General features: G+C 61.9%; 33 protein-coding genes (1 of these 33 running past the window's edge). 14 read left to right on the top strand and 19 right to left on the bottom strand.

Annotated elements, in window-relative coordinates; genetic code table 11:
* Positions 1 to 219: 219 nt before the first annotated feature.
* Positions 220 to 1,632, bottom strand: coding sequence for an amino acid permease (locus tag BFQ00_RS19960; RefSeq protein ID WP_065934504.1), 1,413 nt, complete (start codon positions 1,630 to 1,632; stop codon positions 220 to 222).
* A gap of 415 nt (positions 1,633 to 2,047) precedes the next feature.
* On the opposite strand from BFQ00_RS19960, the gene BFQ00_RS19955 reads away from it, so the two are divergent.
* Positions 2,048 to 5,149, top strand: coding sequence for a transglycosylase domain-containing protein (locus BFQ00_RS19955; protein WP_065934503.1), 3,102 nt, complete (start codon positions 2,048 to 2,050; stop codon positions 5,147 to 5,149).
* Here BFQ00_RS19955 and BFQ00_RS19950 read toward each other — a convergent pair.
* Entirely contained in the window at positions 5,136 to 9,773 is a 4,638-nt protein-coding gene (locus tag BFQ00_RS19950) for a hypothetical protein (RefSeq protein ID WP_065934502.1), read from the bottom strand. The two genes, BFQ00_RS19955 and BFQ00_RS19950, sit on opposite strands and share 14 nt — an antisense overlap.
* Positions 9,774 to 9,906: 133 nt before the next feature.
* Between BFQ00_RS19950 and BFQ00_RS19945 the strand changes: the two genes are divergently transcribed.
* The 4 genes from BFQ00_RS19945 to BFQ00_RS19935 all read left to right on the top strand — a co-directional run bounded on the left by BFQ00_RS19945 (position 9,907) and on the right by BFQ00_RS19935 (position 26,282).
* Positions 9,907 to 14,985, top strand: coding sequence for a dermonecrotic toxin domain-containing protein (locus BFQ00_RS19945; protein WP_065934501.1), 5,079 nt, complete (start codon positions 9,907 to 9,909; stop codon positions 14,983 to 14,985).
* A gap of 216 nt (positions 14,986 to 15,201) precedes the next feature.
* Entirely contained in the window at positions 15,202 to 20,985 is a 5,784-nt protein-coding gene (locus tag BFQ00_RS19940) for a membrane-targeted effector domain-containing toxin (protein WP_065934500.1), read from the top strand.
* Positions 20,986 to 21,100: 115 nt separating this feature from the next.
* Positions 21,101 to 21,754: a DUF6543 domain-containing protein gene (locus tag BFQ00_RS30120; protein WP_256537001.1), complete on the top strand. Its 654-nt coding sequence runs from the start codon at positions 21,101 to 21,103 to the stop codon at positions 21,752 to 21,754.
* Positions 21,645 to 26,282, top strand: coding sequence for an NEL-type E3 ubiquitin ligase domain-containing protein (locus BFQ00_RS19935; RefSeq protein ID WP_256537000.1), 4,638 nt, complete (start codon positions 21,645 to 21,647; stop codon positions 26,280 to 26,282). The genes BFQ00_RS30120 and BFQ00_RS19935 overlap by 110 nt, the downstream gene beginning before the upstream one ends.
* A 13-nt stretch (positions 26,283 to 26,295) precedes the next feature.
* Here the strand turns inward: BFQ00_RS19935 and BFQ00_RS19930 are convergent, their stop codons facing one another.
* The 5 genes from BFQ00_RS19930 to BFQ00_RS19910 form a co-directional block, all read right to left on the bottom strand.
* Positions 26,296 to 26,778, bottom strand: coding sequence for a CS1 type fimbrial major subunit (locus BFQ00_RS19930; protein WP_065934499.1), 483 nt, complete (start codon positions 26,776 to 26,778; stop codon positions 26,296 to 26,298).
* A 5-nt stretch (positions 26,779 to 26,783) separates the two neighbouring features.
* Positions 26,784 to 27,542: a pilus assembly protein gene (locus BFQ00_RS19925; RefSeq protein WP_065934498.1), complete on the bottom strand. Its 759-nt coding sequence runs from the start codon at positions 27,540 to 27,542 to the stop codon at positions 26,784 to 26,786.
* Between the two features lie 72 nt (positions 27,543 to 27,614).
* Positions 27,615 to 28,859, bottom strand: a complete 1,245-nt coding sequence (locus tag BFQ00_RS19920; protein WP_065934497.1) for a hypothetical protein — start codon at positions 28,857 to 28,859, stop codon at positions 27,615 to 27,617.
* A gap of 21 nt (positions 28,860 to 28,880) precedes the next feature.
* Positions 28,881 to 31,403 (bottom strand): CS1-pili formation C-terminal domain-containing protein, encoded by a 2,523-nt coding sequence (locus BFQ00_RS19915; RefSeq protein ID WP_065934496.1) that lies wholly within the window; start codon positions 31,401 to 31,403, stop codon positions 28,881 to 28,883.
* 107 nt (positions 31,404 to 31,510) lie between these two features.
* On the bottom strand, positions 31,511 to 32,008 hold the full coding sequence (locus BFQ00_RS19910) for a CS1 type fimbrial major subunit (protein ID WP_065895711.1): 498 nt from the start codon (positions 32,006 to 32,008) through the stop codon (positions 31,511 to 31,513).
* A gap of 506 nt (positions 32,009 to 32,514) precedes the next feature.
* Here BFQ00_RS19910 and BFQ00_RS19905 point away from each other — a divergent pair.
* Together BFQ00_RS19905 and BFQ00_RS19900 are read left to right on the top strand one after the other, a co-directional pair.
* Positions 32,515 to 33,024, top strand: a complete 510-nt coding sequence (locus BFQ00_RS19905; protein ID WP_065934495.1) for a PadR family transcriptional regulator — start codon at positions 32,515 to 32,517, stop codon at positions 33,022 to 33,024.
* Positions 33,021 to 33,788 (top strand): siderophore-interacting protein, encoded by a 768-nt coding sequence (locus BFQ00_RS19900; protein WP_065934494.1) that lies wholly within the window; start codon positions 33,021 to 33,023, stop codon positions 33,786 to 33,788. Before BFQ00_RS19905 ends, BFQ00_RS19900 begins: the two co-directional genes overlap by 4 nt.
* 106 nt (positions 33,789 to 33,894) lie before the next feature.
* Here the strand turns inward: BFQ00_RS19900 and BFQ00_RS19895 are convergent, their stop codons facing one another.
* Both BFQ00_RS19895 and BFQ00_RS19890 read right to left on the bottom strand, forming a co-directional pair.
* On the bottom strand, positions 33,895 to 34,521 hold the full coding sequence (locus tag BFQ00_RS19895; RefSeq protein ID WP_065934493.1) for a Pr6Pr family membrane protein: 627 nt from the start codon (positions 34,519 to 34,521) through the stop codon (positions 33,895 to 33,897).
* A gap of 4 nt (positions 34,522 to 34,525) precedes the next feature.
* Positions 34,526 to 34,759: a VF530 family protein gene (locus BFQ00_RS19890; RefSeq protein ID WP_065885949.1), complete on the bottom strand. Its 234-nt coding sequence runs from the start codon at positions 34,757 to 34,759 to the stop codon at positions 34,526 to 34,528.
* A 169-nt stretch (positions 34,760 to 34,928) separates the two neighbouring features.
* Between BFQ00_RS19890 and BFQ00_RS19885 the strand changes: the two genes are divergently transcribed.
* Together BFQ00_RS19885 and BFQ00_RS19880 are read left to right on the top strand one after the other, a co-directional pair.
* A complete protein-coding gene (locus BFQ00_RS19885; RefSeq protein ID WP_065934492.1) occupies positions 34,929 to 36,947 on the top strand; it encodes a TonB-dependent receptor in 2,019 nt (672 codons plus the stop codon).
* Positions 36,948 to 37,401: 454 nt separating this feature from the next.
* A complete protein-coding gene (locus tag BFQ00_RS19880; protein ID WP_065934491.1) occupies positions 37,402 to 39,819 on the top strand; it encodes a glucose/quinate/shikimate family membrane-bound PQQ-dependent dehydrogenase in 2,418 nt (805 codons plus the stop codon).
* A gap of 116 nt (positions 39,820 to 39,935) precedes the next feature.
* Here BFQ00_RS19880 and BFQ00_RS19875 read toward each other — a convergent pair whose 3' ends face one another.
* The 8 genes from BFQ00_RS19875 to BFQ00_RS19840 form a co-directional block, all read right to left on the bottom strand.
* Complete coding sequence (locus tag BFQ00_RS19875; protein WP_065885946.1) at positions 39,936 to 41,111, bottom strand: ABC transporter substrate-binding protein; 1,176 nt, start codon at positions 41,109 to 41,111, stop codon at positions 39,936 to 39,938.
* On the bottom strand, positions 41,108 to 42,082 hold the full coding sequence (locus tag BFQ00_RS19870) for a CobW family GTP-binding protein (RefSeq protein ID WP_065934490.1): 975 nt from the start codon (positions 42,080 to 42,082) through the stop codon (positions 41,108 to 41,110). Before BFQ00_RS19870 ends, BFQ00_RS19875 begins: the two co-directional genes overlap by 4 nt.
* 235 nt (positions 42,083 to 42,317) lie before the next feature.
* Complete coding sequence (locus tag BFQ00_RS19865; protein WP_065934489.1) at positions 42,318 to 42,620, bottom strand: hypothetical protein; 303 nt, start codon at positions 42,618 to 42,620, stop codon at positions 42,318 to 42,320.
* 13 nt (positions 42,621 to 42,633) lie between these two features.
* Positions 42,634 to 43,383, bottom strand: coding sequence for an SDR family NAD(P)-dependent oxidoreductase (locus BFQ00_RS19860; protein WP_065934488.1), 750 nt, complete (start codon positions 43,381 to 43,383; stop codon positions 42,634 to 42,636).
* A gap of 77 nt (positions 43,384 to 43,460) precedes the next feature.
* Entirely contained in the window at positions 43,461 to 44,222 is a 762-nt protein-coding gene (locus BFQ00_RS19855; protein ID WP_065934487.1) for an SDR family NAD(P)-dependent oxidoreductase, read from the bottom strand.
* 10 nt (positions 44,223 to 44,232) lie between these two features.
* Positions 44,233 to 45,573 carry an MFS transporter gene (locus BFQ00_RS19850; protein WP_065934486.1) on the bottom strand — a complete coding sequence of 447 codons (1,341 nt, stop codon included), beginning with the start codon at positions 45,571 to 45,573 and terminating at the stop codon, positions 44,233 to 44,235.
* Between the two features lie 143 nt (positions 45,574 to 45,716).
* Positions 45,717 to 46,595, bottom strand: a complete 879-nt coding sequence (locus BFQ00_RS19845) for a polysaccharide deacetylase family protein (protein ID WP_065894856.1) — start codon at positions 46,593 to 46,595, stop codon at positions 45,717 to 45,719.
* Positions 46,596 to 46,606: 11 nt separating this feature from the next.
* Positions 46,607 to 47,929 (bottom strand): amidase, encoded by a 1,323-nt coding sequence (locus tag BFQ00_RS19840; protein WP_065934485.1) that lies wholly within the window; start codon positions 47,927 to 47,929, stop codon positions 46,607 to 46,609.
* Positions 47,930 to 48,263: 334 nt separating this feature from the next.
* On the opposite strand from BFQ00_RS19840, the gene BFQ00_RS19835 reads away from it, so the two are divergent.
* The 5 genes from BFQ00_RS19835 (at position 48,264) to cmoB (ending at position 54,688) form a co-directional block, all read left to right on the top strand.
* Positions 48,264 to 49,253, top strand: coding sequence for a GntR family transcriptional regulator (locus BFQ00_RS19835; protein ID WP_065934484.1), 990 nt, complete (start codon positions 48,264 to 48,266; stop codon positions 49,251 to 49,253).
* 158 nt (positions 49,254 to 49,411) lie between these two features.
* A complete protein-coding gene (gene lon, locus BFQ00_RS19830; protein ID WP_065885938.1) occupies positions 49,412 to 51,829 on the top strand; it encodes an endopeptidase La in 2,418 nt (805 codons plus the stop codon).
* A gap of 634 nt (positions 51,830 to 52,463) precedes the next feature.
* Positions 52,464 to 52,853: a protease inhibitor I42 family protein gene (locus tag BFQ00_RS19825; RefSeq protein WP_065934483.1), complete on the top strand. Its 390-nt coding sequence runs from the start codon at positions 52,464 to 52,466 to the stop codon at positions 52,851 to 52,853.
* Positions 52,854 to 52,991: 138 nt separating this feature from the next.
* Entirely contained in the window at positions 52,992 to 53,735 is a 744-nt protein-coding gene (cmoA, locus tag BFQ00_RS19820; protein WP_065897503.1) for a carboxy-S-adenosyl-L-methionine synthase CmoA, read from the top strand.
* The gene (gene cmoB, locus BFQ00_RS19815; protein WP_065934482.1) at positions 53,732 to 54,688 is read left to right on the top strand and encodes a tRNA 5-methoxyuridine(34)/uridine 5-oxyacetic acid(34) synthase CmoB; all 957 of its coding nucleotides are present in this window, start codon (positions 53,732 to 53,734) and stop codon (positions 54,686 to 54,688) included. Before cmoA ends, cmoB begins: the two co-directional genes overlap by 4 nt.
* A gap of 139 nt (positions 54,689 to 54,827) precedes the next feature.
* Here cmoB and tadA read toward each other — a convergent pair whose 3' ends face one another.
* Entirely contained in the window at positions 54,828 to 55,322 is a 495-nt protein-coding gene (gene tadA, locus BFQ00_RS19810) for a tRNA adenosine(34) deaminase TadA (protein WP_065934481.1), read from the bottom strand.
* Positions 55,322 to 56,073: the 3' portion of a multicopper oxidase family protein gene (locus BFQ00_RS19805; protein ID WP_065934480.1), read on the bottom strand. It continues 631 nt past the right edge of the window; 752 of the gene's 1,383 nt are visible here — the last part of the coding sequence; its start codon lies off the right edge, out of view; its stop codon occupies positions 55,322 to 55,324. The genes tadA and BFQ00_RS19805 overlap by 1 nt, the downstream gene beginning before the upstream one ends.

The following is a 56,073-nucleotide window of genomic DNA, read 5'->3' as shown; positions in this document are numbered from 1 at the left end:
GCTTACTTTTGCGCTTTTCAAAAGTGAGCCGCTGTAAAAGCGGAACCATTAGCAGCCGTTACCGCAGAAACGGATATGTACTCAACCCAATCCAGCATCCTGGTCGGCCCAGAGGCCGCCATCGGGGGCAAGCCCCCTCCCACAGGGGATCTGCGCTAACTGATTGGCATCAGGGCAAGCCTGCTCCCCTATTTCCCGACTCCGGTTCGGCCTAAGGGTTCAGGCTGCGGAACGCGCCGCCGCATTGGTCGGCTGCAACTTGAACACGTAATACAGCACCGTCAACAGCACCAGAAACGCAGGCCCCACATACAACGCCACCCGTGTGTCCGGGAAGTACGCCATCAAGCCCACCACCAGCAGCAAAAACGCCAGCGCCAGGTAGGAACTGACCGGGTACAGCCACATGCGGTACTGCAGACCGGCCCGCTCGGCAGGGCTCAGGCCCTTACGGAATTTTAGCTGCGCCAGCAGGATCATCAGCCAGGTCCAGATCGCGCCGAAGGTGGCGATGGAGGTCACCCAGACGAACACCTGGTCCGGCACCAGGTAGTTGAGCAGCACGCCCAACAGCAAGGCGAAAATCGACAGCAGCAACGCCTTGCGTGGCACGCCATTACTGGATGTGGTGCCGAACACGGCCGGGGCCTGGCCATTCTGCGCCAGGCTGTAGAGCATGCGCCCGGTACTGAAGATGCCGCCGTTGCAGGACGACAACGCGGCGGTAATCACCACGAAGTTGATGATACCCGCGGCGGTCTTGATGCCCAGGCGTTCAAAGGTCATCACGAACGGGCTGCCCTGGGTGCCGATTTCATTCCACGGGTAGATCGACAGGATCACGAACAGCGCGCCCACGTAGAACAGCAGGATGCGCCAGAACACCGAGCCGATGGCGCTGGGGATGGTTTTCTGCGGGTTGCGCGCTTCACCGGCGGTAAGGCCGATCATCTCCACGCCCAGGTAGGCGAACATCACCATCTGCAACGACATCAATACGCCCTGTACGCCGTTGGGCATGAAGCCGCCATGGGCCCACAGGTTGGAAATGCCCAGCGCCACGCCGTCATTGCCGAAGCCGAAGGCAATAATGCCGACGCCGCCGATCACCATGGCAATGATGGTGACGATCTTGATCAAGGCGAACCAGAACTCGAACTCACCGAACGCCTTGACCGCGATCAGGTTGATGGTGCCCATGCTGATCAGCGCCGCCAGGGCCCAGATCCAGCGCGGTGTGTCGGGGAACCAGACGCCCATGTACACCGCCACGGCAGTGATTTCCGCGACGCAGGTCACCAGCCACAGGAACCAGTAGTTCCACCCGGTGAGAAAGCCCGCCAATGGGCCCAGATAATCCTGGGCATAACGGCTGAACGAACCGGCCACAGGATTGTGCACGGCCATTTCGCCGAGGGCGCGCATGATCACCAGAATGGCCAGGCCACCGATGACGTACGAGAGCATGATCGCCGGGCCGGCCATTTCGATGGCCTTGGCCGAGCCGAGAAACAGGCCGACGCCGATGCAGGCGCCGAGCGCCATCAGGCGAATATGCCGTTCACCGAGTTCGCGTTTGAGCGGGCCGCCTTGGACGGTCTCGCCAGGGGGCAGGGGTTTGCCGACAGGCATAGGGATACAACCTCATTTTGTTATTGGATTTGACCACCGAGCGTCGGCGTATCTGCAGGTAGGCAAATACACCGCCTTGACCGGGCCTGCCTCGTGGGCAAACCCGCCTGGCATGTGTCAGCGGCCAGGTCAGCGGGCATGCAGTATAAAAAGCGCGCGCCAGGGTATTTCACTCTATAAACAGGCAAATTTGGCGATATACCCCGAGAAAAAGCGCTTGGACGGAGCAAGCACCAAGCGTCTGGAACAGCCTTCTGCGCGCAAAACGGCGCAGAGTATTGCATAACGGGCCGGGGTCCAGACACTTCGGACAAACCCGTGGCATGCGGGCCCATCGACAAACTTCGTAGATCAGACAATTCGCGTCTACGCTTCAGACAAGTCCGATCAATCTGTAGGAATGGATCAATCGACTATGGGCGCACTGTGGCAGACCGACTTGCATCAGGCTGAAGCCGACAGCCCGTCACCCGCCCCATTGCCGAAAAAATCCAGACCGCCTCGGCCATGGCGTCGACTGTTCTGGCTGATCCTGCTGCTGGCGCTGGCCGCCCTGGGGTTCGCCGCGTTACGCGAGATGCACAGCGCCCGCTGGCAGGCGCGCATGCTCAGCCAATGGGCGTCACACTTGACCTATCGCGTGGAGCCCGGTGCCAGCGATGCCATCGTGTATCCCGGTGCCGGGCCGTTCGATCGGCGCCTGGGCTACAGCGCCCTGGGCGAATTCCTGCCGCGCCTGCTCAAGCGCAACTACGTGATCCAGTCTCAGGCGCGTTTCTCCACGGCATTGATGAACTACAGCGGTCACGGCCTGTTTATCCCCTATGCAGAAAAAATCCAGGCCGGGCTGAACATCACCGATTGCCGTGCCGCGCCGTTGTACCAATTCAACTACCCGACGCAGCTTTACGCGCAGTTCAGCGATGTGCCGCCGTTGATGGTGCGCAGCCTGTTGTTCATCGAAAACCGGGCGCTGCTCGACCCCCAGCCGGCCCAGGCCAACCCGGCGGTGGACTGGCCGCGTTTTGCCAAGGCCGCCTGGTCGCAGGTGGCGCGCCAGTTGCACCTGCCGGGGCAGACCGCAGGGGGCAGCACCCTGGCGACGCAGCTGGAAAAGTACCGTCATTCACCGGACGGCCTGACCCTGTCGGGCAGCGAAAAACTGCGCCAGATGCTGTCGGCCAGCGTGCGCGCCTATCAACACGGTACCGACACGCTGCCGGCCCGGCAAAATATAGTGCGCGACTACCTCAACAGCGTGCCGCTGTCGGCAGTGCCGGGCCACGGTGAAGTGCACGGCATGGCCGAGGGCTTGCGGGTGTGGTACGGCGCAGACTTCGCCCAGGTCAACCAGGCCCTGGCCGACACCACGAACACCCCGGCCGGTCTGGCGTCACGGGGTCTGGCGTTGCGCCAAGTGCTGTCGCTGATGATCGCCCAGCGTCGTCCTTCGCATTACCTGAGCAAGGGCCGCGACGAGCTCGCGCAATTGACCGACAGTCACCTGCGGCTGCTGGCGCAGGAGGGGCTGCTGGAACCTGGCTTATTGAAAGCGGCGCTGGCCAGCCAGGTCAGCTATCGCGACTGGCAGCAGCAACCGACCACGCAGAAAATCGAGGCCAGCAAAGGCATCGGCATGGCCCGCAGCCGCCTGGGCGCACTGCTCGATCGCCCGCTGTACGACCTTGATCGCCTGGACCTGTCAGCCACCAGCACGCTGCAGGGCGACTTGCAGGAACAGGTCACCGCCTACCTCAAGCGCCTGGCGGACCCCGCCTACGCCCAACAGATCGGGCTGTTGGGCGAACGCCTGCTCACCCCTGCCAGCACGCCGCAGGTGCGCTACAGCTTCACCCTGTTCGAGCGCACCCGCGACAGCGCCCGCGTGCGCGTGCAGACCGACAACACCGACCAACCGTTCGACATCAATGAGGGCAGCAAGCTGGAATTGGGCTCCACCGCCAAGCTGCGGGTGCTGACCACCTACCTGCAAATCATCGCCGAGCTGCATGAGCGCTATGTCAACGTCGCGCCCGCGGCCTTGAGAAAAGTCGAGATCGCCGAACAAGACCGCCTCAGTCGCTGGGCCGTGGGCTACCTGCTGCAAAATCCCGGCAAACCCCTGGCGCAGATGCTCGACGCCGCCCTTGACCGCACCTATTCCGCCAGCCCCGGCGAACGCTTTTTCACCGGCGGCGGCCTGCACCGCTTCCACAACTTTCGCAACGAAGACAACGGCCGCAACCCGACCCTGCGCGACGCCCTGCGTGAGTCGATCAACCTGCCGTTTATTCGCCTGATGCGCGACCTGGTGCGCTACACCACCTACACCGGCGCCGACAACAGCGCGCAACTGCTCAAGGACGACAACGAGCCCCGTCGCCAGGAATACCTGGCGCAATTTGCCGACCGTGAAGGCACCACGTTCCTGCTCAAGTTCTGGAAGAAATACCAGAAGAAAGACACCCAGGCGCGCCTGGAAACCTTTCTCGACAGCCTGCACCCCACGGCGATCCGCCTGGCTGCGGTGCACCGTTATCTACTGCCCGACGCCAGCCGTGACAGCTTCAACAGTTTCGTACGCGCCCGCCTGGCCGGCACCAAGGCCCAGCAGACGCTGACCGACAAGCGCCTCGACGCGCTCTACGACAGCTACGGCCCCGGCGCCTACGACCTGCCCGACCAGGGCTATATCGCCAAAGTGCACCCGCTGGACCTGTGGTTGCTGGGCTACCTGATCAACCACCCGCAGGCGACGCTCAGCGAAATCGTCAAGGCCAGCCAGTTCGAGCGCCAGGAGGTCTACAGTTGGCTGTTCAAGAGCCGTCACCAGAGTGCGCGCGACAGCCGTATCCGCACCATGCTGGAGATCGAAGCGTTCCTGGAGATCCATCAGCGCTGGAAGGCCGTGGGTTATCCCTTCGATCATCTGGTGCCGTCCCTGGCGACCGCCATCGGCAGCTCCGGCGACCGACCCGCCGCCCTGGCCGAGTTGATGGGCATCATCCTCAACGACGGCGTGCGCCTGCGGGCAGTACGCATCGACAGCCTGCATTTTGCCGCCGATACGCCTTATGAAACCCGAGTGATCAACGACCCGGCCGAGGGCAAGCGGGTGATGCCTATAGAAGTGGCGCAGGCCCTGCGGGGCGCTTTGTCCCAAGTGGTGGATGCCGGTACAGCGAAACGCCTGGCCGGCAGTTTCAAGCTGGACGACGGCACACCACTGGCCATGGGCGGCAAGACCGGAACCGGCGACAACCGCATCGAAGCCATCGGCGCCGGCGGCCGAGTGCTAAGCTCCAGGGCGATCAACCGCACCGCCACCTTTGTGTTCTATATCGGTGATCGCCACTTCGGCACGCTCACCGCCTTCGTCCCGGGCAATTCGGCTCAAAACTTTACGTTCACCTCGGCGCTGCCCGTGCAAGTGCTCAAAGGCATGGCGCCGATTTTGCTGCCTTACTTGAAGCCGGGCAGCCAGACCCTGTGCCGGCCGGTGGCTAGTCCACACTAAAAAACAGGCTTCGGGCAAAAGGCCGCGTAATCTTCGCCCGGTCAATTTCCAGGGTCTGGCGCACACGTCCGGTCTGGCCACTGCGCATACGTATGAACGCCTCGGCCTCGACCCGAGCCTGGGCCTGGCGTCCCAGTCGCTCCTGCTCGGGGCTCTTGAGGTGGGGATCGCCCTCGTAATGATCATCCGGCCCGTGGAGCCTTTTGTAGTGGAAGTGGGCATAGCACAAAACCCGGTCGGTATTGCTCGCGTCAACGACCACATACACCTGCAGGTAATCATCAGCCGTGTCCTTGAGGAGCACGCGCTGCCCCTTGCGGTAAATGAGCACTTCATTGTGGCGCTTGAGAAAGTCGACGTGATCCTGAGTGGTGGGTCGCAGCCGGGTCGCTTTAATCCGTGCCGCCAACCCGGCGGCCTTCAGTCGGGCCTCAGCCAGCCGTAGGTCGCGCGCCATCGCCAGCGCCTTGGCTTGCTGCACAGCCACCAGTCGAACGGTTTCCATGCCCTGACGCCTGCGGTCAATTGCCTCGGCGGTCCAGCGTCGGGTATTGGCCTGCGCCTCAAGCAGGTACTCCAGGGAAGACGGATCGTTCGCCCGCTCGATCAACGCCTCCACCTGCTGGATCGCTCTACGTTCATCATCCAGCAGCGCCTGACCCTTTTTCAGCAAGCTACCCAGCTGCGCATCAGGCTTGGGCGTCGACCTCACCGGTTCCCAAACCCCGTCCCGGGCCTCGGTAAACGTGCCGATCAACTCGCCCCCAGCCTCGTGCAGCTCTGCGGTGGCGGGCGCCACTGCCGTGGCCTCATTGATCTGCGCCACATACATATCGTGATTACGCGTACGGATAATTTTTTTACGCCGGGTGCCCTGGGGCACTGGGGCGGGTGCAGCAGGCCGTTCTGTCCGGGGTTCAGGTTGCAAGAGGCTCACCAGTTCTTTTTCGACCTGTTGGTGCAGGCTGGCAAGCAGCTCCTGCAGTTTTTGCAGGTACTCCAAATCGAATTTTTCCGGTTCCATGGCACGCCAGAATTCAATTTGATCGTCGACTTGCGCATAGACGTGGTCAATATTCTTCAGCAGTTCAATGCGTTCTGCCTGCGTCGTTTGCAGCTGTTGCAAGTCCGCCAGAGAGCGAGTGGCACGGCGTGCACGCTTGACGGCTTCGCTGACAGCGTCGAAGAAATCGTCGCTGAGCTCAGGTCCCGCAACATCGATGGAAATTCCCCACAAGGTCGTCAGTTGCAAGACTTGCAGATCCTGAATCAAAGGGCGCCCGGCCGGCTTCAGCCCTTGGGCCTTATCCCGACCCAGCCGGGGAACACGGCTCAATTCTTCCAGATACCCGGCCTCCAGAGTGCGCCAGCGGATGCCCTGTTCCTGCACGGCCGCCAACTCACGCATGAGGCTGCCCAGCTTGGCGTGATCCTGACGGTTGATATCCGATTCGGCCTCTTCCGGGGTTTCCTCGCTCAGCCGGTCCAGCAGCGGCCTGAGCCTGGCATTGCAGTCCACTATGTGTCGTCGATACTGTGTATCCAATAACTGTGCGGTCAGAATCACTGACGCCAACACGTCGCAAAGTTCTTCCTCATAACCGGGGCGCGGGGCCAATTCCCGCAGGCGCTTGAGCAGTTGCAACTCCCGCTGTGCATGCTGAAACTTGTTGCTCATTTCCCGACCGTAACGCTCCCACGCCTGGACACGTTGCGGGTCGGTGATTTGCCCGGCGGGCCGGGCTGCCAACGTGTGTGCCAGGTGCATCGCGGTGTCCGCCCTGGCGCGGTCGGCCTGCGCTTTTTTATAGTCAACCTCAAGGGCAGCCGGCTGTGCCTGCAGGGTATGCTCAGCCGCGTCGTCGGCATTGCCGCCCGCAAGCCGCAGTTTCAAGTCAAAGTCCCATCGGCCCTGGCCCAGATGCCTGAGCCAAGGCCCAAGAATGGTGCCATCGGCGCTGATCACCCGGACCTCGCTCTTCTTGACTTGCACCCGATACAACGCCCCCTGGACCAACGCCTGCCATTGCTGCGCAACATTCGACGTATCACGCCGCAAGCCCTGTAGCGGGCCACTGGACTCGGCGTTTTCCAGGGCCACAGGCCACGGCTTGGGGAACGTCTTCAGCCACAATTTCTGGATCAACGCCTGTTGTTGCGTGTTCAACACCTGGCGTCCATTGACCCAGAGCACGGGCGTGTGGAACTTCTCAGGCGTGGGAATCCGCTTGAGCGGCACGGTGATTGCGCCCGCGACCTGCGGTTCGACACGTGCCAGGGGCGCAAACACCGGGTGCTCCAGATTCAAAGGGTCCAGGGCATCCTGGGGCGTGGCCTGGTGGGCTACGATCACCATCAGATTTGCCAGCATGTCGATAAGCGCAGCGCTCCTCGCTTGACCATCGTGACTGCTTAGCCCTTCGATATCGCGCTGCATACTGTCCACCAACTGAACCAACCAACCGCCCAGCGCCAACGGCCCGTTCAGAAATGGCAGCAGAGTGCCGAACAGCAACCAACCGGCGCTCTTCAAGTTAGCCCATCGCTGCTCCGCATTCGACACCGATTGACGATCGGCCAGGGCCACCAGTGCACTGGCCGTGGCACTGAACACATGGTGCGCCGGGTCGGTGGCGACCACTTGTTTACTCAGTTGAACGGGCGCCGGTTTCTCATACGCGGTGAATTCATTGCCAGGCAAAAAGTGGCGAATATGCGGTTCGTGAAAGCCATTATTGGCATATACCCCCTGGCGTGCTGGCGCGATCCAGGTCAGTACGTTGTCCTGCAACGCGCCAGGGGTCTTGATCGCGGTGAACAGGGCCGCCAACGATTCATACTCCTGCAGCATCGGGCTGAACAATGGCCGGTACAACAGGTGCGGACCGCTTTGTCCCTGTAGCGGGCCGATGATGAACATATTGACGACCACATCCGGGTTGGCATCGGCCGATGCCTTGAACGCCAGCGGCCACAGCGCGACGGCCTTGCCCCCCGCCATGCGTTCCGAGGCCCTCGCCTGCAGCGCCGCCCGCACCCGCTGAAAGCCGCTGTAGGTCATACCGTGCTCGCCCTTGATCTTCGATCCCAGGGCCAACATTGGCAGTTGTACGCGCAATTGCCGGCTGAACTGTTGCCGACGACGGGCAGCCTCAGCGAGGTCGTCGATCAGCTTGTTTTTCAACAGGGCGGGATAGGTTTGCCCCACATCAGCCTCACCCACACAGCGTTTGATCAGGCTGTACGTCAGCCAGGCCGGTGCCGCTGAGTCATTGAGCGTGATGCGCCTGGGGGTGTGCGGGAAGCGGGAGAGGTTTTCCAGGGCCAACTCGGTCAGCGTCACAGTGACAGGGTCCACCTCGGCGGCAATGAACCCGCCCGGCAAGGGCACAGCTGCGGCGACCACTCGATCAAAGGTCAGCACAACATCACCCGGCTGGAGGTTCGTCGCACCTGGCTGCGCTCTCAGGCAGTGCTGTAACTGGCGGTCGGCGTACCGGGTAATCGACTCGATACCCTCGAGAAAATGCGCTGCCCCGCTTTCATGCTGGACCAACACCCACTGCTGCAACAACTGGGCGTAGGCGATGCTGTCCTCAGGGTCCGCCTGGGCCAACCACCCAGGCATGACCTGACGTAAACGCTGCTGGGACGCGCTCAGTTCACAGATAAACCAACGCCTGGGATCAATGATGTAATCAAGCAGCGCCTGGCACGCCTGTGTCGTGCGCGGCACAGTACGCTGGATGCTATCGATCTCCAGCAGTTGGCGTGCCAGGTAACTCGACGCCAAGGCATCGAGCGGGTCGCCTTGAGCCTCCAGGACGAACCACTGGTCAGCCGCCCCCGTCAACACCGGGCTCGTGTAAGCCGGCAACAGAGCGCCGATGTCGTCCAGGCTATCAAGCATGTGGAGACCGCTCGCTGGGCTGAACAGCACGGTGGTCGAAGCATGGCTCAAGACCAGCAGCGGCAGTATCTGCGTGTGATCGCCCCCTTGCAGGTGCACGGTATGCACCCGCAACGGCCCGCCATGCAGGCTCCATTGCGGTGTTGGCCGCACTGGGCGCAACAGAGTCTTGGGGAACAGCGCAGCGAAACATTTTTCGTCCATGCCAGGGGCGCGCGGTGAGTCGTAGAGCAACTCCAGCAGGTGGTCGGACAGATAGCCCCAACGGACCATGTTTATCGGAAGAGGCTCACGCCACCACGTTTGCAGGCGATTGGAAAAAGACGACAGAAGCACGGCGCCGCACTCATTGATCAGCTTCTCCAGCTCAGCCAGGGTCGGCCCACTCGACACAAACATCTCGCGAGCCCGCCGAACCACGACCTGATAGTGCTCAACCAGCAATGTCGGCGTGGCGTTGGCCAAACGCTGCACCAGTAATTCGGGCAAAGGCTGGTAAGCGTACGACGGCAGTGCAGCGGTGCTGCCAGCGGTGGGTGTGCCGATATGGATCAGGCCGGCGCTCCACTGTTGTGTCGCAAAATGCTGGTCCAGATAGGCCTGGGCAGCCTCTTGCGCCACCCCGAGCAATGACGGCGGATCGCGGAACAGCATCTCGACTTGGTCAATATGGGTCTGGCGCAGAGAGGCTGGGCCGGGCTCGGGCGATGTCATGACAGGGTTTCTCGGTGTGATAGAGCCATCGACGCTACAGGCTGCCCGACACCCGGTGTCGATAGACTGATACTGCCCAGAGCGCCCTTGCGCGAGCCTAACCTGAGTGCCCTGCCCACGACAGAACTACGCCATGACAACCATTTCGCCCGCTACGCACGAAGATAAAGGCCAGCACTACGAAGTCATTCGGGAAGCCCTGCCCGACTGGATCACCAAGCTGTCGGTATCACGTGCAGGCGCCTTGAAATCCAGCCGCAAGGCTGTTCCGGCCTGGTACAAAAGTGCCTCGCCCCACCAGCATCAATTATTGAAAACCGCGATTGCCGAACAGTGGAAAACCCAAACCCTCATTGACCAGAAACTCGCCCCGGTCACCGACGTCAAAGGTTTCGCCGAGCCGTTGTTAAAAGCCGCGCTGAAACAGCAATACAACCTCGACGTCGATGTCCGCAGCACCTGCCTGCGGCTCTATGCCCCGGCCGACCGCGCATGGTGGGTCATGGATGTGGGCGGCGGTGTGCAAAGCCGCACGCTGTCGCTGCTGGACGCGGCACTGCACAACTTTGCCGACAGCGAGGCGTTCACCGCCGATTCGCAATTTATCACCCTGCCTGACGCCCTGGGCCATTTCGAAGTCCTCCCCCTGAAAGCCCGGCTGTCGATCCAGCAGTTCAAAGCGCTGGTTCGCGGCCTGGACATCGGTGCGCAGTATCAACAGCACCTTGAGCACTATCTCGGCCGAACCGCTCCGGTGGTCGAAGGTGTTCTACGCGCCCGGGTGGCGCTCAACCAGCAGGCCGCCCTCACGGCGGCCGCGCGCATGGCGTTGATCAAGGGCGATATCCAGGCGTTGGATCACGCGTTGATCACAGGTTTGGTCAAGGGCCAGCAACACCTGACGCTCGACGGCAAGATCGCGCACTGCCATGACCTGAGCCTGATGGACGCCACATTGAGCGGCGTGATACTGATTGCCGCCGACCTGGAAGTCAGTCGCCAGGCATCGCCTGTGATCGCCTATATCCCGGACGACCCGCAGCACCCACTCAAGCGCTATGCCTCCACGGTCGCGTTCATGCAGGCACTGACGCGGCAATTGCAGCAGCTCGACTATCAGCAGTTCTTCAGCCGGTTTGTCGAGCACCAGTACCAGGGGCATTTCTTCAACCAGCTGGGCACGCGTTTGAGCCAGGTGAAATGGCATCAGCACGCACCCGGCGATCCGAAGCCAACCTGGCGTGAGACGCCCATCGACAACCCCAACCTGCAGTTCAGCGCAAAGCGTGTGCGCACGCCGCTGTGGGAACATCTGTATCGGCGAAGCCTCAATAAAATCCTCAACGACGCCCGTGAACTGGCCGTCTCCACCGCCTACGCCGACCGCATGGCACGCTGGGCCTGGTGGGACAATCTGGAAAAAGTCCTCGCGGATATTCTCAACGCAGCGCTATTGGTGGTGACCCCCTTCGCTCCGTTTCTGGGCGAACTGATGCTGGCCTATACCGCTTACCAACTTGCCGACGAGGTGTTCGAAGGGCTGTTGGACTGGACCGAAGGCCGAGGCGTAGAGGCCATTGAACATGTGGCCGGGGTGACGGAAAACGTGGTGCAACTGATCGCGTTCGGCGCTGCCGGGCAACTGGCTCACCTTGAGCTCTCCAGCTTTGTCGAGGGCTTGAAGCCTGTGACGCTGGCTGACGGCAAAACCCGTTTATGGCATGCGGACCTGAGCCCCTATGAACAAAGAGCCGTCACGCTGGCCCCCGGCTCGAAACCCGATGCCCATGGGTTTCACTCGCACGCCGGCAAAAAAATCCTGCGTCTGGAAAACAAACACTACGAAGTCAGCCAGTCCCCCGACACCGGCCGCCACCGGATCATCCATCCGCAACGCGCCGATGCCTATCGTCCTGAAGTGCAGCTTAACGGTCAGGGTGCCGTGGTGCTGGAGGGCGAAGAACCCAGGGCCTGGGACGACTCACAATTGCTTCAGCGCCTGAGCCCCATCACCGCCACCTGGCCGCAGGCACGCCTGCAACAGTTATGCGATATCAGTGGTACCGAACCCGGCGCATTGAGGCATATGTACGCCGAAAACCAGGCACCGCCGCCGCTGCTGGCCGATACCCTGAATCGCTTCGAACTGCGCCAGCACATCGACACACTCGGCGAACCCTCCGCCGACAACGGTGAAGCCGCCTATTGGTCCGCCGACATGGTTACGCGAATGCCTGGCTGGCCGGCCGATAAAGCCATCGCGGTGTTCGAAGCAGGCGACCTGAGCGGCGAGCCGATGCACCACGGCGCAATGCAGGCACCGCAGGAGTCGACGCTGGCCATCAGCCGTGAAGCGTTACTGGCAGGCCGGCTAACCCCACAAGTCGTCGACTTTCTGGACGAAGCCGAGCTTACCGCTCTAGTCGGCAAGCCTTTGCCCGCCGACAACGACGCGCGAGCGCAAACCCTGCGTGAACAGTTGAGCCTCTACGTCGCCACACGCAAGGACGACATCTTCGAGCACCTGTACGGTTTCAAACGCCAGTCAAACAGCGCCCACGGGTTACTGCTGCAACGACAGTTCCCCGAACTGCCCGACACCCTGGCCAGCGTGATACTGAACCAGGCCCGCCCGGCGGAAGTACAGTTGATGAACGACGAGGAGCGCCTCCCGCTACGGCTCAAGCATCAGGCCAGGGAATTACAGTTCGAAGCGCGAACCACCCACGCCTACGAAGGTTTCTTCCAGGGTAACGCGCCCACACCCGATACCGAACGGCTGCTGCTCAACGCGTTGAGAATCCACAGTGATGCGTTCGGCGACCTGCGCCTGAGCATCCGCGAGCAAGTGCCCAATGGGCACCTGCGTTGCCGTGTAGGTCCGGACGAGGCGGCGACCGATACACTGCTGGTACGCACAGCGCCAGGGCGATATACCGTCCACGACGCCAGCGTCGATAGCACCCGGGATTTGTATGAAGCCGTACTGCAAGCCTTACCCCCTGGCACCCTGGGCTTTGCGCCGGGTGATGGCGAGGCGTTGCGCCAGTGGCTCACACGCACCTTGCAACCACCCGCCGAACGCCGCACGGTGCTGGCCGAACCGCCGGTCTTGCCAGTCGCCCCTCTGGAGATCCAACCGCTGCTGCAAAAACCAATGTTCAGCGCCCTGCGCCGTCGACTGGGCCGCGCCAGCGTGGACGAGCGCCTCAAGTCTCTGTATCCGACGCTTTGCGAAGAAGATATAACGGCCTATGCCCTGTCGCTAAACTCGGCCGAGGGGCAGCGTCTGCTCACTGAGCTTGAAACCCAGAAAAAAGACCTGCTCAAGGCACTCAAGAATTGGCAGGATCAGCCAGCTGCCGGCACCCGCAGACGTCGCGTAACACTCCCGGAGCGGTTATTCAGGAAGCGCGTGACTGCGCTCATACAGAGCAGCTGGGAGCAATCAGCCAGCGGGTACGAGACGGATTTCGGCGAGCGCCGAGTGGGTAGCGAACTGGACCTGCGCGGAGAAACCATCTACGGGTTTGTGCAAAACTTTCCTCGATTGGATACCGCGCTGAACCACATCACCAACCTCAACCTGGCAGGCACCGACTTCACTGATGCCGACAGCCCGTTCCTGCACAACTTCCCTAACCTGCGTACGCTGGATATCACCGGCAAGCACCTGAAGACTTTTCCATCGGCCATCAGCGGTATGCGTCGGCTCACCCATCTGGGCCTGTCCGAAAACCCGATTCGCTGGCGTGCGCAGAACCTGGAACAGCTCAGGCAATTGCACCACCTCAGGGTATTGATCCTTTCGCACAATGAACACTTGGTCACACCGCCGGATATTAGCCGCATGCCGGAGTTGCGCGTGCTGGCGCTCAACAACACGCAAATCCGCGATTGGCCCATAGGACTGTTCGAGCTACCCCGCTCTCCCGACTTCAACCTGAATTTGCTGAATACACCGATCACCCAAGTACCGAGCGTCGAGCCCGGCTCGGCGCAAGCCGAACTGGTGACACGTGCACGCCTGGACAACAACAAGCTGGAGCAGGACGCCGAGGATCGGCTGGTCAGTTACCGGCGCGCAGCGGGCCTGGATCCTTATCGCACCTATCCCCCCCGAGGCGAGCTGGACAGCCAATTCTGGTTCGAACACCTGACACCCGAAATACGCCCGGCATGGCAGGAAATCTGGGACGATCTCGAACGGGAACATGGCTCACAGGGTTTTTTTGAAGTCATCAGAAGCCAGCGACAACCCGCCCCCGACATCGTCCACGACCCGGCCGACCTGGTGCGCTACAACCAGAACCTCAGACAATTGCGCACCAATGTCTTGCGCCTGATGAGGGCCGCCGACAGTGACGAGCAAACCCGCACCGCGCTGTTCAACCTGAGCGCCATGCCGACCCACTGCGCCGATGCGGGCGCCCAGCTGTTCAACGCCATGGGTATCGAAGCCATGAAGCTGGAGGCATGGCGCGAGCCCACCCCTAGAGCCCGGACCAATGCGCTGGTACGGCTGGCCAGACAAAAGGCCCGGCTGGACAAGGTCAACCAGATTGCCAGACAAGATATCCAGACTCGCCTCAACACCCCCACACTCAATGAGGACGGCAGCGAAGGCCCGCCTTTGCGGCTGACCACCGATATCGTCGACGGTGTTGCAGGCACCCTGGATGAAGTCGAAGTGTACAGCGCCTACCAGACCGGCTTGAAACAACGCCTGGATCTGCCTTGGTTGGCGGACCACATGCTGTACCGCGATGCCGGCAAGGTCGCAGCCTGGCAACTGGCAAATGCCTATGACAAGGTCATCAAGGAGGAGCAAGGCGATGGGTTGGTGAACCAAATGCTTGAGCAATATTTCTGGAGCGACTACTTGCTCAATACCCGACCCGAGGCGTTCCGACAGATCAAATGCCAGCATGAACAGGCCAGTGAAAGCATCGACGACTTGCGCCTGGCTCAAAACGCTTGGGCCGCCCACGAACAACTGCCGCCGGAGCGCAAAAGTTCGGCCACCAGTACCCAACTCCGGCAGCGTCTGCTCTATCTGGCAGACGCGCTGGATGTACCCGATGAGCACGTCCTGACCGGCGAGCCCATGACGGAAGAACTGTACTTGAGCCTGTTTCTCAAGAGCTTCTACGACGAACGGGAACTGGGTCGCCGCCTGACCCGCGAGGCCATGGTTGCCGCCGGGATTTAACCCTCACCCCCATTGCACACGCGAGCCGGAACCAGTCGTGCCCCTGGTTCCTGCCCCCGTGGGAGGCGCATTCCTCAGGCACAACCCTATTCATAGGGCGCGACTTGAGCGCCTGGGAATTCCCTCTACACCAACGCACTTTGAATAGTTACCGCCGACACAGCCCGCGCCCATCCCATGCTGATGGTCCACGCCATCAGCATGAGGACATTGCCAATGAGCACGTCGAACGCACCAGCAGCATCACCGACGCTTCAAGAAATACGTACTCACCTGCTTGAAATTGATCCAGCGCTGCGTACTCAAACCCAGGAGCCTGCCGTATTACCCGCTGAACTGCTTGCACTGGAAAAGCTCAATACCACCCTGATCAGCGCCAACAACGTCCTGCTGGAGAGGTCACGCAGTTTGTTTGGGGCATTGACGCAGGCGGACCTCACCCAAGCCGCCGGAAAAGCACTGCTCGCCCAGCTCAAAACCGACCTGAACACACACCTGCGAGGCCTTGACGAAGCCAGCACAGTCAGTGGTCTGGGCCGCAAGAGCTATCTCGCCCAGACGGCGGGGCTTGGCGCGCTGGAGCAGCAGGCCAGGCTTGATGTGCGCGATTACCTGCTGGCCCCGGCAGAACAACGCATGGTTGAAGACTGCTCCCGGGGCGCGGATTATCGGCCGGGGATGTACTCGCTCAACTTCAGCTACCAGGACAAAACCGTGGAGTTTGCCGGGGCCTTTGTGCTTACGCGCAAATCCAGCCCGGTTGTGGATAACCTGACCTCGGGAGAGGACCTCGGCCAGGTGCTGTTGTTCACCCCAAACCGAGGCCTGGAGTCCTTCGATTCGCTGGCGCAACTCGACCAGCGACTCAAGCCGACGCTAGCGTTGCCGGCAGGCCACGAGGAGTTCTGCCAACACCTGCCTGTGCATTATCAGGCGCTGGACGTCGACGATATCTGGCCACTGCAATTGCTGCCCATCCGCGGCGAGCCCTTGTTCGAACATACCTACAACGCGATCATCGACAAGCGCAGCCAGGACATCGAACGGGCATTGAGCCTGGTCGGAAACCCGCTGCACGAGGCAACGCTGCTCCAGTCGGCACTGGACGACGCGGTGAAGGCCGCACTGCCGGATTTGTCGTCGCGCCTGGCGTTCAGGCGCCAACGGCTGCTGGAGCGCAGCGTATACAACGGCCTGCCGGACTGGTACCGCAACGCGGCTGCGAGGGATCAGCAAACCCTGAGTCGTTGCCTGCAGGATTACAATCAGGCCCGGGCAACCTATATCGAGCTACTGGGGCCTGTCGCTTCGCCCCAGGCCCTGGCGCATTTCCAGTTGACCGAGTATCTGGACGAAGCGCTGGAAATCCACGACCTGGACCCGCTCCACCTGAATATCACCACCCGACGCCATGTCGCCCATGTCGGCATCTATGAGCAAACGCGCAGTCTGGTGCAATTAAGCCATGACGGGCTGCATGCGGGCGACGAGCTGCCCGGCTCGGATTTTTTGACCAACTCCACCCTGACGTATGCGGGGGCGGCACTGCAAGGCGACCATGCCGTGCTGAATGCGCAAAGCCTGCTCGAGATACTCCGCGAACCCGGCCTGCAACCGCGCCTGGACTTTGCCGCGCTGCAAAAGCAAATGCAGACCGAGACCCGCTTCAGACGGGCGACTCGCGAGCTGTTTGATCATCGCCTGGTGCTGCTGGCCTTTATCGCCCGCTTGCGAGGCGACCTGAGCCACGCGGACCATGCCTTGTTCGACACCTTGCGCGCCGGTACGAACCCGCTCCTGTGCGCACGCACCGTGCTGTTGCACGGCGCGCAACTCAAAGACCTGTGGCTATTGCGCGAGGTGGACGCCACCGGCCAAGTCCGGCGCTTGTTGCTGTGCTCCCCGAACTCGCCGCGCGAGCGACAGTTCCAGGCATTCGCCACCGAGCGCGAATGCCAGGCGCATATCATCAGTTGGGCTGATGACCACACCCGGTCAAAGGGGCGCACCCTGCGCGACTACCTGTTGGAGCAATGCCCGCTGCGATTTCGGCCGAAGATGGGCACGTTCCTGGCAGGTCTGGGCTTCAAGCCCGACGCGAGGGAACACGAAGAGGTGACATTCGGCCCTGTGTGCTCGCACACGGTATGCCTGGACGCCATGGTCGTGCATTCGCAAAGCGCAGCGCAGGACGATTACGACTACAGCACCCCGCTCTGGTATCGCTCGGCCCAGCCGCCAGACCGAAACCGTTTGACCCGCCTTGCCGACGATGCCGCAGGTGCCTTGCGCACCTATGACGCCATGCCCGATTCGCACGCCAACTTCATCACCTTCGATGCCTATCTGCATGCCAAGGCCACACTCAGCCTGAACACGCTGCTGGGCCGTCCTCAGAACGATGTCGACCCTGACAGCGTGTTCGTGTCGGCGCCCTGGCCACTGCTGGGCGGCAAGCCGAAGCCCATTACCTATACGAGGCTGTACCGCGACGGTTACACGGACAACGTCGGCTTCATCGATCCGAAATTCTCCACCTCGGCCACGTTCAGCGGGCCGGCGGGCGTCGACCTGAGCCGCCTGACCCCGCAGAACGTGTCAAGGTCGGTGACCGGTGTCTGGATCGGTCGACGCTACACCGACGAAGTGCGCGCCAAATTGCAAAGCGCGAACAGCCCCGGCTACGCCAGACGGCGCGACGCCACGCTGGCGATCACCCAACTGCAGATGAAATACGCGGCGCTCGACTGCTGCCTGCGTGGCCATATCGCCCGGCTCGACCTGACCTGGCTGGAGCGAGCCATCGACAGCCTTGGCGACACGGCGGCTGCGACTCGCTCCACTTATCAGGTACACCGCCTGACGATTGACGGCGATTGGGTAATGGGCAACTACCTGTTCAGCCATGCAAACAACAAGGTGTTGCTCTACACCCCCAACGCACCCGACGGCATCGGCTTTCGTGAGGCGAAGCTGTTCAACTACTGGCTGAAAAAAGTCGACGGTGTGTCGGCTTACCTGCACGGTCGGGTGCCGGTCCAATCCCAGGCGCGGATCACCACGTTCCTGACGACTGCCCGCGATGGACTGCCCGAAACGATTGACCGCACGACCCCGAGCCCAGCGCGCTATGACAGGACAACGCCTGACACCACCCTGACCGACCTGCGCAACGATGTCTACAACAGGGTGCTGCAACGAAAAATAGACGATGTGGTTGCCACCACGGTCAATCGCACAGAGATGATCATGGGGATTGTCTGGACGTGCGTCGAACTGGTCACCACCCTCGCCACCATTCCATTTCCCGTGTTGAGCCTGGGCCTGGGTGGCTTGTTGGCCTTCAAGGACGCGATGCTCGCCATCACCGCCTACCAGCAGGGCGACATGGCCGGCGCCTTGAGACACTACATCGGCTACCTGGCCAATGTGGGCGGTGCTGTGTTGTTTGACGTTCGCCAGGCCCTTAAAGGCCCCTTCAATACATTGTCGATCAGACCGGTGACCAAAGCGCTGACACAGTCCACGCTGATCAACGATATTGACCCCGGTATTGCTGCCGGCATGAAACCCGTGATGTTCGATACCCATCAGTTCTGGGTCAAACACACACCGGATTCTCTGGGGCGGTATCTGCTGTTTCGCCATGACCCCGTCACCGGGCAAATGCAGTCGACTGCACGCCTGGTCAACCGGAACGCCGATGGCCATTGGGTTCGTTCCGGGGTTGCGGGAGGTGGCCGCAGAAAGACCTATACGCTACTCCAGGAGGAGGCCGACCCGTCCCTGGCGCGCTATGAAATTGCACCCGAGCAAGGCAAGTACTTCAGATCAGCGCTCAACCTTGAGTACGTGCGCACCATCACCAGTCATCCGGATGACACCATTGCGCAGGGCGCACGTGAAGGGGCCTATCTGGATTTGAAGCCTCTACGTGACAGCTACCGCAATCAGGTGAAACACCTGACTGAAGATACGCAGGCACTTTACGCCTCGCCTCCAGCACGCCCGGACCGCACCGGCTTGCCGGTACTGGCACCCGACTCCAGCCCGTCTACCGTACTTGCCAGCCTGTTCCCACTCAAGAAGCGGCTGATCATTGGCGCCTCCAACACCAGCGTTGCCAGCAAGCAGTTACTGATCGAAAACCTGCCGGCCCTGGCAGCACAAGGACTCAAGCGCTTGCACATCGAAAACCTGCCGGCCGACGTTTTCCGCACCAAACTCAAAATCATCAATGGCGAAACCAAGGGCAACCTTGCGTACGCCTTGAAAAAGGTCGGCGACCACTTGGCGCGCGTCGATGCGAGTTTGGGCTGGGGCGCGGATGCGCCGTTTACCTTCCGTAAACTGATGCTCGAAGCCCACAGGCACAAGGTCGCAATCGACGGCGTGGACGCCTCGAGTTCCTATCATCTGGAACACGCGCTGGAGCTGTCTGACAAAGAGCGGTTTATCCCGCGCAACAGCCAGCTCAGAAATTTCTATTCCCACAAAGCCCTCGCGCAAAACGATCCCGATGATGGCTGGATCGCCCTGGTAGATCACAGTCGCATAGGCAGTACCGACGAGGTGCCGGGCCTGGCTGACTTGCAGAATGTCATCGCCTTGCGTGTGGAGGATGCTACCCCTGGCCAGGCAGTGGGCATCCTGCCTGATACATCCGCCGCCGCGCTGTCGCGGGGCGATTACAGGCTGACAATGGCCACAACCGCCCAAACCTTGCCGACGGCCGGCCCCTCAAGAGCGGTACCGGCCCCCCCGTCACCGTCTCATTACCATGAGTTTGATCTGCCCGCGTCGTTCAAACCGGACCTGGACGAGATGGTGCATAGGCATGACAGCCTTGACCCCCTCTACGGGCCTCGAACGGGAGACCCGTACCATCCGGCGCACCAGGCGTTCAAGCAAACACGCAGTCGCCTGGATGAAACCGCCAAACAGGCGTTGGCCGCCTACACGCCACTGCCACGCCCGGATTTCGCCGACCTTGCCACGGCGACCAGCGAGAAGGCGTTCATCACGCAGTTGTATAAAAAGATACGGGGACTGGTTATCGGCGAGTCCCATCTTGATACCTACAGCAAACGGTTCCTGATCAAACACATGAAGCTGTTGAAGCAGGAGGGCGTGGAGACCTTGTACCTGGAGCACCTGCTCACCGATCTGCATCAGGCAGAGCTGGAGGTTTTCTTGCGCACCAGCGAAATGCCGAAAAACCTCAAACGCTACCTGAGCGCGCAGGATGCCGGCCATATGCGCGGTTATACCGGGCCCGACACTTACACCCATGTGGTCAAGGCCGCGAACAAGGCGGGCATTCGGGTGCGGGCGCTCGACTGCACAGCCAGCTATCACGTCAAGCGCATGTACGGGGACAAGGCCCGCATGAACCTGTTCAGCTATTTCGCCAATGAGGTGATCAAGGCTGACCAACTGGCACAGGGCCCGCATCGATGGGTCGGGCTCATCGGGGATGCCCACTGTGACCTGCACCTGGGTGTCCCGGGCATTGCCCAATTGCAGGATGGCGTCAGCTTGAGGATACGCGATGTCCACCCCACCCAGGCATTGCCGCTGCAGCGGGGAGGATGGGAGCTCGTCGAAGGTCAGATTGGCTCCCCCGGAACAAAAACCCTGCGCAGTGACTTCACGTTGCACGCCGGTATTGCCGGTAAGCCCATGCCGTTTCCCAAGGCGGTGCCGGACCGCGCATGGCTGAGGAACATCAACGAGTTCCTGATCGAGCAGCCTTCAGCCACCCACGCCAATGTGCTGCACCGTTCCGAGAGCGGAGCGATTGTGTCCACCCCCATTCAAATTAACGATACCGGGGAATTTTTTGTCGAGCGTTGGCCGCAGTTGCAAGGCAGGTCCTATACGACCCTGGAAAACCTGGCAGCGCAGCTTAAGACAGAGGTGAAGCTGTCGCCTGTCTCCAGGGCGGCCCAGCCAAGCGAGCCACTGCGACAGGTGAAGGGGACGTTGCCTGCCCTCTGATCGCTAGCCGACGCCTGTCGGCTGAAGCACCACTCACTGTCAACTTCTCACGTTTATCCCTGCCCGGCCCAAGTGCCGGGCAGCCCTGGACTGATCCTCTAAAGGCAACCTGAACATGTTATTCGAGTCTCCTTATCAACACGCTGCAAGCCATGCAGAAAAGGGTATTCACTTTGACTTTATCAAGCGTGCACTACCCGGTTGGCTCAGCTCGACAACGCTGGCCCGCGTTCGCGCGGTGCAGGCCGCGAGCCCCTGCGTCTACACACGAATCACGTCTATCGACAGAACCCTGAACACGGCGTCGAAAGAAGCCATGGCCGAGCATTGGACTGCCCGGAATACGGTGGATGAAACATTCAAATACGTAAAAGACATTTATACATTCGCTGAGCCCCTGCTCAAAAATGCCTTACGTGAATACGGCAACATTGACGTAAAAAACACCTTTATTCGTCTTTATGCCCCCGCTAAAAACAGCTGGTGGGCCATTGGCATACGCAAAGGCGTGACCAGCCGGACCGTATCGTTACTGGACGCAGCCCTGCATAATTTTTTTTGCCGGCGAGCAATTTGCCGACTTTGCGTTCTTGTCCAGGGCGGACGCTCAGGGCCAGCAAAACATTCTCCAGCTCACCTCGCGCACCAGCGGCCAGGCCTTGACCGCGTCGGGCTTCAAAAGCCTGTGCCGCAGCCTGAATATTGGCCTGCAATACCAGACGCGATTATTGAAAGTTTTGGGGTTCAACAATCAGGTGCAGGCCGATAAATTGCGCCGCAAGGTGATTGCCTGCGATAAGGCAGCGCTGAAAAACGCCGCCTGTGTCGCCCTGTCGCAAGGGCATATCCAAGACGATGCCCGGCAATTGCTCTTGGATATCGCCGAGGGCAAGCCGGCCCCGGCCCTGGGTGGCATTGCGGTGCAGTACTACAACCTGAGCCTGCTGGATGCCCAACTGAGCGGCATTGTGCTGATTGCCGCGCCACAAGGTCGCGACAAACACATCGAGCGCTTGCTGGCCTTCATCCCCGAAGACCCCGAGCACCCGTTGAAGGAGTACGCCTCGCCGGTCGAGTTCATGAACGAACTGACACGCCAACTGCGCGACAGCACCACGACCCTCGATGAAAAAGGCCAGGCACTTTCCAAAGCCACCTACCGGCAATTCTTCAGTCAGTTTGTGGACCATAAACAACGCGGCTATTTTTTCGCCGAGCTGCAAAACCGCCTGTTCAAGGTGCAATGGCATCAGAAGAAACGCACCGACAGCGGCCCCAGCTGGCAAACCATCCCGGTTGACACGCCGCAGTTGCACTTCAGCGTGCAAAACATCTTTGACGATTACCAGAACCGCCCTCCCTCCGGCCACTCCGAACCCGACACGCTGTGGCATTACCTGTACCGGGTCAAACTCAACAAGATCGTCAACGATACCCGGGAAATTGCCATCACCACCGCCTATGCAGACCTGATGGCCCGCTGGGCCTGGTGGGACAACCTGGGCAAGATGCTGTCGGACATCCTTAATGCTGCGTTACTGGTGGTCACGCCATTCGTGCCGTTCCTGGGGGAGTTGATGCTCGCCTACACCGCCTACCAGGTGGCCAACGAGGTATTCGAAGGCATCGTTGACTGGGCACAGGGTGACGGGCTGCAAGCGATTGCTCACGCCATGGAGGTGGCTCAGGCGGTAGTGCAACTGGGGGTTTGGGCGGGTGCCGGCGCGGTAGGCCAGACGCTTGCACTCACGCCGTCGCCCTTCGTCGAAGGGTTGCACCCCGTGGAACTTGCCGGCGGCGAAAAACGCTTGTGGAACCCGGACCTTTCGCCGTACCAGCAAAGCATCAGCCTGCCCAAAGGCACCCTGCCTGACGCACAAGGCTTATATCAGCATGCTCAAAAACACTGGCTGGCACACGCAGACAACCACTATCAGATCGAACACGACCCCCAACTGCCTCACCAGCGCATCGTGCATCCCCGCCGGCCACACGCCTATCAACCGAAGATACGCTTCAATGGCAGCGGTGCCTGGGTGCATGAAGGTGAACAACCCCGCAGTTGGGACGATCACACGCTGATGCGCCGGATCAGTCCCGCCACCCAGGCGCTGAGTACCGAGCAGCTCGAACAGATCCGGGTCATCAGTGGCAGCGAACCGGACCATCTGCGCCACATGTACGTGCGCAACCGACCCTCTGCGCCGCTGTTGGCCGACAGCCTTGAGCGCTTTCAAGCGGGCCGGTTTGCCGAAGAATCAGCCCGCAGGATGCGCACAGGCCAAACACTCGAGCCGTATTCCTACTGGTTCGAACAGGCCGTCACAGAACTCCCCGGCTGGCCGCCAGACAAAGCCCTGGAGGTATTTCACAACAGCGACCTGAGCGGCGAGTCGCGTAAATATGGCAACGCCGACGCCGCACCGGCAGATACCTTGACCATCAGCCTGGCCGACGTAATGGCTGCCAGGCTGCCGGAGCGCGTGCTGGTTTTTTTCGACGAACAACAGATCACTGCGTTACTGGGCGACAGCTTGCCCCCGGCCGAACAGGTGCAGGCGTTGCGCAATCGACTGGCGGACTACGTCGACGGCTTTGGCGGTCATATCGCCAACAGCCATTATCAATTGGGCCAAGTCAGCAGCGACCCGCACGTTGCCCTGGTGCGCCAGAACGTTCCCGAGCTGCCGCTGAGCTGCGCCAACGCGCTGCTCAGTCAGGCCTGGCCAGAAGAGTCCACGGTGATGACGCACGAGCAGCGCCTGCCCTTGCGTCTCAAAAGCCTGGCACGCGAGCTGGACTTCGACAACCAGGCCAGCCGCGCTGTCGAAGGGCTCTACCCGCATCATCAACCCTCGGTGCAAAGCGAACGGTTGGTGCTCAACACCTTGCGTCTGCACAGCGATGCGTTCGCCAACCTGAAAGTCGACCTGCGCGACGGCAGCCCCGGCGGCCCTTTGCGCTGCAGCGTCGGCGATGCCAATGCGCTCCAGACCCGCACCCTGGTGCGCAGCATGGACGGGCACTATGCGGTGTTCGACGCCGATGCCAAGCCGCTGAGCGCTGCCGCCACTTTGTACGAGTCCCTGCTCTGGACCCTGGCCCAGGACCCGCAACGCGCGCCCCTCTTCGCCGTCGGCGAAGGTGAGCAACTGCGCCAATGGGTGATCGAACGCAATCAGACGCCCGCCGAGCGACGCCTGGCCCTGGCCGAACCTCCCGTGCGCAAACGACCTGCGCCCGAGACCGAAGTGCTGCTGGGCGGCGGTGCCTTGTGCAAAATGTCCCGCGTCGACAGCTATGACATGCAGCCCAAAACCATTGAAGAGCGCATCAAGCTGTTACTTCCGGCAATGAGCAAAGACAGCGTTCGACGTCTGTCCATCACGCTGGGCACAGCCGAAGGCGAGCAAACGCTGACGCAGATGGAGTCGCAAAAACAGCAGTTGTTCCATCAGCTCGATACTTACATAAAAAGTCCGACGCGCTGGGAAAGCACCCTGCTGGAACCGGAAGTGCGCAAGCGTCGAGCGGAAGTCGCGACCCGCCTCTATGACGGCTGGAGCAACGGCCTGACGGTGCATCTGGACGACAGCTTCGAACACCGTGGCGGTATCGCCCTGGACTTGTTCAACACCCCTCTGCCCGACGAACTGCCCACCCTCAATGTGCCACTGAACCACATCAGCGACCTGGACCTGCGCGGTTGTGAATTTTCCGATAGCCATGCCGCCTTTCTCGACAATTTCCCGCATCTGCGCGACCTCGACCTGAGTCGCAACAAACTCACCCGGCTGCCTGAGACCCTCGGCAAGCTCAAACGCCTGCGCCGTTTGTACCTGGAAGGAAATGCCATCGTGCTGGATGAGGCGGCCATGTCGACACTCGCCCGGCTCAAGCGCCTCAAACAGCTTGAAATGGCCGGTAACCCGCTGGGGCAGGCACCGGACATCCGCCAGATGCCGGCCCTGACCCTGCTGAACCTGCGCGATACACAGATAAACGACTGGCCCGCCGGGCTCATCGGCCAATCCCGCGCGCGCGGATTCCAACTGGACCTGAGCGAGAACCCGATCACCCGGTTGCCCCATGTCGCCCCGGGCTCGGATGAGGCCGACATCATCGCCCGCACACGGCTGGACCAAAGCAGGCTCACCTCGGACTTTCAGGACTTGCTCGCCGAATATCGCGAGTCAGTGGGGTTGGACGCGCTGCGCACCTATGCGCCCAAAGGCCAGAGCGAACCCTGGCTGACCTACATCAAGCCGACAGAGCGCGAGCGCCATCGGCAACTGTGGGATGAGATTGAAAAGGAACCGGGCTCCCAGGGCCTGTTTGAAGTGATCGGATCGCTTGAGGAACCCGATGAGTTTCAAGCCGAAGAGGACCGCCTGGCCTACCAGAGCAACCGGACTGAATTGAGCCAGCGGGTGTGGCGCCTGCTGCAGGCGGTCGAAGCCGACAGCGACTTGCGCGAACGCGTATTCAAGGATACCCGCTACCCTGGATTGTGCCCCGACGCGGGCGCGTTGATCTTTCAGAAACTCGGTGTCGAAGTGCTAGCCAGTGAGGCCCATCGTACCAGCACATCACCAGAGGAGCTTGAAGCCAGGCTGGTGGTGCTGACCCGCGGCGCCGCGCGCGATGCGTATATGGGCAAAGCCATCGGCGAAGATATCGCCCACCGCCTCAAGCCCAAAGACCAGGGCGGGCTGGGGCAACGGCTATGGTCGCAGGTCATCGACGGCGAGCATGGGGAGGTCGACGAAGCGGGCATTCATCTGGCCTATCGCAGCAGCCTGGCGGACCGACTGGACCTGCCCTGGCTCTCGTCGCATATGACTTACCGCACACTGGCTGACGTGACCCCCGCACAGATCGACAAGGTCGCCGCGGCGGTCGAAAGGCTCGAAGAAGGTGACGGCCTGGTCAATCAGATGCTGCTGGACACGCATTGGGAGCGTTACCTTGAGCAGCATAACCCCACCGCCAAATGGAACAATGACACCGCCTTTGACCGCAAGTACCTCCAGCTCGATGAACTACAGGCACTGCAAGCGCAATACGCTCAGTCACAGGACCTGCCGCAGACCGATCGGCAAGCCCTGCTGGCAAAACTGCGCGACCTGGCGCAGGCGCTGGAACTGGATGAAGCCGGCGTATTATCCGGCAACCCCATGAGTGCGGCGCAATACGATACAACCCTGAACGAGCTGGGATACCGTCACAATCAGTGGCTGCGAGACCTGACCCGCGCCGCGCTGAACCGGGCAGGTGCACGCAAGAACCGCACTTGATGGAACCGAAGGCTCAGGGCGCCAGATAGTCGAACATCAGGTGCACCGTGCCGTAGTAGGCACCGCCCTGGTAGCCCCCCTCGGGCTCGATCGGAGCAATCTCCAGCTCGACGCGCCGGCCCATGCCCGCCTCGTCGGCGCTGAGTACCCGGGTCGAGTCCAGGGTCAGGGGCACCCGGTTGAACAGCACGCGCAAATCAATACGGTCGCGGCCGCTCAACAGATAAGGCATGTCCCCCAGGCGGGCGGCCACACCGCCATTGAGGTTCTTCACGTCGAAGTTCTTGCGCAGGCGTCCGAGCCTGGAGGTGGCCAGGTCCCATGCCAGTACCTGGTCCTGCCCCATCCAGTCGGGTTCGGAGGGCAACACATAGGCCTCATGAACAGGGATAGTCACCGACACCTCAAAACTCTGGCGCTCCTGAAACGCCTGTGCCGGCCCGCCGATGGACAACGTTGCGATCAACGCCGCCCATACCGTCAGTTGCTTGAACATTGTCATCACCCGTTGCTGTTGACCGTCATCGGTTTTTTGTCGCGGCCTTCAATCATCTGGAAGCGGTACTCGCGGCCGGGTTTCTTCTCCAGCGTCCACTGACGGCCCGGCAGGATGTGGTGCTTGGTGGTGGCTTCGCAGTCGGTTTTTTTCGCCACCGAACAGTCCCGGAACTCGTCGAGCACCACCACACTGTTACCGGCATTGCGCAGGGTGTACTGGCTGGCAGTCTCGCCGACCCTGGTATCGAAGCGGGTGTCCTTGGGGCGCACGAAGAACACGGTGCCGTAGCCCGCCATGATGTTGACCCCGGCCGCCAAATCCTTTCTGTACGCGTCACGCTCGCCATCGGTAACGGCAAAGTCGTCGTCCTTTTCCGGTATCACCGGGATGAAGCGCACCCGGAAGTAACGCTCTTTGTCGCGCTGGCCCATGTACAGCAGACGGGTGCCCTGGCGCCCGCCCGCCGGGACGATCAGCCGCGCCGGGCTGGCCATCAGACCGTCACGGCTGGTGGCGCCACCCTTGTCGTCGGTCAGGGAGGCGACCGGGACTTCCCTGGACGTGCCGTCGGCGCTGTAGACGATCTCCAGCACATTGACCTTGATAAAGGCGGTGCTGGTGCCCCCATTGAACACTCGCTTGAGATAAGAACTGCGGTCGCCTTCCAGGTAGTCGTACACCACGCCGACATTGATCGCCGGCCCGGCCTGCGCCGCCCACGACATCAGCAACAGCCCAGCCCCTAACACTGCATGTTTCATGTTTGCTTACGCCTCATTGATTGAACGCGGCTCACCGCCCGCTGCGGGAGCCGATATGCGGGGCAATGCCCGCTAGACTTCCGAATCCCAGATCACCGTGGCCACGCCGGAATAGGTACTGCCGGGCTTTTTGAGCATGTCGGCGACGTCATCCCTGGCCACTTCGAAATGCAACTTGCCCTCGCGGTTGTTCACGTATTGCGTTGGCTGGAACAGTTCGGTGCCCACGCCGTCGAGACGCAGGGGCAGTTCGTTCACGCTCTGGTCGTGCTGGTCACGCAAGCCATAGGGCAGGCTCACGGCCACTTGCAGCGGCACTTCGTCACCGTCGCTGTTGCGCAGACCGCAGGTGTTGCCGATGACCAGGCCACACTCAAGGGTCATCTTGAAACGTGAGCTGGCGGAAATCGCAAAGGTCTGGTCGCGCCACAATCGCGACGGGCGCCGCCCCTGGTTGAGCCAGGCTTGCCAGCCGCCCTCGGGGAGCAGCTCGATGCGATTGGCGCCGGCCGGCAGGTCGACCTTGAGCACATGTTCCACCGACAGGATGAAATTGAAGGTCAGGACCGTTTCGTCGGGGATCATGGCGTTGCCGAAATCCATATCACCGCCCGGCCCCATGGTGTAGGTGATGGAGCCTTCATAGGTACCGGCGTCCATGCCCAACGGGTTCGGCGTCTTGAGTTCATAACCGTACTCAAGCGTGGTATAGCTCATCGCCGGAATATCCATACCGTTGGTGACGCTGCACGCATCGGCGTTCTCCGGCACGATCCAGAAAAACAACGCGAACGAGGTTCCTGACGCGATGTAATTGATCGGCTTGCACGGTGCGGGCGCCCCTCGCCAATAAGTGCTCCAACCCACACCTGGCGTCGCCCAGCCGGACACGCCCGGAGGGTAGGAAACATTCCACCGGCCACCGATACCGGCGATACGCATCTGTACCCTCTCCGTGCGGCCGGTGACGGTGTGCGTCACTGGCAGGTCGCGAAAGGCCGACGGCACCTTGAAATAGGCGCTCTGGCGCGGATCCTCGGGGAAAGCCGCGATTGGCCCAGTGGAATAGGCGCGAAACGCAGTGTTACGAATACTGAAGATATTCGCCGCCTCACACAAAGCCGGAACGTGCCAGGGACACAAGCCACTTTGCGGGGTGGTGTTGACGAATTTGTTATTCGTCGGGTTGGCAGGGTCGGGGCGAAACACCGCCGTGATCTGCTCGACAATCGCCAGCGCCGGCAGGCTGTAAGCGCCCAGGACCAGCGCTAAAGCACACAGGCCCAGGCGTTTTTTGGTTGCGGTAATCAAGGTCATGAACTCCAGTTTCAACCGCCGTCAACCGGCGGTCTCGGCGTGATAGTTAGCTTCGGCCAAGGTGTCCGGCGTGCAGCGCAAGTCACCAATCATCAACACGTCGTTTTCGTTCGGCGCATTGCTTGGGTCCAGACGAAACTGGCAAAGCAGCTGGTTTTGGTAGCGCACTTGCAAGGTGGGCGCGCTGGAACTCATTTCCATCGAGAAAAATCCGTCCACCTCGCTGACCCCACGGCTGGCGTGATTGATCACGTGATGCCCCTTGAGCGGTGTACCGCGTTCGTCCAGCAACCGGCCAAGCACAGTGACGGTTTTCATTACGGTGATTTTTCGATAGTCCACACCGCCCTTGTTCAGGTGATAGCTGGCGCGGGTTGGTTGAATATTGGCCGCCGGCGGGTGGTTGCCTTCAAAGTCGAAACTCACGCTGCTGCTCTTGTAGGCCGAGACCGGCACGTAGTTGCGCCCCGGCCGCAGGATCGCACCGCCGCCACCGAGGTCGTCGGCGCGCAGTTCGATTGCGTCAAGGTCGGTTTCAACGTCGATGATCATCCCCGCACCGTTACCCTGGTACTGGCTGCTCAGCAACATCTTGCCGGCACCGGCAACGAAGGTGCTGTTGAGGTTCAAGCCACCACTGAGGTCACCGTTGAAGGAGCTGCGCTGCACAAAGCCGTCACCGCTGACCGCGCTGGTATTGAAGCTGGCCATGCCCGACAGGCCAACGCCGTAGGTATCGGTGATGGCGGTCGCGGAGACGCTTTGCAGCATGTGGTCGGTGAGGTCCTGGCGCACCGTCACCGAGGCATTGTTATCGCGCCCACCGTCTCGGGCGGTGCGGGTGCCGATGCTGCCGGAAATCTGCCGGCCTTCAGTGCCCAGGTTGACACTCACGCTCACATCCACGCCACGATTGCGCGCGTCGTTGGTGCCGGCGCTGCCGGGCCGGTCGAACACCGAGAATCGCCAGTTGGCGTCGCTGCCGAACAGGTTGTCGTGGCGACTCCAGCCCAGGTCCAGCCCGGCCCCCTCGATATTGCCCTCACTGTGGGACAGGCGCATGTTCAGGGTATTTTTCGCGTCGAGCCGGTGGTTGACCGACAACGCGGTATTGCTGGCCTCGCCCACGAAGGTATTGCGGCGCAGGCGCGTACCATCCGGCAGGGTTTCGTAGGTGTCACGGGTGTCCAGCCAGCTGCGGTTATGGCTGAACACCAGGTTGGTCGAGCCCAGGGTGTAGAGCCCTTGCAGGTCCAGGCCGGTGCCATGCTCCTGGGTCTGGTACAGGTTGGCATAGACGCTGGTGTTGTTGGCCACCGTCCAGTCCATCGACCCGCCGTATTGCAGCTGCTCGCGCACCTGGCGGGCCGACAGGCCGAGGATCACGCGCGGGTGCACCAGGTAGTTGAGCGACGCACCGGCCGTCACCGCGCCCGAGGCCTGCTCATCCCAGTTGCTGAGGAGCTTGGTCTCGCGTCCGGCAAATACGTTGTAGCGCCAGCGGTCTTCGGCGTTGCGCCAGTTGCTGGGTTTGTACACCAGTTCCTGGGTGGTGCTGGTCGTCAGGCCGTCCTCCACCAGGCGCACTTCAACCTCATAGATGCCGCCGGGCAGTGGCCGGGTATCCAGGGTTTGCAGCCCGGCCGCCACGGCCTGGGTGTTGATCAACAAGCCGTTGCGGTAGATCTCAACCGCTGCCTGGCGGTTGGCGGTTACGTAGATCGGATACACGCTGGGTTTGGAGTTGTTGATGGCCAGGCTGTCGGAACTGCCATACATCAGGCCCAGCGCCGTATCGGGGCTGGCACCGAAGCTGCGCAGTTGACGGGTCAGGCCATCGGAATTGGGGGTGAAGTGGCCGAGGCGGAAAAACTGCCCTTCCAGTTCACGCTGGGTATACAGCTCATGGATCGCATGGCGTACTTGTTCCTCATCGCCACTTTGCCGCGCCAGTTGCAGGTTGAGCACCTGGCTCCAGTTGCCGAGGCTTGAACTGGCTTGCAAGCCGTAGCGTCCGCCCAGGCTGTCTTCCTGGCTGCCGTTGAGGTTGAGCTGGTTATTGATGATCAACCCGAGGCTGCCGCCTTGCGGCTGGTCGTAGAAGCGCGGGGTGTCATCACTGCGTTCGACGTCCTGGGTGAGGATCGCGAGCTGGGAGTTTTCCAGGTTGTAGAACGCCGAGATCATCTTCTCCGGGCAGGTTTGGGTGCAGGCCCCCAATGCCACGCCGTTCTCCAGCAGCGCCTGCCAGGTATCACGGGTGGCGGCCGGGACTTTGCTGTCGCCGGTATCGGTAAATTCGAGCAGGGTCACACGGTCATCCCGCGACAAGACGATCAGCGCCTCGCCCAGCAGTTGCCGATCGAGATCCACGCGCACTGCCAGCGGCACGTCGAAAAAGTGATCGCTGAAACCTGCGGGCAGGCCTTGGGCCTGGGCGATCAGACTGCCAGGGGTTGCAGCGCCGGAAGCAGCAGGTGCCGCCAACGCACTCGTACACATCAGCAGCGCGAGCGCAGCCGCGATAGGCGTCATCGGAAACATGAACGGATACCCTGAATGCCAAGAGAGAAAAAATCAGGCCGGCGGACAGAGGAGGAAATCAGCCGACCTGCAAGCAGGTGCCCGTGGTTAACGGGCATGCATTGGCATCAAAGCGTCGGCAATACGGCGTCGAATACCACCGGCATCACTGCGGTGTAGGAGCCGCGTTGAGTGGCGGTAGGCTTGGCCGCGACGATGCGCATTTCGGCGCCCACGCCTGGGGTGGAGTCGGCTTCGTTGACCACTTCCTGAGGCGTGCCGGTCAGGGTGACGCCGTTGAGGCTGGTGGTGAGCGCGATGTTCTGCGCAGCGTCACCATTGAACAGTACAGCCGGGCCGCCTTCGATGTAGGCGTGGACCGAACCGTTGGTGTTCTTGATGTCGTAGATCGCGCTCAGGGGCGCCAGCTCGCCGCTGACCAGGTTATAGGTCATGGTTTCGTCACGACCCCAGTTCGGGTCACGCGGTTGTGCATGGAAAACGGTGGTCGGGATAGTCGCCTTGATGTTGACGGTATGGCTGGCTTCTCCGGCAGCAAAGGCTGTTACCGAGGAAGACAGGGCCAGAATAGCCAGAGGGGCAGCAACAGCAAACTTTTTGAACATGGAGTCAATACCTGTAGTTGGAAAACTTATTGATTTTTTCGTCGCCAAGAGCATCCTCGAACAACGAACAACCGCGCCGGTTAGTTGCACCGTGCGCTGCCAGGCAATAATCGACCCAAACTAAAAGCAGGTATGCAGGCGCATTCCAATATACGCGTAGCCCTTGTAAACAGGCGCCGCGTGAAAAAGATGGCATTTTGCCAAAACTTTAAAAGTGTCCGTAGGAATTGAACTACATGCGCATAATACAGAGGGCGTGAAACATTGAAAGGACGTGCACTAGACAAACAAAACAAGCTTCAAATAATCAGGCACGTCGGCGCACTTTCGAGTATCAGCTCTAATTAAAGTTATAACTCTAATTTGATTATCCTCCAAGCAGCTTTCAACTAAAGGCCGTTGCACGCCGTGCGCAAACCTGGCCCTGACCGCTGGTCGGCAGAGACTGGCGCACACCACAAGATATATCTTAAGTTATATCTAAATGAGCGCAGAGGAGGACCATCATGAAGCCTGAACATCGCGGTGACTTTGAAAAACGCGGCGGTCGCGGCCCACGGGTTTTCGCCCCAGGCGACCTGAAGCTGTTGCTGCTGGCGCTGATCGCAGAGCAACCGTGCCATGGCTACGACCTGATCCGCCGCATCGAAAACCTCTTCGACGGTGCGTACAGCCCCAGTCCCGGCGTGATCTACCCCACCCTGACCTTCCTCGAAGAGAGCGAGTTGATCAGCGGTGACGCCCAGGGCGGGAAAAAACATTACACAATCACCGACGCCGGTCGTCTCTTTCTTAACGAGCAAGCCGTTGCCCTGGACGGCGTGCGCATGCGCATCGACGTCAGCAAACGCTCGCTGCGCGGCCACGACCGCCCACCGGAAATTCACGAGGCGGTGCACAACCTGCGCCATGCCCTGCATTCGCACCACGGGCGCTGGAGCCCGGAAGAAATCGTTCGTGTCGCGACGCTGCTCAATCGCACCGCTCAAGCCATTGCCGACGGGAGAGATCAATGAACACACACACCATCCATCGCGTGACCCACGAGATCAAACGCCGCCGCCTGCAGGTACTGCGAGTAGTGGATATCACCCCACGCATGCGCCGCATTACGCTGGGCGGGCCGGAACTGGCGGGTTTTGTCAGCCTGGGCAGTGATGATCACATCAAGCTGCTGTTCCCGCAGAACGCCGCCGAGCAAGCCGCGCTGGAAAGCCCGACCTTCAGCATCAAGGGCGACGGCCCGCAACCTTCAATGCGCGATTACACGCCACGGCGTTTCGACCTGGGCACTGGCGAACTGGATATCGACTTCGTGCTGCACGGCGACGGCCCGGCGTCGACCTGGGCCGAGCAGGCGCAAGTCGGGCAGCACCTGTATATCGGTGGGCCACGGGGCTCGATGATCGTGCCGGATATCTTCGACAGCTACCTGTTGATCGGCGACGAAACCGCCCTGCCCGCCATCGGGCGACGCCTGGAAGAATTACCCGCCGGGCGCAAGGTGCTGGCGGTGATTGAAATTGCCGATGCCGCCGAGCAACAGACACTGGAAAGTGCGGCGGATGTTGAAATCATTTGGGTGCTGCGCGGCCAGGACGACCTGCTCGACGTGGTACGCAACCTGACGCTGCCCGGCGGCACGCTGTACAGCTTTGTCGCGACCGAAACCAAGGTGTCGCGCCAGGTGCGGCGGGTATTACTGGAGACGCACAAGGTCAACGAGGAATACCTCAAGGCCGTGGGCTACTGGCGCGCGGAAGGCAGCGCCGAAGATTAACCTGTGGGAGGGGGCTTGCTCCCGATGGCGGTGTGTCAGCTAACACATCTATATCTGATAGATTGCCATCGGGGGCAAGCCCCCTCCCACAGTGGCCGCGCCCGCTTTAAACCGAGGTAGGTTTGAGAAGCTTGTCCAACCCAATCACGGCCAGCGCAATCAGTAGGAACCCCAGCAAAATCCCCCCGGCATTCACGAACACCTGTGGATAACCCAGGCTGTCCACGTCCATGAACGGGTACTGATACTGCCCAAGCAAATGCCCGCGCAGCAGCACATAACCAAAATACACCACGGGGTAAATCACCCACCCGGCGATGTGCTTGAGCTGCAAGGTGCCTTTGGGCACGCAGCGCCACCAGTAGATCAGAAACAGCAGCGGCATCACGTCATGCAGCAATTCATCGGCGATGAACTGAAAGCCTTCGGGGCTCCATAAATGCCGTAGCAGCAGGTTGTAGGCCAGGCTCACCACCACGATGCTGGTGGCAATCGCGCCGCAGATGCCGGGCTTGAGGAAAAACCGTCTGGCGGCGGATTCGCGGGTGACCAGCGCGTAGCTCAGCACCACGACCACCAGCGTATTGGTCAGCACCGTGAAGAAACTGAAAAAGCTGATCAACCCGCCCAGCAGGCTCGCGCCGCTGGACCAGCGCGAATACAAAATCAGGTATTGCTGGATCGCCAGCCCCACCCAACCGGCGAGCGCGGCCGCCGCGACATAACGCTTCATGGGCTCAGTCCAACGGGCGTTTGGTGCGCATCAGCTTGACGTATAACCCTTCGACTTTTTCACGCGCCCAAGGGGTCTTGCGCAGGAAGGTCAGGCTCGACTTGATGCTGGGATCGCTCTTGAAGCAGCGGATATCAATACGCTCGGCCAGGCCGCTCCATTCGTAATGCGCCACCAGCGTGGTGAGGACGTGTTGCAGGGTCACGCCGTGGAGTGGGTCGTTGCTTGTCGCGGTCATGCCGGGCCTTTTGCAGGAGAGGAAACACAGCCGCGCACCTTAGCCGACGGGGCGTAACGGTGGAAGCACTGCATTGAATATAGCCGCTTGGCAAAAGTTCCCCTTCGCAGCCTAAAAAGAGATGTTATATTGTAACATCTCTTATCAAAATCCTGCCAAGGAATGTCCGATGTCCGTCTCCTGTTTCTGGCGTTTGTCCCCGCTCGCCGCCGCCCTGCTGATCTGCTCCGAAGCCCACGCCCTGGAGCTGCAACCGCAAATCATCACCGCCAATCCCCTGGGCAGCGAACAGCTCGCCTCGCCCACCACCGTGCTGGAAGGCGATGAGCTGACCCTGCAGCAAAAAGGCAGCCTTGGCGAGACCCTGAACAAGCAGCCGGGGGTGTCGTCTTCCTACTTTGGTCCGGGCGCCAGCCGGCCGATCATTCGTGGCCAGGACGGTGACCGTATTCGCCTCCTGCGCAATGGCGTGGGTGCGCTGGATGCATCGTCGCTGTCCTATGACCATGCCGTGCCGCTGGACCCGATCAACGTCGAACGCATTGAAATCGTGCGCGGCCCAGCCGCGCTCCTGTACGGCGGCAGCGCCATCGGCGGCGTGGTCAATACCTTCGACAACCGCATCCCCACCGCCGCCATCGAAGGCATCCACGGTGCTGGTGAACTGCGCTACGGCGGCGCCGACACCACCCGCAGCAGCGCGGGCAAGCTGGAGGCCGGCGACGGCACCTTCGCCTTGCACCTGGACGCCAACGCGCGGGAATTCAACGACCTGAAAATCCCGGGCTCTGCCCGTAGCCGCCATGCCCCCGACACCGAGGATGGCCCCGGCAAGAACGGCCGCCTGGGCAACAGCGACGGGCGCCAGGACGGCGGTGCCGCAGGTGGTTCCTACACCTGGGATGACGGCTACGCGGGGCTTTCCTACAGCAACTACGACAGTAACTACGGCTCGCCGGCCGAGCAGGATGTGCGCATCCGCATGCAGCAGGAGCACTACGCCTTCGCGTCCGAGATCCGTAACCTGCAAGGGCCGTTCACCTCGGTGAAACTCGACGCGGGCTATACCGACTACGAACACCGCGAAATCGAAGGTGGCGAAACCGGTACAACCTTCAAGAACAAAGGCTATGAAGCCCGCGTTGAAGCCCGTCACCAGCCTGTCGGCCCATTCGATGGCGTGGTCGGCGCCCAGGTGACCCGCAACGAGTTCTCGGCCCTGGGCGAAGAAGCCTTCGTGCCCCAGACCGACACCAACGCCGGTGCACTGTTTATCCTTGAAGAGATGCAAGCCAGCGAACGCCTGAAGCTCAGCCTCGGCGGGCGCCTGGAACACACCAGCGTCGACCCGGATGCCAAGGGCAACGGGCGCTTCGCCAATGCCGACAAGGCCAGTGACTTCACCGCAGGCAGCCTGTCCTCCGGCGCGGTGTACAGCCTGACGCCGATCTGGTCCCTGGCTGCAACGTTGGGCTACACCGAGCGTGCGCCAACCTTCTACGAGCTGTACGCCAATGGTGCCCACGTCGCCACCGGCACCTACGAATTGGGCGATGCCAGCCTGTCCAAGGAAAAAGCCGTGTCCAGCGACCTGGCCCTGCGCTTCGACAACGGCACCCATAAAGGCAGCTTCGGCGTGTTCTACAGCCGCTTCTCCAATTACATCGGCTTGCTCGGCACTGGCCGTACGTTGAACGACGAAGGTGAAGAGGACGCCGGCGGTATTCCCGAGTACAGCTATTCCGGCGTGCGCGCGCGTTTCGCCGGCTTCGAAGCCCAGGATCACTGGAAACTCGGCGAAGGCGCCTACGGCAAGTTCGCCCTGGAGCTGTCGGGCGACTACACCCGCGCGACCAACCTGGACACGGGCGAAGCCCTGCCGCGCATTGCGCCGCTGCGCTTGAACAGTGGGTTGCTCTGGGAACTGGACCGCTGGCAGGCGCGTATCGACGTGGAACATGCCGCCGGCCAGGGGCGTGTGCCGAGCAATGAAAGCGGCACCGATGGCTATACCACCCTCGGCGCAAGCGCGGGTTACCACTTCAACGTAGGAAGCAGCCAGTGGCTGGCATTCGTCAACGGTGAAAACCTGACTAACCAGACGGTGCGCTATGCCAGCTCGATCCTGCGCGACATCGCGCCGGCACCGGGGCGCAGTGTGCAGTTCGGCATCCGCACCACCTTCTAACCCACACCACAAATCCCCCTGTAGGAGCGAGCTTGCTCGCGAAGACCGTCAACGATAACGCGCGCTTCCTTAACACACGCGGCGCCAGTGGGTTTTTCGCGGGCAAGCTCGCTCCTACAGAGGCTATTCAGGCAGCGACTATCTGTCACTGTTACCAAATCTGAAATGATGCATCTTGCGATTCGCCCTTCCTCAAAAAGCCCCGCCGCATTATCCTTCGCAACAATCTGCAACGCTTCACTTCCTGGCCGACCTCATTTTGCCAAATCTCCCTGTACGTAAAGACAGCGCTGTCCGAAATCAGCCTGCGTCGGGGGGGTGTTACCCGTCTGTGGATAACCCGTTTATCCACAGAAAAAACCAAAAAAACGATGAACCAAGCCCGCGCCCAATCGTCATCTACAGTGAGTGAAGCACGGGGTTACATAATTCCAACGTAACGGAGAAACACACTATGAGCACTGATGGTGCCTCAAGCCCAAGCCGCCTGCTGCCCAGGTTGCTGGGCGTCTTGCTGCTGATCATGGGGCTGGCCTTGCTGGCCGGTGGGGTCAAGCTGAGCATGCTCGGCGGGTCGTGGTACTACCTGCTGGCCGGTATCGGCATCGCCCTGACCGGCGTGTTGCTGCTGTCCAACCGCCGCGCTGCGCTGGGCCTGTATGCACTGGTGCTGTTCGCCAGCACCGTGTGGGCACTCTGGGAAGTGGGCCTGGACTGGTGGCAACTGGTGCCGCGCCTGGCCCTGCTGTTCGCCCTGGGCATCGTCATGTTGCTGCCGTGGTTTCGCCGTCCGTTGCTGCATGGCCAGGCCGCGCCGCTGGGCACCGGTGCGCTGAGCGCAGCCGTGGTGCTGGCGGGCGCTACCGCCCTGGCCAGCCAATTCACCAACCCGGGTGAAATGGTCAAGACCGGCCAACTGAACCGCGACACCGTAGCCGGCATGACCAACACTGCGCCGAGCCAGGCTGACGGTGACTGGAACTCCTATGGCCGCTCGGCCTACGGTGACCGTTACTCGCCACTGACCCAGATCACCCCGGCAAACGCGCACAAGCTGGTGCCGGCCTGGACCTTCCGTACCGGTGACATTCCCGGCGCAGGCGATCCCGGTGAAACCACTGCGGAAAACACCCCGCTGAAAGTCAACGGCATGCTGTACGTGTGCACCCCGCACAGTCAGGTGATTGCCCTGGACCCGGACACCGGCAAGGAAATCTGGCGTTTCGACCCGAAGATCAGCACCCAGGGTGCCGAGAACTTCAAGGGTTGGGCGCACATGACCTGCCGTGGCGTGTCGTATCACGATGACGCCGCCTACGCTTCCGAGCAGAAGCCAACCGGCAAGGCCATTCCGGCCGCCGCACCGACTGCCTGCCCGAAACGCATCTTCGTGCCGACCGCCGACACCCGTCTGATCGCCCTGAACGCCGACACCGGCAAGATGTGCGAAGACTTCGGTAACAAAGGCCAGGTCGACCTGCGCGCCAATATCGGCAGCTTCGCCCCAGGTGGTTACTACTCCACCTCGCCACCGGCCGTGACCAAGAACCTGGTGGTCATCGGCGGTCACGTGACCGACAACGTTTCCACCGACGAACCAAGCGGCGTGATCCGTGCGTTCGACGTGCACACCGGCAAGCTGGTGTGGAACTGGGACAGCGGCAACCCGCACGACACCACCCCGTTGGCCGAAGGCAAGACCTACACCCGCAACTCGCCGAACATGTGGTCCATGTTCGCCGTGGATGAAAAACTCGGCATGCTCTACCTGCCGATGGGCAACCAGATGCCCGACCAGTACGGCGGCGACCGTACCGAAGACTCCGAGAAGTACGCGGCCGGCCTGACCGCCCTGGACATCGCCACCGGCCATGTGAAGTGGACCGTCCAGTTCACCCACCACGACCTGTGGGACATGGACGTGGGCGGCCAGCCGTCGCTGATCGACATCAAGACCGCTGCCGGTGTCAGGCACGCGGTGGTGGCATCGTCCAAGCAAGGCAGCATCTACGTGCTGGACCGCGCCACCGGCTGGCCGATTGTGCCCTTCAATGAAGTCCCGGTGCCGCAGGGCGCCGTCGCGGGCGATCGCACGGCCACTACCCAGCCCAAGTCCGAGCTGAACTTCATGCCACCGCCCCTCAAGGAGCGTGACATGTGGGGCGTCACCCCGTTCGACCAACTGATCTGCCGGATCGACTTCAAGTCGCTGCGCTACGACGGCCCGTTCACCCCGCCGTCGCTGCAAGGCTCGATCGTGTACCCAGGCAACTTCGGCGTGTTCGACTGGGGCGGCATTTCGGTTGACCCGGTGCGCCAGATCGCCTTCGTGAACCCGAGCTACATGGCGTTCAAATCGAAACTGATCCCGGCTGCCGACATTGCCAAGCAAGGCCCGCGCGTCAGCGAGACCCAAGGCGTACAGCCAAACAAAGGCGCGCCGTACGGCGTGATCCTCGAAGCGCTGCTGTCGCCAATGGGCCTGCCGTGCCAGGCACCGGCGTGGGGTTATGTGGCAGCGGTCGACCTGACCACCAACCAGACCATCTGGATGCACAAGAACGGCACCGTGCGTGACAGCTCGCCGATTCCGATCCCGTTGACCATGGGCGTGCCGAGCCTGGGCGGTACGTTCACCACCGCCGGTGGCGTTGCGTTCCTCAGCGGCACCCTGGACCAGTACCTGCGTGCCTATGACGTGAAAAACGGCAAGCAACTGTGGGAAGGCCGCCTGCCTGCAGGCGCGCAAACCACCCCGATGACCTACACCGGCAAGGACGGCAAGCAATACGTGCTGGTCGTGGCCGGCGGTCATGGCTCCCTGGGCACCAAGCAGGGTGACTACGTGATGGCGTTCAAACTGCCGGAATAAGCAAGACTGGCGGTATTAAAAAGGCGGTTACCTTCAACAGGTAACCGCCTTTTCTTTGCGCCGCTGAAGGCTCGTTCCCTCGCTCCGCGTGGGCATGCATCCCGTGACGCGGCGCGTCAGCCTCGCCGGGCCCGCATGAAGTCCCCCCAGCGCCGCACCAGGTAGTTGTGCTCATCCATGACCGAATTCCATACCGCAATATGCCCCATGCGCTGTTCATAGGAGCCGCCGTCGCGCACTTCGCCAATATCGATCAGCGGCAGGCCATCGCTTCCCGGCAGTTGCTCCCGCGCAGGCTTGCCCGCGTACCAGTAATCCCATTCCGCACGGCTCAAGTGATCGCGACTGCGCGCCGGATTACCGATGTAATAGCCCTGCCGAGCCATCACCGCCCCGGGCCAGCCCGACAGCCACCAATTCAAGTAAGCATAGGCCGCATCCAGCACCGCGCCCTGGGCATGGCGCGATAATGACAACCCACCAAACCAGGCCCGATAGCCTTCACGTGGCACCGCCAGACGGTATTTCACCCCGGCGCGGTGCAGGCGCATCAAGGTCGGCGACCACAGGCTCTGGATATCGATGCTGGGGCTGAGCATCAATTGCGCGGCTTCTTCGTCATCGGACCAGAACGCCGCAAAGTGGCCTTCCTTCTGCTTGCGCACCAGGACGTCGGCCAGCAAATCGATCTCTTCGATGCTCATGTTGCCGATGTCCTTGAAGCTGGCCAGCCCTGCCCCCTGCACCGCCAACGCGGCGTCCAGGGCGCCGATGGCGGCGTCGCTTTGCAAGGCCGTGCGCGCACGCCACGCGGGGTCCAACAGCCAGCCCCAGCTTTCATTGCCGTGGCAAAACCCGTCGGGCATACGCTCGGGACGGTAGGCAAAGCTGTCGGCGTTGTGGGTCAGGGGCAGCATGCTGATGCGCTCGGTAACCGTGCTGCCCAGGCTGCCATCGTGCTGCACGAACAACCGCTCGCTGGGCACGCTACCGCTGCCCAGGCGATCATCGGGCGACAGGCGTCCGCGCTTGGGCAGGTCATTGATCTCGTGCCACAACGCGACGCGCCGGGTGTCGATGGGTTGGATCGCCCGGGCCGGCCACACGAAATCGACATTGTGAAACCACTGGTCGTACAGGTCGTAGCTTTCGGGCTGCATCACCGCGATGCGCTGGGCCTGTTCAACGTCGTGCACCTGATACACCAGGCGGATACCCAGTTCCTGCTCGGCCCGCACGCGCAGGCATTCGAGCAAGGTGACCGACGTGCCGAGGACCCTCAACGTGATCATGCTGCGAACCGCCGCGAGAACACATCAAAAGAGCGGCGCAACAGCGCAGGGTCGAGGCCGCGCAGGATAAACACCAGGCGCGATTGCCGGTCGCTGCCCGGCCACGCAGGCAGATGCACCGGCGCATGCAGGCAGTGCTGCACGCCATGAATGACGATGGGGGTGTTACTGGCGTTCACGTTGAGCAGTCCTTTGACACGAAGGATTCGTTCGCCGTGGCATCTTAACAGCATCGACAACCACACCCCGAAACCGACCCAATCCAAAGGCTGGTCGAAGGTCAGGCTGCACACTTGCGCGTCGCCGTGGCTGGCTGTGGTGGTCCGATGCAACTGCCAGCGGCTGACTTCAATGGCGGGTTCGGCGCTGCGCAGGCCTTCGCCAAGCAGCAGTTGGTCGCCGCTGTGAATGGCATGGGTATCGAGGATCGGCGTGCCGGCATTGAGCGCCCGCAAATGTGCGCGCAGTGCCGTGCAGTCGCCCGCCAGATCGGTCTTGCTCACCAACACACGATCCGCCGCCGCCACCTGGGCCAGCCACTCCGGGTGCAGGCGCTCCTGCAGGGCGGCGTGGCTGGCGTCCACCAGGGTAATCACCAGGCCAATATGAAAACGCCCGCGTAGTTGCACGTCGTTATTCAACGTGGCCAGGATCGGCGCCGGGTCGGCCAGGCCGGTGGTTTCCAGGATCACCCGCTTGAATGCCGGGATTTCACCGCGCTCGCGACGTTGCAGCAAGGTCAGCAGCGCCTCCTTCAGCTCGCCACGGATCGAGCAGCACACGCAACCGCTGGGCAGCAGCACCGTGTCGGGCGCGATGTCTTCCACCAGCAGATGGTCGATGCCGACGTCGCCGAATTCGTTGATCAGCAACGCGGTGTCGCCCAGGCTTTCACCCTGCAACAGGCGCTTGAGCAAGGTGGTCTTGCCGCTGCCGAGGAAACCGGTGATGACGTTGAGAGCGATGCTCATTTTTTATACCTCCGCCCCTTGCAGGAGCGAGCTTGCTCGCGATGAACTCATGGACACCGCGCTTATCCAGGATGCACGCGTTATCGTTGACGTTTTTCGCGGGCAAGCCCGCTCCTACAGTGGGTTGCATTCCAAATCTTTGTAGGAGCGAGCTTGCTCGCGATGAACTCAGGGACACCGCGCTTATCCAGGATGCACGCGTTATCGTTGATGTTTTTCGCGGGCAAGCCCGCTCCTACAGTGGGTTGCATTCCAAATGGTCTAGCAGTTTGGGGTCGAGGGGGTCCAGCGGGCGACCGAACATGTCCTGCGCCGCCTGCCACAGTTGATCAAGGCCGCTGGCCAAGGCCTGCTTGCCGGTAGCGCCCAACAACAGATAGGACGCGCCCTGGAAGTCTTCGACCTTGAGCCGGAACACCGCCAGCACCTGGTTGATCGCCGCGATCCGGCGCAGGCGTTCTCGGCGCCTGGGCAGCTCGTCGCCCAGGGGGTCGCTCCAGTGCAGGTCTTCGCCGAGCAATCCGCAGAGTCCGCACATGACTACACCCCGCTCATGGCATAACATCGCCGGAATTCGGGCCCAGGGTCTGGCCGACGAACAGGTTGCCGCCCGGCTCGCTGGCCAGCAGCACCGCCGTCGGCGCCACTTCGTCGGCCAGCCCGAAGCGGCCCAGGGGCAGCTCCCTGGCCTTGGCACGCTTCCAGTCAGCGCTGATACCGCTGACCAATGGCGTCTCGATGGGGCCGGGGGCGATGGCGTTGACCAGTACATTGTCCTTGGCCACTTCCAGTGCCAGGGACTTGGTAAAGCCGATCACCCCGGCCTTGGCGGCGGCGTAATGCGTTAGTTCGGCGCCGCCCTTGATGCCCAGTTGCGAGGCGACATTGATGATCCGCCCCCAACGCTGCGCAACCATGTGCGGCAACGCGCGCTGGCTGGCGACGAAGACGCTGGTGAGGTCGACGCGCAGCATGTCGTTCCACATCTCGATGGACAGGTCGACGCAGCGCGCCTGGGTGAGCATGCCTGCGTTGTTGACCAGGATATCGATACCGCCCAAGTGCTCGACGCAGCAGTCGACACTGGCCTGGGCGCCTTCGACGGTGCCGACGTCAGCCAGGCATTCGAACACCTCGGCACCGAGGTTGCGGCAGGTGATCGCGGTTTCGGCGAGGCTGGCGGCGTTGCGGTCGGCCAGCACCAGGCGTGCGCCTTCAGCGGCGTAGGCGCGGGCGATAGCGGCACCGATGCCGCTGCCGGCGCCGGTGATGACGGCACGGCGGTGGGCGAGTTGGTTCATGTAGACGATCTCCCGAATAAACACAGTTCCAATGTGGGAGGGGGCAAGCCCCCTCCCACATTTTTGATCCAGTACAGTCAGTCAGGCCAGCGTACGGTCAGGCCACCATCAATTACGATGCTCTGCCCGGTCAGGTAACTCGATGCATCACTGGTTAAAAACTGCACCAATGAAGCCACCTCATCCGCGCGCCCTACCCGCCCCAGCGGAATCGCACGCGCTGCTTTCGCCAGGCCCTGCGGCCCCAGCGAGTTCTTAGCATCCAGCGACTGCGGCGTCTCGATCAACCCTGGAATCACCGCATTACAGCGTATGCCCTTTGCCGCCAACTCCACCGCCAGCGAGCGGCACAACCCCGGCACGCCGGCCTTGGCGGCCGCGTAATGCGAATGCTCGTGCCAGCCATACACGCCTCCGGCAATCGACGAAATCGCCACCAACGCGCCGCCTTCGTGCATGTGCCGGGTCGCCGCGCGAAAGGTGCGCATGACCCCCGTCAGGTCGACATTGAGCATCTCGTCCCACAGCGCATCGGTCATCTCCAGCAACGGCGCGCGACGCAGCAACCCGGCGTTGGCCACGGCGTAATCCAGCCGACCAAAATGCTGCACACCCTGCGCGGCCAGGGCATCCACCGAGGCGGTATCGCCCACGTCCAACGGCAACATCAGGCATTCGCCGCCCGCGGCCTGCACCAGACTGACGGTGGCCTGCGGGTCATGGGGGTCCGCCGGGTAGTACCCGCCGACCACCGCCACACCGTGGCGCGCATAGGCCACGGCGAGGGCTTGGCCGATGCCGCTGGCGGCACCGGTAATCAAGGCAACTTTACGGCTCATCATTGACTCCTTACTGAACGGTTTCCGGACGCACATGGCGCGCGGCAAACATCAACAGGCCGGACAAGAAGCACGGCACGGCACCGAACCACAGTGCGGCGGTCTGCCAGTCACTGCCGGCGGACAGCACCTGGGTCGCACCAAAACCTGCGACCACCGCACCGATCGGGCCCATGGCATGGATGATCGCGCCGCCGGTGGCGCGGATGCTGGTAGGGAAACTCTCACTGATAAAGAACAGCGCCGCCGAATACGGCCCGATCAGGAAGAACAGGCCCAGGCTGTACAGCCCGACCACCATCGCCATGTTGCTCGGGCCGAACAGCATCCCGGCGAACGACAGGCCACCGAGCATCCAGCCCAGGCCGATCACATTGCGACGGCCGATCTTGTCGCCCATCCAGCCGTGGCTCAAGTAGCCGCAATATCCCACCAGGTTCGACAGCACGAGGATGATCAGCGAGTTCTCGAACGAGATGTGGTGCACGCTGACGATCACCGAAGTCCCCAGCACGCTGAACACCTGGATCGCCGCCCAGTTGAGCAACAACGCGGCGCCGATCACCAACGTGGCACGGCGAGCCGGCCCACGGAACGCGGCCTTGAGACCGGCCTTGCTGTGCTCGTCATAGTCCACGCCATAGGTCTGCGCTACGTTCTGCGCGTCGCTCACCGCGCCGCTTTTACGCAGCCGGCTGATGCGTTCGTGGATCTGGAACTGCGGGCTTTCCTTGAGCTTGCGCGCCATGATCGCGATCACGACAGCCGGGATCGCCGCAAAAACGAAGCAGCCCTGCCAGCCGATGATCGGCAGCAACAGCGCGGTCAACCCGGCGGCGATCAACGCGCCGACCGGCCAGCCGCCCTGCACCAGGCTGTAGATAAAGCCGCGACGCCTGGTCAACCGCGGATCTTCCGAGGCGCCGTACAGCTCGGTCAAATAGGTGGCGTTGACGGTCTCCTCGGCATAGCCCAGGCCGCCCAGCGAACGGATCAGGATCAACGGCGACTTGCCCCACGCTCCGCCAATCGCCGTCAGCGCCGAGCACAGCGCGGAACCGGCCACGGTGAAAATAATCCCTTTGCGACGCCCCAGCTTGTCCACGATCGGGCCGATGGCCAGGGCGACCACGGCGGTGCCCACCGCCACCCAGGTCGCGATCTCGGCCTGCTCCACTTCACCCCATCCAAAGTGCCGGCCAATCTCCGGTAGCAGGGTGCCGAACAGGATGAAGTCGTACACCGCAAACACCCAGGCGAAAAACGCGATCCAGGTGGCGAAGCGCACCTCCCGGGAAGTCAGCTGCCGGGGTTTCCAGCCAGTCAGGTCAAGCTTGTTGTAGATGGACATAGATCGCGCCTCAAGGGGATTAGTGGACCCTGTAGGAGCGAGCTTGCTCGCGAAAATCGTCAACGATGACGCGGGCATCCTGGATGCACGCGGCGCTCTCCGGTTCTTCGCGAGCAAGCTCGCTCCTACAGGGTGACGCTGGTTCAGGTACGCGGCTGGCGGCGGATGAAGTCATCGGCAATTTCGTCAAAGGTGACGAAGCGCACGCCGGCATGGCTCTGGATGTGTTCGATCAGACGCTCGAGCATCAGCAGCACTTGCGGGCGGCCGGACACGTCGGGGTGGATGGTCATGGTGAACACAGCGTGTTCGTGTTCGCGGTAGACCCAGTCGAACTGGTCGCGCCACATTTCTTCCAGGTGACGCGGGTTGACGAACCCGTGGCTGTTGGGGGCTTTTTTGATGAACATCATCGGCGGCAGGTCGTCGAGGTACCAGTTGGCCGGGATCTCCACCAGGTCGGTTTCTTCGCCGCGCACCAGGGGCTTCATCCAGGTATCGGGGTGCTGGCTGTAGTCGATCCTGGTCCAGGTATCGCCCTTGCGCACGTAGTAGGGGTGAAAGTCGTTGTGCATCAGGCTGTGGTCGTACTTGATGCCTTTTTTCAGCAGCAGTTCGTTGGTGACCTTGCTGAATTCCCACCACGGCGCCACGTAGCCGGTGGGGCGCTTGCCGGTGACCTGGGTGATCAGTTCGATGGACTTGTCGAGAACGATTTCTTCCTGCTCGGCGGTCATCGCGATCGGGTTTTCGTGGCTGTAGCCGTGCACGCCGATCTCGTGGCCGGCGTCGGCCACGGCCTTCATCTGCTCGGGGAAGGTTTCCATCGAGTGACCGGGGATAAACCAGGTGGTGCGCAGGCCGTAGCGTTCGAACAGTTTGAGCAGGCGTGGCGCGCCGATTTCACCGGCGAACAGGCCGCGGGAGATGTCGTCCGGCGAGTCTTCGCCGCCGTAGGAACCGAGCCAGCCGGCGACGGCGTCAACGTCGACGCCGAATGCACAGAGGATGTCTTTAGCCATGGTGTGTCTCCTTAGATAGTCATTACGGATTCGACGGACAACGCCGCGCGCAGCAGGCGTGCGTCTTCTCCCGTCGGGGCGCTGAGCAGCAACCCGGTGGGCAGGCCCTGGGCATCGAGGCCGCTGGGCAGGGTCACGCCTGGCATGTCGAGCAAACTGCCGGGCATGGTCAGGCGCAGGGTGGCGAGGTTGGTTGTGACGAACAGCTCATCGTCGGCTTCAAGCGCCGCCAACGCCGGGGCGACGTGGGCGACGGTCGGGGTGATCAGGACGGCGCCGTCGAGGTCTTCGATCAGTTGCTGTTGCAGGCGGCGGCGCGCCTCGGTCAGGTGGATCAGTTGACTGGCCGGCAGTGAACGCGCGGCTTCCAGGCGGCGGCGCACGCGGGGGTCGAGTTGGTCGGCGTCGGGGCTGTCGAGCAACGCCTGGTGCAGGGCGAAGGCTTCGAAGGCGCCGAGCCAGCCATGGTCTTTGATCAGCTCCAGCGTCGCCTGGAAGGCCGGGCATTCGCGCTCTTCGACCAGCGCGCCGTGGGCCTTGAACTGCTCCACCGCGCGCAGCAGGTTGTTGCGCACGGCGGGTTCGACCTTCTGCTGCGCCAGCACGAAACGCTGGCCCTTGAGGCTGCGGGCGACGTGGGTGTGTCTGCGGCCATGCAGCAAGTCGTCGACGGCCAGGGCATCACGCACGCTGCGGCTTATCGGGCCGAGGCTGTCGAGGCTGTGCGCCAGTGGAAATACGCCGTCGCGGCTGTAGCGCCGACTGCTGCTGCGGTAACCCACCAGGCCGTTGAACGCCGAGGGGACGCGGATGGAACCGGCCGTGTCGGTGCCCATGGCGATGGGCACGATCCCGGCGGCAACGGCCACGGCCGAGCCCGAGGAAGATCCGCCGGGGATGCGCGGTTGATCCGTGCCATGGGGATTGTGCGGCGTGCCGAAATGGGGGTTCAGGCCCAGGCCGGAATAGGCCAGTTCGCTGAGGTTGGTCTTGCCGACGCTGACCATTCCGGCACGACACAGCAGGCCGACGGTGGGTGCATCGAGCAACGCGACGGGCGCATGGCGGCGGTAGGCGGCGCCCGCCGTGGTGATGCTGCCAGCCACATCGAACAGGTCCTTCCATGCCAGCGGCACGCCATCGAACAGGCTCAACGGCTGGCCGGCGCGCCAACGTGCGGCAGAGGCTTGGGCTTCACGACGAGCGCGCTCGGGCGTCAGGCTGATGAATACCGACGGGACCTGGCTGGCTTTGTCGAGTGCCTGTTCGAGGGCTTGCACCGGGTCGCTGCGACCGCTGGCGAAGTCCTCGGCCATTGAAGTGGCGTCTGACATCAGGATGACCCTCATAAACGTACATATTAATAAAATGTACATTTTATAAAGGCAGCTTTCGTGCCAGTCTGTGGTCAACGAATTTTGCGCAGACAGCTGTTTTCGGCCAGAACCGCGAGCTAGAGGGTGTTTGACCAGGTAAAAAATCCGGGCAGGCGGTGACTCAGGCGCCTCAACAAAATAATGTACTTTTTATTAATAAATACATTTTGGTGCAGAAAAGTAACAGGTCTACTTCCGAAGCCCCAAAAACGTGCCGCCGACGTGGCGCAGAGTGACAGGCGCATCTATGAGAGAATCCCCGGTCAACGGTCCCTCCACCTCTGAGAACGCAATGAAAGCAGTGTCCGCCTCGGCCTCCCGTTACGCGATGATTCACAAAGTGATGCGCGACGCGATCGTCAACGGCACCGCCCGCCATGGGCTGGTGTTGCTCGAAGCGCCGCTGGCCGAGTTGTTCGGCACCAGCCGCGTGCCGGTGCGCAAGGCCCTCGACCTGCTGCATGACGAAGGCTTGATCTGCCGCTTCAACGGCCGGGGCTATCTGATCAATCCGCAAGGCCTGGCCATGGAGCCGTTGCGCCTGCCCCTGAGCCATGCCCACCTGGGTCTTAACGGCGAGGACGAGTTGGTGGACACGCGGCCGCTGGGCGAACGCATCGTCGAGGAAATCGGCGCGGCGTTGTCCACCTGCATTGCCTTCGGCCACTACCGCCTGGACGAGCAAGCCGCCGCCGACCACTACGGCGTCAGCCGCGCGGTAGTGCGTGAAGCGCTGATGCGCCTGCGCGACCGTGGCCTGGTGGAAAAAGAGCCCTACTCCCAATGGCTGGCCGGGCCTTTGACTGCGCGGGAAGTCACCGAAGACTACGAACTGCGCGCCTGCCTTGAGCCCGAAGCCCTGCGCCAGAGCGCGCCCAACCTCGATCGCGAGCTGCTTGAAGCCATGCTGCAACGCGTGCTGGACGCCCAGGGCAGGGCGCAGTGCAGCCTGGAGGCCATCGAGCAGATCGAGGAAGACTTGCACCAACGCTGCCTGGCCGGCCTGCAGAATCGCAAGATCGCGGCGCTGATTCGACAGGGGCAGAGCCCGATGATCATCAGTCGGATTTTTTATCGGCTGCTGGGGATTGGCGCCGATCCGGCGATGTTGGCCGAACATCGACTGATTCTGGAGTTGCTGCTGCACGGCGCGGTTGATGCGGCGGCGCTGAATCTGCGTGAGCATTTGCAAAGGGCCAGCCAAAGGATGTTGCAGCGGTTGAAGGTGTTGTCGGTGCTGCCCGAACAACCGCTGCCCGCCTACCTGCACAAAATCAGCTGATCCAACACAGAGCAAATGTGGCGGGGGGCTTTCCCCTCACACACGACTCCAGCGTCGTTCTGAAAATTTCATGCAATATGTTGCTATCTCACCCCCACCATTGAAACCACCACTGCCCTGCCCCATCTAAGCACCATACTTCCTGATCCAGGTGCCCCATGAGCGACCAGCAAGACATCCCTGATTACGACCTGAACGACTACGCCGACCCCGAAAACGCTGAATCCTCGTCCAACACCGGCCTGGCCCTGCCCGGGCAGAACCTGCCGGACAAGGTCTACATCATCCCGATCCACAACCGGCCGTTTTTCCCGGCGCAAGTGCTGCCGGTGATCGTCAACGAAGAGCCCTGGGCCGAAACCCTGGAGCTGGTGAGCAAATCCGACCACCACTCCCTCGCCCTGTTTTTCATGGACACACCGCCCGAAGACCCGCGCCACTTCGACACCTCGGCCCTGCCGCTGTACGGCACGCTGGTCAAGGTGCACCACGCCAGCCGCGAGAACGGCAAACTGCAATTCGTGGCCCAGGGCCTGACCCGCGTGCGCATCAAGACCTGGCTCAAGCATCACCGCCCGCCGTACCTGGTGGAAGTGGAATATCCGCACCAGCCGAGCGAGCCGACCGACGAGGTCAAGGCCTACGGCATGGCGCTGATCAATGCGATCAAGGAACTGCTGCCGCTCAACCCGCTGTACAGCGAAGAGTTGAAGAACTACCTCAACCGCTTCAGCCCCAACGACCCGTCGCCGCTCACCGACTTCGCCGCCGCGCTGACCTCGGCCACCGGTAACGAGTTGCAGGAAGTGCTCGATTGCGTGCCCATGCTCAAGCGCATGGAGAAAGTGCTGCCGATGCTGCGCAAAGAGGTCGAAGTCGCGCGCCTGCAGAAAGAGCTGTCCGCCGAAGTGAACCGCAAGATCGGCGAGCACCAGCGCGAGTTCTTCCTCAAGGAACAGCTCAAGGTCATCCAGCAGGAACTGGGCCTGACCAAGGACGACCGCAGCGCGGATGTCGAACAGTTCGAGCAGCGCCTGGAAGGCAAGGTGCTGCCGGCCCAGGCGAAAAAACGCATCGACGAAGAACTTAACAAACTGTCGATCCTCGAGACCGGCTCGCCGGAATACGCAGTGACGCGCAATTACCTGGACTGGGCCACCTCGGTACCCTGGGGCGTGTATGGCGAAGACAAACTCGACCTGAAACACGCGCGCAAGGTGCTGGACAAGCATCATGCGGGCCTGGACGACATCAAGAGTCGCATCCTCGAATTTCTCGCGGTGGGTGCCTATAAAGGCGAAGTCGCCGGTTCCATCGTGCTGCTGGTGGGCCCGCCGGGCGTGGGCAAGACCAGCGTGGGTAAATCCATCGCCGAATCCCTGGGCCGACCGTTCTACCGCTTCAGTGTCGGCGGGATGCGTGATGAGGCCGAGATCAAGGGCCATCGCCGCACCTACATCGGCGCCCTGCCCGGCAAGCTGGTGCAGGCGCTCAAGGACGTGGAGGTGATGAACCCGGTGATCATGCTCGACGAGATCGACAAGATGGGCCAGAGCTTCCAGGGCGACCCGGCGTCGGCACTGCTCGAAACCCTCGACCCGGAACAGAACGTCGAATTCCTCGACCACTACCTGGACCTGCGCCTGGACCTGTCCAAGGTACTGTTCGTGTGCACCGCCAACACCCTGGACTCGATTCCCGGCCCGCTGCTCGACCGTATGGAAGTGATTCGCCTGTCGGGCTATATCACCGAAGAAAAAGTCGCCATCGCCAAGCGTCACCTGTGGCCCAAGCAACTGGAAAAAGCCGGCGTCTCGAAAAACAGCCTGAGCATCAGCGACGGCGCCCTGCGTGCGTTGATCGACGGCTATGCGCGGGAGGCCGGTGTGCGTCAGTTGGAGAAGCAATTGGGCAAACTGGTGCGCAAGGCGGTGGTCAAGCTGCTGGATGAGCCGAACTCGGTGATCAAGATCGGCAACAAGGACCTGGAAAGCTCCCTGGGCATGCCGGTATTTCGCAATGAACAAGTGCTGTCCGGCACCGGCGTGATTACCGGCCTGGCCTGGACCAGCATGGGCGGCGCTACCCTGCCGATCGAAGCGACGCGCATCCACACGCTCAATCGCGGCTTCAAACTCACCGGGCAGTTGGGTGAAGTGATGAAGGAGTCCGCAGAAATCGCCTACAGCTTCATCAGCTCGAACCTGAAGTCGTTTGGCGGTGACCCGAAGTTCTTCGACGAAGCCTTCGTCCACCTGCACGTGCCGGAAGGTGCCACGCCCAAAGACGGCCCGAGCGCGGGTGTGACCATGGCCAGCGCGTTGCTGTCACTGGCACGCAACCAGCCGCCAAAGAAAGGCGTGGCCATGACCGGCGAACTGACCCTGACCGGGCATGTGCTGCCGATTGGCGGAGTACGCGAGAAAGTCATCGCGGCGCGGCGCCAGAAAATTCACGAGCTGATCCTGCCGGAGCCCAACCGTGGCAGCTTTGAAGAGCTGCCGGAGTACCTGAAGGAAGGCATGACCGTGCACTTTGCCAAGCGCTTTGCGGATGTGGCGAAGGTGCTCTTCTGATAGTTATGCAGTGCCTGAGCTGGCCTCATCGGGGGCAAGCCCCCTCCCACATTTTGACTGCATTCCAAAGGATGTCCTCGGTCAAGTGTGGAAGGGGGCTTGCTCCCGATAAAGCATACTGCAGCGCCCAAACGTAACCACGATGCGAAGCGAGCCGCTCTTGATCTTGATCTGCTTTTGATCCTAGGCGCCCCGTTAAACCACGCTGGCCGAACGCAGGCTTGAATCCGTGGGTAACCCGGCAGGACGCCGGGTTAGCCGCACTGGGCCATGGATGGCCCATTGCGGCGGCCCACGGATTCAAGCCTGCGTTCGGGCACACCGAGCCTAGGCGAGGTGCCGAGTGGTGGGGCAAGAGCGTTTTGCTTACTTTTGCGCTTTTCAAAAGTGAGCCGCTGTAAAAGCGGAACCCATAGCAGCCGTTACCACAGAAACGGATATGTACTCGGTCCAATCCAACATCCTGGTCGGCCCTGAGGCCGCCATCGGGGGCAAGCGCCCTCCCACACTTGAATGTGTTCACAAATCAACATGTGGGAAGGGGCCCCCGATGAGGCCAGACCTGCCCCCTCCTGTCACACCCTGTCTCATCTTCGGTTATGCTCGCCCTTCGTCGTGTATAAATGGAGCCCCCATGACCGCAGCCCGCCTGCTTCTCCCCCTGAGCCTTGCCCTGCTCGCCGCGTGCGCCAGTGCGCCGAAGCAAAACGTCACCGTGGACAACCAGAGCGCCTGCCCGCTCCCGCTTAAAACCGGTCAGAACCTGATCCTCACCCTGCCCAGCAATCCCACCACCGGCTATCGCTGGGCCATCCAGGACTCCGCCGGCGGTGTACTGCGCGCATTGAGCCCCGAGGTCTACAGCAGCAGCGAATCCGGCGTGATCGGCGGTGGGGGCCAGTCGACCTGGCGCTTCCAGGCGTTCGCCCCAGGCCAGGGCCGTCTGCGCCTGACCTCCCAGCAACCGTGGGAACCGGAAGCCGAGCCCGTCGAGATTTTTGAATGCGAGATTACGGTGAACTGATGGGTCAAGGCTGTGGTGACGTGCTGATTCCGGCACCGCGTTCATCCAGAATGTCCGCGTAATCGTTGACGACCATCGCAGGCAAGCCAGCTCCTACGCTAAAATGCCGGCCTTTCCCCCTTCGTCGCCGGAACAACCGTGAGCAAAGAACCCGATCGCCTATTCGCCCAGCCCCTGCCCCAGGTGCCGGACTTCGCCTTTAACGAGGACGTGGTGCGGGTGTTCCCGGACATGATCAAGCGCTCGGTGCCCGGTTACCCGACCATCGTCGAGAACCTCGGTGTGCTCGCCGCCCAGTTCGCCCAGCCGAACAGCGTGCTGTATGACCTGGGCTCGTCCCTGGGTGCGGTCACCCAGGCCCTGCGCCGCCATGTGCGCACCGAGGGCTGCCGGGTAATCGCGGTGGATAACTCGACGGCGATGGTCGAACGCTGCCGCCAATACCTCAATGGCCAGGACTCGATGTTCCAGGAGTTACTGCCGGTGGACGTGATCGAGGGCGATATCCTTGCCCTGCACTTCCAACCGGCCTCGGTGGTGGCGTTGAACTTCACCCTGCAATTTATCGCCCCCGATGAGCGCCTGGCGTTGCTGGGGCGTATCCGTCAGTCGCTGCTGCCGGGCGGCGCACTGATCCTCTCGGAAAAGCTGCGCTTCAATGATGCCCAGGAGCATGGGTTGCTGACCGACCTGCATATCGCGTTCAAGCGCGCCAACGGCTACAGCGAACTGGAAATCGCCCAGAAGCGCAGCGCCATCGAAAACGTCATGAAGCCCGACAGCCTCGAAGAACACCGCGAACGCCTGCTGGCGGCCGGGTTCTCGAAAGTCGTGCCGTGGTTCCAGTGTCTTAACTTTGCCTCGTTGATTGCCTTGCCATGATTGATTTGTCTCCCCTCGCCCGCCATCTGGTCGGTACTCCCCTGGCCGTGTGGGCCCAGGGCCTGCAAGCGCAACTCGATAGCAAGATGGAAAAAGGCCACGGCGACCTGGAGCGCTGGCAGAGTGCTTTGGACGCACTGCCAAACATCCAGCCCAGTGACGTAGACCTGTTGAACGGCCTGGTGCTGGACACGGAGTGCGACGACGAGACTCGCGCACAGATGCACACGGCGCTCATGGGGCTGAGCCCTTGGCGCAAAGGCCCGTTCCACCTGTTCGGCGTGCATGTGGACACCGAATGGCGCTCGGACTGGAAATGGTCCCGAGTGGCGCCGCATCTGGACTTGAAGGGCAAGCGCATCCTCGATGTGGGTTGCGGCAATGGCTATTACATGTGGCGCATGCTCGGCGCCGGCGCCGACAGCGTGATTGGCGTGGACCCCAACTGGCTGTTCTTCTGCCAGTTCCAGGCGGTGCAGCGTTACCTGTCCCAACCCAGGGCCTGGCACCTGCCGTTCCCGTTCGAAGACCTGCCGGCGAACCTTGAAGGCTTCGACACGGTGTTTTCCATGGGCGTGTTCTACCACCGTCGTTCGCCGATCGAACACTTGCTGGCGCTGAAAGACACGCTGGTCAAAGGCGGTGAGCTGGTGCTGGAAACCCTGGTGGTGGACGGCGATCAGCAGCAAGTGCTGGTGCCGGAAGACCGCTATGCGCAGATGCGTAACGTGTGGTTCCTGCCGTCGGTTCCGGCGCTGATGCTGTGGCTGCGCCGCGCCGGATTCAGCGATGTGCGCTGCGTGGACGTGAGCGTGACCACGGTCGAGGAACAACGCGGGACGGCGTGGATGAAGTACCAGTCGCTCAGTGATTTCCTCGATCCCGAAGATCACAGCAAGACCATTGAAGGGCTGCCGGCGCCGATGCGGGCGGTGATCATCGCCAGGAAATAGCCGCGCGCTCCCTGAACAAACGCAGGGCAAAATGTGGGAGGGGGCTTGCCCCCGATAGCGGTGTATCAGCCATGGATGTGGTGACTGACACTCTGCTATCGGGGGCAAGCCCCCTCCCACATTTGATCACCTGTGTTGGCTAGATCTGAGGCTTGGCCCGGCGAGCCTTGAAGAATTCACTCAACACTGTGCCGCACTCCTCGGCCAGCACCCCGCCTTCAAACAGGACCCGATGGTTGAGAAAACCCTGGGTAAAAAACTGCCCCTGGCTCTGCACGATCCCGGCCTTGGGCTCCAGTGCGCCGTACACCACCCGTGCAATACGCGAATGCACGATCAGGCCCGCGCACATGCTGCACGGTTCCAACGTCACATAGAGGGTACTGCCCGGCAGGCGGTAATTGCTGACGGCGTGGGCGGCCGCGCGGATCGCGACCATCTCGGCATGGGCACTGGGGTCATTGCCGCTGATCGGGCAGTTGAAACCGCGGCCGATGATCTCACCGTCCTGCACCAGCACCGCGCCCACCGGCACTTCACCCAGTGCCGCGCCCTGGGCGGCGAGTGCCAGGGCTTCGCGCATGAAGTCCTGGTCGCGACTGCGGTCGATGATCGCGGGACGAACCTGGCGCATCACGCCACCTCGATGGCGGCCATCAGGCCGGTTTCCATATGGTCGATCACATGGCAGTGGAACATCCACACCCCCGGGTTATCCGCCACCAGGGCGACGCGGGCGCGTTCGTTCTTGCCCAAGAGGTAGGTGTCGGTGAAATACGGGATGACCTTGTGCCGGTTCGACGCAATGACCTTGAAGCTCATGCCGTGCAGGTGGATCGGGTGCTGGTACTGGGTCATGTTCTTCAATTCGAAAATGTAGCTCTTGCCCTTCACAAGCTTGGCAATGGGGCGGTCGGCGCAGGTCTTGTCGGTGATGTCCCAGGCCTGGCCGTTGATCTGCCACAGGCTCGGCGGCTTGCCGTTGTCGACGTTGACCGACACCGAACCGACCCATTCGAAATTGAAGTTGAGTTTCTCGGCATTGGCCAGGTCCGGTTCGGCAACCGGGTTGGCCGGCAGCGCCGGGGGCCACTCGGTGGGCGCGTCGGTGTTGGCCACCGAACGGAACGTGCCCAGACGCACCGGGCCATTGCGGATCGACAGCTCTTCGCCGGCGGGCGGCGCCTTGATCGCCAGGCAGATACGCATGCCAGGGCCCAGCCAGTATTCCTTGCCCAGCGGGCGCGGCTCGATGGGGTTGCCGTCCAGCGCGTAGATCTGCGCGTCGACATCCGGAATGTTGATGCGATACGTCAGGGTGTTGTCGAGGTTGAGCAGGCGCACCCGGGTGATCTGCCCGGCCGGCAGCTCGATCACGGCCTGGG

The organism is Pseudomonas sp. 28 E 9, from assembly GCF_900004785.1.
GTDB classification, from domain to species: Bacteria; Pseudomonadota; Gammaproteobacteria; order Pseudomonadales; family Pseudomonadaceae; genus Aquipseudomonas; species Aquipseudomonas orientalis_A.
This window is presented reverse-complemented; position numbering and strand designations above follow the sequence as displayed.

Excerpts from the sequence above, each read along its gene's own strand:
- BFQ00_RS19960 (WP_065934504.1), bottom strand. The coding sequence starts at position 1,632 with ATGCCTGTCGGCAAACCCCTGCCCCCTGGCGAGACCGTCCAAGGCGGC.
- BFQ00_RS19955 (WP_065934503.1), top strand. The coding sequence starts at position 2,048 with ATGGGCGCACTGTGGCAGACCGACTTGCATCAGGCTGAAGCCGACAGC.
- BFQ00_RS19950 (WP_065934502.1), bottom strand. The coding sequence starts at position 9,773 with ATGACATCGCCCGAGCCCGGCCCAGCCTCTCTGCGCCAGACCCATATT.
- BFQ00_RS19945 (WP_065934501.1), top strand. The coding sequence starts at position 9,907 with ATGACAACCATTTCGCCCGCTACGCACGAAGATAAAGGCCAGCACTAC.
- BFQ00_RS19940 (WP_065934500.1), top strand. The coding sequence starts at position 15,202 with ATGAGCACGTCGAACGCACCAGCAGCATCACCGACGCTTCAAGAAATA.
- BFQ00_RS30120 (WP_256537001.1), top strand. The coding sequence starts at position 21,101 with ATGTTATTCGAGTCTCCTTATCAACACGCTGCAAGCCATGCAGAAAAG.
- BFQ00_RS19930 (WP_065934499.1), bottom strand. The coding sequence starts at position 26,778 with ATGTTCAAGCAACTGACGGTATGGGCGGCGTTGATCGCAACGTTGTCC.
- BFQ00_RS19925 (WP_065934498.1), bottom strand. The coding sequence starts at position 27,542 with ATGAAACATGCAGTGTTAGGGGCTGGGCTGTTGCTGATGTCGTGGGCG.
- BFQ00_RS19920 (WP_065934497.1), bottom strand. The coding sequence starts at position 28,859 with ATGACCTTGATTACCGCAACCAAAAAACGCCTGGGCCTGTGTGCTTTA.
- BFQ00_RS19915 (WP_065934496.1), bottom strand. The coding sequence starts at position 31,403 with ATGTTTCCGATGACGCCTATCGCGGCTGCGCTCGCGCTGCTGATGTGT.
- BFQ00_RS19910 (WP_065895711.1), bottom strand. The coding sequence starts at position 32,008 with ATGTTCAAAAAGTTTGCTGTTGCTGCCCCTCTGGCTATTCTGGCCCTG.
- BFQ00_RS19905 (WP_065934495.1), top strand. The coding sequence starts at position 32,515 with ATGAAGCCTGAACATCGCGGTGACTTTGAAAAACGCGGCGGTCGCGGC.
- BFQ00_RS19900 (WP_065934494.1), top strand. The coding sequence starts at position 33,021 with ATGAACACACACACCATCCATCGCGTGACCCACGAGATCAAACGCCGC.
- BFQ00_RS19895 (WP_065934493.1), bottom strand. The coding sequence starts at position 34,521 with ATGAAGCGTTATGTCGCGGCGGCCGCGCTCGCCGGTTGGGTGGGGCTG.
- BFQ00_RS19890 (WP_065885949.1), bottom strand. The coding sequence starts at position 34,759 with ATGACCGCGACAAGCAACGACCCACTCCACGGCGTGACCCTGCAACAC.
- BFQ00_RS19885 (WP_065934492.1), top strand. The coding sequence starts at position 34,929 with ATGTCCGTCTCCTGTTTCTGGCGTTTGTCCCCGCTCGCCGCCGCCCTG.
- BFQ00_RS19880 (WP_065934491.1), top strand. The coding sequence starts at position 37,402 with ATGAGCACTGATGGTGCCTCAAGCCCAAGCCGCCTGCTGCCCAGGTTG.
- BFQ00_RS19875 (WP_065885946.1), bottom strand. The coding sequence starts at position 41,111 with ATGATCACGTTGAGGGTCCTCGGCACGTCGGTCACCTTGCTCGAATGC.
- BFQ00_RS19870 (WP_065934490.1), bottom strand. The coding sequence starts at position 42,082 with ATGAGCATCGCTCTCAACGTCATCACCGGTTTCCTCGGCAGCGGCAAG.
- BFQ00_RS19865 (WP_065934489.1), bottom strand. The coding sequence starts at position 42,620 with ATGTGCGGACTCTGCGGATTGCTCGGCGAAGACCTGCACTGGAGCGAC.
- BFQ00_RS19860 (WP_065934488.1), bottom strand. The coding sequence starts at position 43,383 with ATGAACCAACTCGCCCACCGCCGTGCCGTCATCACCGGCGCCGGCAGC.
- BFQ00_RS19855 (WP_065934487.1), bottom strand. The coding sequence starts at position 44,222 with ATGAGCCGTAAAGTTGCCTTGATTACCGGTGCCGCCAGCGGCATCGGC.
- BFQ00_RS19850 (WP_065934486.1), bottom strand. The coding sequence starts at position 45,573 with ATGTCCATCTACAACAAGCTTGACCTGACTGGCTGGAAACCCCGGCAG.
- BFQ00_RS19845 (WP_065894856.1), bottom strand. The coding sequence starts at position 46,595 with ATGGCTAAAGACATCCTCTGTGCATTCGGCGTCGACGTTGACGCCGTC.
- BFQ00_RS19840 (WP_065934485.1), bottom strand. The coding sequence starts at position 47,929 with ATGTCAGACGCCACTTCAATGGCCGAGGACTTCGCCAGCGGTCGCAGC.
- BFQ00_RS19835 (WP_065934484.1), top strand. The coding sequence starts at position 48,264 with ATGAAAGCAGTGTCCGCCTCGGCCTCCCGTTACGCGATGATTCACAAA.
- lon (WP_065885938.1), top strand. The coding sequence starts at position 49,412 with ATGAGCGACCAGCAAGACATCCCTGATTACGACCTGAACGACTACGCC.
- BFQ00_RS19825 (WP_065934483.1), top strand. The coding sequence starts at position 52,464 with ATGACCGCAGCCCGCCTGCTTCTCCCCCTGAGCCTTGCCCTGCTCGCC.
- cmoB (WP_065934482.1), top strand. The coding sequence starts at position 53,732 with ATGATTGATTTGTCTCCCCTCGCCCGCCATCTGGTCGGTACTCCCCTG.
- tadA (WP_065934481.1), bottom strand. The coding sequence starts at position 55,322 with ATGCGCCAGGTTCGTCCCGCGATCATCGACCGCAGTCGCGACCAGGAC.